Raw genomic sequence first — 57,671 nt, 5'->3', positions numbered from 1 at the left:
ACACCGCGAACAAGAAGGACAACGAGGGCCTACGGCTTGCCGTGGCGGATGCCGTAAGCAAGGGCGCCCTCATCATCGCCGCCGCCGGCAACGACGGCGGCGACGGCAAGTCCGCCAATACGTACCCTGCCTCGTACGACGGCGTCCTTGCGGTGGCCGCCTCCGATCGCAACGACGAACGCGCCTTCTTCTCACAGGCGGGCGACTTCGTGGACGTAGCGGCCCCAGGCGTCGGCATGGTCTCCACGGTCCCCGAGGGCGGCCAATGCACCGCAGACGGCACAAGCTTCGCGGCGCCGTACGTCGCCGGCGTCGCGGCCCTCCTGAAGCAGAAGCACCCGGAGTGGAAGGCGGCCCAGATCGCCACGCGCATCGAGGAGACCGCACAGCGTCCGGGGCGCGGGCCCAACCGCTACATCGGGTGGGGCGTCGTCGATCCGGTCGCCGCGCTGTCCGATGTCTCCACGCCGGGTATGACCCCGACGCCGGACCCGCCGGTGACGGCCGGCGGGGGTGGGGTCGTTCCCATGGCCGTGACCATGGGGGAGAGCGAGGCGGAACGGGAGCGCCGGACAGCTATTTATGTGCTGGGTACGGGACTTGCTCTGGCGCTTGTGGTTGCGGGGAGCGGGGTTGCTGTGCGGGACTGGCGTAGTAAGAGGGTTGGACGAGCTGGACGCGTCCGGCGGGCTGGACGGTCGGGTTAGCCGAGCCGGTTGGGCGAGATGAGCGATGAATTGGGCGCCGTGTGGGCGCTGACAACTTAAGGAACAGGGGAGAGGACAACGGGGTATGAGTAACGGTATGCGGGTTGATCTGAGCGAGCTGGATGAAGTCATCCGGAAGCTCTGGCGGTTGCTGGACGACATGGACAAGGCCGGCACCACGTCGAAGTACGACACGGCAATTCCAGAACATGCCTTCGGTCAGACTTCTGGGGAAGTTCGGTTCGAGGAGGCCGCCAATCTCCACGGGGCTCAGACCGAAATGAAGACCAAGATCGAGGGCATCATCAAGACGCTCCACGGGTTGATCGACGACTTCAGCACGAAAACCTCGAAGGTCCGGGACAGGTACAACAACGAGGAGCACGAGATCAAGAAGGGCGTCGGGGGCGACTCGGGCGGCTCTCCCAAGGGCAAGCTGGCGTAGACGAACTAGTCGAGTTCCGGAAAGCACTGACGAGGGGAGTTGGCTGTGGCCGATTCTGTGCAAGATTACAAGGCAAGTCAGCAGGTCGCAGAGAACCAGGAAAAGCAGCGGCACGAAGACCAGCGGAACAACCATGACCGCCTCATTGAGTCGGACAAGGTCTCGCGTAATAGCGTGCCCTTCAACCGAGCGACCGAGAATGGCAAGACGCCCTTCATCGAGTACTCGGTCAATGGCTTGCGCAAGATGATCATGGATTCTAACCCCGGGAAGATCTCGGAGGTTGGAACCCACTGGAAGATGGTCCACAACATCCTGTCCGGTGGCGACGGTGACGGCGCGTCCGGCGGGGTGGACGAGGTCTCCGCGAAGGACAGCGTCGCGGGCATGTTGAAGGCGGCTGTCGATACCGTCCTCGAGCACTGGGAAGGCGAAGCGGCCCAAGCCTTCAAGCGTCGGGCGGAGAACATCGCTGTCCAGATTCGAAACGGGTCTGCACACGCCAACTTCACGGCGGAGCAACTCTTTGCGATCAGCAAGGACCTCGACGCCGCCAAGGCCAAGATGGCAGACATTCACGAACCGTCCAAGCTTGAGAGCGCGGGCGACAAGATGAATGACAACTCCAACCGCGACGACGCCCAGGCGCACAAGGACCTGGCTGCGGGCGTCAGCGCCGGCACCGTTGCCGAGGCGAACGAGAAGAACTTGTCGCTGGGGATGGAGCGTCGCCTGCAGGCCGTGGCGGTGATGGAGCAGTTGGCGGCCAACTACAAGGTTTATGGGAAGAACCTCAAGAGTGGCGGAACCTATAACGAGAAGGAGGGCGTCACTCCTCCGAGTAATGACGTGACGATGCCGCCTCCAATCACAGCGCCAAGCGGGTCGGTGAGAGGTCCGGGTGCAGCTAGCGCGGGCAATAAGCCTTGGAGCGCAGGTTCCACGAGCAGCATCAAGCCGGCTCCTGCAGTGCCTCGCGATGCAGGCATCACTGGGGGTTCTCAGCTCCCGACCACCAAGACGAACGTGGACAGCATCTCCCCGGGCCTGACGGGGACCGGCCCCAACTCGGGCTCTGTGGGCGTCGGCGGCGGTGGCGGTGGTCTCGGCACCGGCGGAGCGCAGAGCTCCGGCGTCGTGGGTGGCGGAATGTCCGGTCTCGGGGGCGGCGCTGCCGCACGCGGCGGTATCGGCGCTGCAGGCGGTCGTGGTGGTTTGGCTGGCGGTGCGGCAGCAGGCCGCGGTGCCGGAGGCCGAGCCGGTATGGGCGGCATGGGTGGCGGCGGAGCCGGTGCGGCTGGCCGAGGAAGTGCCGGAGCCGGCGGCCGTGGAGCCCTCGCGAAGTCCCGTGGCGGTGTGGTTGGCGCGGCCAAGGGCGTCACTGGCAAGGGGGCCGGTGGCGGTGCAGGCCTGCACGGCAGCCGCGGCGGAACGCAGCGCGGCGCCATGGCGGGCGGAGCCGGCGGTATGGGTGGTCGCGGCCGACGGTCCGAGGAAGAGAACAGCCAGGGCAACCGTCCCGACTACTTGGTTGAGGACGAAGAGACCTGGATCTCGGAAGAGGACCGCAACCGGAACGTACCGCGGACCATCGAGTAAGCACCCAACCGGGCCAGACGGAAAGTCATCGTCTGCCCATACATAAGGGCTGGTGCACCCAGCCGCAGCTGAGTGAGGAGCAAGGAATTGGGTTTCAAACGAGTCTGGTCCACGGCATCAGTCGTGGCGCTGACAGGGGCCTTGCTCCTCACTTCAGCCCCCACTGCCTCAGCGGATTACATCCGCGACAAGCAGTGGGTCATTGACGTCATCGACTTCAAGAAAGTTTGGTCAGAGTCTCAGGGGCAGGGTGTCACTGTTGCAGTCGTCGACACGGGTGTAGACGGTACCCACCCTGACTTGGTCGGCCAGGTCCTTAAGGGGAAAGACGTCACCAGCAGCGGTGAGAATCCTCAGGATGATACGGATGGTCACGGTACTGGGATGGCCAGTATCATCGCAGGCCGCGGACATGGCACAAATAGTACTGCCGGTGTGATTGGTCTTGCCCCAAAGGCAAAGATCCTCCCCATTAAGGCGGCCGATAGTGACGACTTCGATGACGATCAGTGGGCAGAAGGAGTGCGATACGCAGTAGATCAGGGTGCAGACATCATCAACCTGTCATTTGGTGATTCTCTCGCTACTCCTGGTTCTGAGGGCGCCGAAGCGATCAATTACGCGCAGCAGCATGACGTTGTCGTCGTGGCAGCCACGGGGAATGAAGGACAGGCGGGTCTATCCTATCCGTCTAAGTTGCCAGGCGTGGTCGCTGTCGGTGCAGTTGATGAGTCTCTAGCCCTTTGGGAGAATTCCAATTTCGGCGCCGGAGTTACGTTGACAGCTCCCGGCGTCAGTATTGTGGAAGCAGACCCTACCCAGTCCAGCGGCTACGCTGAGGGAACGGGAACATCGGATGCCGCTGCCTACGTCTCCGCCACCGCAGCCCTCGTCCGCGCCAAGTACCCCGACCTCACCGCAGGCCAGGTCATCAACCGCCTGATCAAGTCGGCCACGCTGCTTGACCACGACGTCAAGAAGACGCCTGACGAGGAGTACGGCTACGGCATCATCCGTCCGTACAAGGCGTTGACGATGGACATCCCCAAGGGCCCCAAGCAAGGCCCTCTCGCCCAGGCGTCGCCGTCCACGTCCACGAACTCCGGTGCTGCCTCCAGCGACAACGACAGTACGAGCCAGGCGGCCAAGAAAAAGAAGAAGTCCTCCTCGGGCAGCATCCTCCTCATCGCCGGCATCGCAGCCGCCGTGGTCGTCATCGGCATTGTGGTCGCGGTAATCCGCAGTCGCCGCAACGGAGGCAACGGAGGCCCTGGCTCCGGCGGCGGAACGCCCCCTGCCGGCACGGGCTACCCGCCCCAGCCCTCCACGGGCTATCAGCAGTACCCCGACACGGCTCCCAACCAGGGCTATCCCACGCCTCCGGGGCAGTACCCGCCGCAACAGCCCAACCCCTACGCCCAGCAGCCTCCACACCAGGGGCAGTAGGTCAACTCCCCCGCGGAGAGCCTGTGACTCGGAGCGTTCGGACCCGAAGTCCCAATCCGCTGCTTGCAATCCTTTCCCCTTGGCTGCGCTTTGTTTGTCGATCATGTCCGGCATAGTTTTGTGGCTGACGGCGCTCAACTTGATCGGCACGCATGTGGGTCTCTGGGGCCATGCTGCGTGGGTACCGCGATGGCAATCGAGCTCAGTGGTAATGGCTCAAGCTGCGACGCTGCTGTTCTGTCTCGTCGTAGCCGAGATTCTGCAGTGACCTTGTAGCCCAAGAACGAGAAGGGAGCCTGCTCAGTGGGCGTTGTTGTCCTTGTGGTAGGCGTTGTCGGACTTGGCGCCGTAATCGGCGCGGTCATCGTTTTCGTTGCAGTCCGCAGCCGCCGCAACTCCGATATTGGCCCGATCAGCACTGGCGTCGGAGCTCAGCCCCAGAATATGGACTATCCGCCTCAGCAGCCGATCTACCCAAGCGCCCAGCAACCGTATCCTGCAGCTCCTTATCAGGGATACCCCGCTCCTCCCGGGCAGTCGCCCCAGTTTTCCAACCCCTACACCAACGAATCCTTTAATCCGGGCCAACAGACAGGTCAGTGAAGCATCGTGCGACACGATGTGCTGAACGGGCTGGCGGTACAGGCTACGTCGAGTCCGTTCGCGAGCTTTGCGGGAGTGCGCGGCTATTCCCTCGTCTGCACGATTCACAGATAGCTTGCTTTGTGCTTATTTTCCCCTCCGAGTACGGTCTTTCCAGGCGTCCCATCGTTGGTTCATCGCTGAGGAATGGAGAGTTGTCAGATGTCTGATGGCACCACCTTTTACGATCAGGATGCGGTCAGACAGCTGGCTCGTAAATTCGAACTTCAGGCATATGATCTACGGGCCTATCTCAAGAAGTTCGAGAGCGAGACGGGCGAAGAAGCTATTTCTGATGGCTTCGGCATTCTGACGGAATCCGACGAAGTCAGGTCCGCTTACATCGAATACTCGACGAGTGCTTCTGAGGCCATGAAGTTCGTCCACGAATACCTGGACTCTATCGCGGATGCCTTGAAGAAGATCAACCGCAACACCGAAGTTACAGATGACGGATTGGCAGCCCTCTTCGGTAAGAACGGCGGGGGGAACGAGTGAGTGGGAATGAGACCGGGGCTGAGGAGCTCGTCGAGCTTGGAATCGAGATCGTCAACCCTGGCGGCAGGCCTGATGAGCTCAGGCAGGCGGCGAAGGCCTGGCGTCGGCTCCAAGCTGAAGTAGCCGGCGCAGAGGGCCTCCTTCGAGCCTTGGACAAGGACGTCGAGGCGGTCGTCGGACATACCTGGCGTGGTCCGGCTGCTGATGCTTTCCAAAAGCACTGGCGCGAGTTCAAGACCGCTATCGAGGGTGCTACCGAAGAATACGACGACATCGCCAAGCAGCTCGAACAAGTAGCCGACGAGATCGAGACGGTCAATGAAGAGATCCACGCGATCTATGCTGAGATCGGTGTCTCGGTCGGCGTGGGCCTGGCCCTTTCGTTTGTGACACTCGGCGTTGGAGCTGGTGCCGCGGCGGCGAATGTTGCCCGGCTCGCGGCCCAGGCCATCCGCATCTCTGCGCGTCTCGGGGCGCTTCTTCGACGCATCGCAACGGCTATTCGTGCATATCAACAGGCAGGAAAGCTGGCAAAGCTGGGAACGTCCTTCCTTATCAACTGGGTTGGCAACACGGGCGGCACGCTGATCGGTGCCGGCATTTCTGGGGAAGATGTCGACATCACCGACGCGGTGTGGCAGGGCGGCCTGGCAGCGGCGGTGGGTACTCCTGTCGGTGCAGGAGCGGCCAGCGCCGCTGCAAACCGGCTTGGTGCAAAAGTCATGGGTGAAAACATTGCTGCCGGCGTGGCTGGCAACGTCGCTGGTGGGGCTGCTGTTGATGCGCATACCGCGCTCACAACGGATGAGGATCCTGAGTGGGGCAAGAACGCATTGATCAATGCCGCCGGAGGTCTCATCGGCGGCGTTACGGTGGGAGGGGTCGGACGCTATCGGGACGGCCTCGCCGACCCTGATACCGCGGTCAATCCTGACTTCAATTATCCGTCAGCCAGGCCGGCGGATAGTCCCAGCATGGGGTCTGAAGGTCCAGCGGGTGCAGTGGGGGCGGGCTTGGCTGGGGCGGGTGGTGGACTACTTCCCGAGGAGGAAAAGAAGAGGGAGGCAGCGGACCAGCCGCAGTCCCCATTTGCGCGTCAGCAACGCAGCCTTGAGGAGGACTTCGGATGAGCGGCAAGGCTCGCGCTACCGCGGCATGTTCACTTTCTGTCTTCTTGGGGCTCGCGGCTTCGCTCCTCTGCGTACTGGCTCGTCGATCAATTCCGCTGCCGCGATGGGATCTCATCCTGTCGCTTTCTCTTGCCCTAGCTGGTCTCGTCGCTTGTCTGGCCATAGCCCGTCGAGCGCCTGATTCAGGGTCCGCGCAATTGCGGACGAGCAGGTACTGGTGGCCAAGCCAACGCATGGGTCTACTGGGCTTTGGTATGTGGGCGTGGTTTTTGCCGGCCTTCTTCGTTGTGTCTGCGGCGCTTGTTCCTTCAGATCAGGCCTGGCGGATTGCCGAGGCTGGGCAGACGACTCGATCAGTGGTTGTTGAAGAAGTTCTGAAGTCAGAGCTGGTTCAGAGCGGCAAGACACGTCACTACGCCAACGAGGTTCAAGTATCGGTTCCTTTCGATGCAGGGCCCCGGACTGTTGAAGGCGGTTATTCTTCTCGGTCAGCGGTTGAAGTCGGCGACCTGGTTTATGCTCTCTATTCCCCCTCCTCGCCCGGTCTCGGTGCGCTGGTTGATAGCAGCCGGAGTGACCTTGAGAGGGAAATTGGAGGCCCGGCAAGCATTGTGGAGATCCTCCTGGTCCTCATGTATGTCGGCCTGTTCGGATGGTTCTACTCGCTAATCGGGTTGCGTCCGAGGCCTGGAAAAGCCATAGAAGATTCATTTCAGAAGGGCACCGTTCGCCTTCTTCCTGTCGTTATCGACCAGGTGAAGGTGATGGTGGATGAACGTCCAGCCAAGGGCAGCAAAACCAAACAGCCTAAGCCCTGCCTGCGTGTGGTTCTGGCGGATGGTGGACATTTGAATCTCTATCTGGACCAGGTAATCGATCCAGTGAGCCTGGTTCCGCTTGAGGGGACTCAAGCGGAACTCTACTGGAGGTCACCACAGCAAAGCTTGCCTTATGAGGCGTCAGTAGGTTTCGCTGTTTTGATCTGGAGTGATCGGCGTTGCCTTCCCGGCTGGCTAGAGACGCCCGACGGGTCGGATCTGTCGGATGGGGCGGTCGTCACCAAACTCCCTGACGGCCCAGAATTGCGGGCGATTCATCCTGATCCTGTTAGGGATCCGGCTTTGCATGTCCCCGCCGTTGCGGCAGTGCTGATCGGTGTGTTGGCCTTGCTCGTCGTGTCGCTCGGCGTGGGTAGCTTCGCGACGGTCGTTCTCGGTGCTGTGGCGTTTCTATCACCCTTCGTCGCCAAAAGGACCTACCGAACTCGCCTCACCCGAAAGCTTAATTCCCTCTCGCGGGTTATGACGGATCCAGGGAGCCATAGGAACTGAGAGGACCAGCGCCGGTAACAACGGCTCACACAATGAAGGGCCGGGACCACCGGGGCCGGGTCTACACCTACACGTACCCCGGCTCACTGTGGGCGACGAACTGCGTCAGGGATCGCTCCAGCAGATCCAGAAATTGCCGCAGATCATCAGCCACCCTGCCGAACTCGGGTTCATCCAGCGACGCCGTCCGCGTTCGTTGACCACCCCGCCAGGGCCAGCGACATAGGACAGGCCGCCCGCAGTTCGACCCGATGACCAGGCCAATGGCCTTGTGGTCCGCGCCGGCGTCGGCAGTGCCGTCTCCTGGAGTCGAAGAAGGGCATCGCCTGCTGCTTCGACGAAGTAGCCGTTGCAAACGTCCGGCCGTGAGACGTCGCCGATGCTGTCGCAGAAGGTGACCAGTTCAGCAGGGACGACACTCACTTGGGCAAGGGTGCGACCGTGACCTCATCGTCGTGGTCGGCTGGCCGGACCTCATCGGCGCCCGGGGAGAAGCCATACCGGCGATCGAACGAGAAGGAAGAACCGATGTCTTACCCCACGCCGCCGGGGAGCGACAACCCGTACGGGCAGCCGCCCCCGCAGAGTGGTTGGCAACCGCAATGGCAGGGGGCAGGCCCTGTGCCGTCGCAGACCCCGTCAGCGCCCCCGGGGCCACCGCAGCCTCATCCGGGGCCGCCTCAGTACGGCGCGTATGCCCAGCCCGGGATCCCTATGCCTGGGGCAGTGCCCCCCTCGGGTGGGGGTGGCGCTGCCCGGAAGGTGATCGGTGGTCTGCTCACCGTGTTCGGCGTGCTTGGCACCCTCGGTGGCGGAGCGTTGGCGGCGCACGCGTACAGCAACAGCCAGCAGGCGATTCCCAACTCCGCCTATGGGCCGACGCTGTGGCGCAACGAGACCACGAAAGTGCTCTTCCCGGAGACCGTCGGCGAACCGCCCAACTACACCCACGACGCGGCGGACAAGGAGGTCGCGCAGTGGAGCCGTATGGGCATCTCCGAGGACACGTCGTGTTCCAAGGGGCTCAGCGGAGAGACCAAGCAGACCGCGGAGCGGCTCGGCTGCGAGGCCGTTCTGCGTGCCACATACGTCGACCTCACCGGTGAGATGGTCGCCACCGTCGCGATCGTCGTGCTGCCGAAAGGTACGGCCGGCCAGGAGATGGGTGAGTACTTCGACGACCAGGAGTACGCGGACGTCCCTGACGCGGCCGTGGTGCCGTTCCCGGTGCCGGGCACGCTCGCCGCGAAGTGGCAGGAGAACAGGCGCAACGGCATGGGCGGAACCGCGCTGGGAGGCGACCAGCTCCCCTACGCCGTCGCTGTCACGACCGGCGCGGTCAATGGCCGTACGTCGGGCAACCTGCCTGGCGAATTCGGCAGTTACGGCGCGAACGACGAGGACAGGAAGCCCTGGATGGACGCGGGGAACGCGCTCAGCGAGAGCTTCTTCACCCATCTCCGAAACCTGGAAAGGTGAGCCACGCAGTGAAGCTTCGGACCGTACGCGCGACCTCGACCGCGGTCGTTCTCACCGGCTTGCTGTGCACGCTGGCCACGGCTCCCGCGCAGGCGGCCACGCCGGTCGGCTGGGAAGGCGCGGCACTCGGTCTGTCCGCGGCGCAGCAGTTGAGCCAGGGCGAAGGAGTGACGGTCGCCGTCCTCGACAGCGGTGTGTACGCGGACCATCCCGCGCTGAAGGGCAAGGTCACCACCGGGCCCGACTACCGCCAGGACGGGCTGAAGGAGGGCGACTCGGAGTGGGGGCAGCACGGGACCGCCATGGCCTCGGACGTCCTCAAGGTGGCCCCGAAGGCCAAGATCCTCTCCGTACGCGTCATCGACGACAAGCATCAGGAGGAGCGCAGCCAGGAGGAGTTGGAGGACGACTACCGGAATCGAGACGGCAACCCGATCGCCAAGGGCGTCAAGTACGCCGTCGACCAGGGTGCCGACGTGATCTCCATGTCGCTGGGCAGCGACGACTTGTTCTCCTCCTACGACGAGGATGAAGCCGCCGCCCTGGCCTATGCCGCACGCCAGGGCGTGACGGTGCTCGCCTCGGCCGGTAACTCCGGAGATGTCCTCAACGAGGTCTCGTACCCGGCCGGTTACGCCGGCGTGATTGCCGTCGCCGCCACACAGCAGAACGGCACGCGCGCCGTTTTCTCGACCGTGCACACCTACAACGACGTGGCCGCACCCGGCGTCGACATCGTCAGCGCGACGAACACCGGCGGCTACAAGCCGGGCGACGGCACCTCACCGGCCTGCGCGCTGGCCGCCGGCGTCGTGGCTTTGATGAAGGCGAAGAACCCCAAACTGACGCCCGCCCAGGTGAACAGCGCCCTCATCGCCACCACCCATCGCCCAGCGGGTGGCGGCAGCGCCCTGCTCGGCTACGGCCTGATCAACGCCGCCGCGGCGGTAAAGGCGGCCGCCTCCCCTTCCAAGGACGCGACAGCTCCGGTGGCGTACAAGGGCAAGGAGCACCTTGCTACTCCGGACGGCACACCGAAGACAACGCATCCGGAGATGGATCAGACGCTGTGGCTGACCGGCCTGGTCGCCGCAGGTGTGGGCCTGGCGCTTCTGGCCGGCGGTGCACTGCTGGCGTTGTCGGGCCGGCGCAAGTCGGCCGCACAGGCGCCCAGTGGGATGCAGCCTCTGGGGTCTTTCCCCGGCTGAGTCCCTCCGTCGTACGGAGAAGGCTCTCGTTGCCAGGATGTACGGCCCGGCAACGAGAGCTTTCTCCGTACGTCCGGGACGCGCGACGTGCCCCCCGGCGTCAGCGCGCCGCGTCCATGCGGAAAACCCCGCCCCGCGGGCGCTCCGGGGCCGTTGTCACGCGAAGAGCCCCACCAGCAGGCTGATGATGAGGCCGGTCACGGCCACCACGGTCGCGATGAGGTAGGGGCGGAACCGGCGCCGGCTCCACGGCTGCGTGGAGGAGAAACCGGTGGTGGCGCCCAGGACGCCGATCGTCAGGGGCATCAGGCCACCGAAGAACCAGGCGCAGCCGATGGCGATGGCGCCGACCCAGCCCCGGTCCAGCCTGTAGGAGGTGTCGCCGGTCTTGAGGGCCTCGATGACGAAGCCGCGCTGGTGCAGGGCATCGCTCTTGAGCTCGGCGTTGAGGTCCCTGACCGAGCCGTCGTCGGCGGTGAAGGTGCCGTAGCACCACCTGGTCTTCGTCTTCTTCCGTGAACTGCTCGACGTGCTCGAGCGGTACTTGTAGTCGACGGAGCAGGTCTCGACGGTGAGCTTGCCCGGGGTGGACGTGGCGTAGGTGTAGGGGCCGAGGTAGGCGCCGAGGGCCATGAGGACGACGCCTACGAGGATCAGGCCCGCGCCGATGAGGCGGCCGAGGTTCGTCCGGTCGCTCGGGGTGGCGGCGTTCGGCGCGGTGTTCCCGTGCACTTGGGTCATTGAGGGTTCCTCAGATGGGGTGGGGATGGGGATGCGGGTGTCACAGGACGAGGGCGCACACGAGCGCCGCCAGGGCGCCCAGGGTGAAGAGGCCGCCCAGGAGGGGGCCGGTGACCGACCGGGCCGGCAGGAGCTGCCAAGAGGCCGTGAGGCCGGGGCCGCCCAGGGCGCCGAAGCCGGTCAGGAGGCAGTAGATGCCGCAGGCCAGCACGGAGAGACAGAACGCGAGAATCGCGGCGTCGTCGCCGGGGTCCCGGTTCTGCGGTTGCTCGAAGGTGTCATCCACGTGCACCACGGGGATTTTCGACCCGGCTTCGAAACGCGATGAAGTTTCTATCACCACGTCTTCGTAGGTGGTCTCGGCGTCTTGTGCGCTCCATTTTCCGGCGCAGCTGAACGCGAGTTCGGTGGAACGCCTGTGCGTGCCGTAGTGGGTCTTCGTGTGTGTCTCACATGAAGAAACAGTGAGGGTTCCTTCGGTGCCGTCACCTGCGAGTTCACCGCGCAGTTCCGGAATGGTCACCGTGGCGACGACCGCGGCCACGAGGAGCAGTCCCAATCCGAGGAGTCGGCCCATCCACAGACTCCTCGTGCTGCCGTAAAGCGGCTGTGTTGTCACCACTCTTGGTGTCCCCTTGGATAACTTGACGATCTCTTGACTGGCGGTTTGGCGGGGCAGTGCGCGAGGAGTCTAAGGTATCGGTCTGTCGGTCAATATGAAGTGCAGCAAGGGTAGTTCGGGGGAGAGCCATGGAGTTCGACACCTTTAGCGTGGACACCGATGTACTGCGCAGGCAGGGCGGGAAGTTCGCCGATCTCGGGGGCGATTTCTCGACCGCCTCCAAGCGGTTTCAGGACGCCCTCGAAGGGCTTGGAGAGCCCTGGGCGGAGGCGGACTTCGGGGAGATCTTCGGCCAGGTCTACACGCCGATTCGCGATGGAATCTTCACATCGATGGACAGCCTTGCGGAACGTCTCCAGAAGATTGGGGACAACCTGCAGGACATGGCCCGCAACTACGACGGCTCGGATACGTCGAACGGCGGCCTGATGAACGGGATCTCCGGTCAACTCTAATTAAACTCGGGGGATATTGGCATGTCGCTCACACTTCCCGGTGAGCTTGTCTGGGTGCTTGACCTCCTCGGCTACACCTGGCCGGAGGTCGACGAGGAAGCGCTGCACAAGGTCGCCGAGGCCTGGCGGGCGTTCGGCGAGGACCTCGAAGAGATCCAGAGGGAGGGCGAAGGGTTAGCCCGCACTGTCGTCGCCCACAACTTCGGCACGGCTGTGGACGGGTTCAGCAAGGACTGGGGTGCCTACACCGGCGCGAGCGGTGAGGACCGCTACCTGCCGGATGCGAAAACCGCGTGCGAAGTGATCGCCTTCGCGTTCGACGTGGCCGCGGTGGCGGTGCTCACGGCAAAGCTGGCCGTGATCGCGCAACTCATCGCCCTGGCCATCGAGATCATCGCGGCGCAGGCGGCGGCTCCCTTCACCTTCGGACTGTCCGAGGTCGGTGCGCTGGGCGCGACGCAGGCCACGCGGCTGATCGTCCGAGAACTCCTGGACCGGCTCAAGAGGGAGGTCATGGAGGCGGTCACCAAAGCCATGGAGCACGCGACCATGGACGCCGTCAAGAAGATCGCGAAGGAGCAACTCAAGCAGCAGGTCGAGCAGTTCGTGCAGGAGAAGGTGGTCGACGCTGCCAAGGACAAGGCCAAGGAAGCTGCCATCGGAATGACGCAGAACGTCGGCCAACAGAGCATCGAGACCTACTTCGACGCGAGGTCCGGTGTCGACCTCGGCGAGACGGCGGGCGTAGCGACGACGGCGGCCGGTGACTATGTGGACGGCCTCAAGAACGAGGTCACCGGGGGTGAGGGATCGACCTTCGCCGACTGCGTGGACCCAGCCACGCACGTGAACAACGCCGTGGACGCCGCGACGGAACGGGTCAGCGGGGCGGCGGGCGACCGCGTACAGAACGGTGTCGACGCGATCAGCGGACGGGATGCCCACGCCGCGCAGGCGTCCGACGGCCCGGCGGCCACCGCCACCGTAGCGGCACCAGCGGGATCCGGCCCCTCCTCCGGGTCCTCGGGGTCTACCAGGACTGGGGCAACCGGGTCCGCGGGGGGTGCGGACGACTGGGCCCGCAACGAGTTCGGCTGACGTCGAGACATCGCCGGGCTGGGCGAGCAGCCCGAGCCCACGCACCTCAAGCGGGGCCTCGTGCGCTAGGTTTGTGAGGATGATCAAGTGGCGCGGGAGGTGGCTTTCCGGTGAGCAGAGACGACCGTAACCGGGAGACGCCTGCCGACCGGGCGAGGGCGTGCGTACCGGTGGACGAGGTACTGCGCGGCCAGCACGGGGTCTTCTTGGCCGGGCGGGCTCCGCAGCCCGGCTACTTCCGCCGACCGCGCGCCCTGCGATCCGAGCGCCGCACGCTCGGCAGCTGGTTGACGCTGCCCTTGAACGGGATAGCGACGCTCGCCGGCATTACCTGGAATCCGTTCGAGGCGTTCTTCGAAGCGGTGTTCTGGCGTGAGCCGAGCAAGAAGCCAAAGCCGGGCAAGCCCTTCCATGGCGGCTGGGACAGCATGGCCGGCCACCTGGCCCGCGCCACAGTGCCTCGTACCAAGAACGGCACGGCTGTCATGATGCAGATCACCGACCGGCGCCTGCAGCTTGTGTACGTGTCCCGCGTCCGCTCCTTCACGGGCACGCGTGGCCCGGTCGAGGTGGGGTGGGTTACTGATCTTCGTAACGTGACCCATGTGCGTGACCGAAGCGACGTGGCGGGCGGCGACCACGAAATTGGCTTTGTCGACGGTTCGTGGTGCTCGGTCCACTTTGGGGGCCATGGCTGGAGCCGTATGGCGTCGGCGTTCCCGGTAAGGCTGAGTCACCTCGATCCGATTCCTGGTTGAACGGGTAGGAATTCGGAGAATTGCGGACACAGGTGTTCAATTCTCTGCAAATGATGGTGAACGATCGAGTTCGCCAAGTCGGCGGCTTCTGAAAGGCCAACGTGCCGCAGTCGTTGCTGAGTTGAAACGGCCGACGAGGGACCGTGACTGGTCGTGTGTTGAAGCGTTCGCAGATGCGTTGGTAGGTTCACGCCGGTCGAGACACGCCGACCCTCCCCGACGAGGTATCCATTGGACAGCGCCGCGAACAATTCCGACAAGCGCGTAGATGACTCCGAGTTTCTGGAGATGACCCAGCAGGACGCTGCGCAGGCCAAGATCCTGCGGCAGTCCCTGGAGCATCTCGCATCGGGGCTGGGAGGCGCTGCGCTCAAGGAGATGGCTCAGGAGGTCCTCTCCGGACGGATGGGGCTGCGAGAGGCGGCCGATGTGTCGGCGTACGCCGAGGAGGCGGTGCAGCAGTCGGCGCCGCTGGCCGAGAAGTGGGCCTCCATGTCCGACAGTGAGCGTGAGGCGCTCGCCGCTGACGGAGAGCGCCGGCTCGAGGAGGAGCGGCGGCAGCTCGACGACGAGCGGCGTACGGAGTCGGAGAACCGTTCGGGTACGAAATCGCGTCACGACGGGCGCGGCTGGTCCTTGTACTGATCGGCCCTCGTGCTGAGCGGTCGTACCTGAAGGCGGCCGGCCGTGCCCGGCGGCCGGACCGCCGATCGATGAGCTGACGCAGGCGAGACGAGCTGATGCAGGCGATGGGGGAGATGTGAGCTTTCGAGTAGAACCCGGTGCGATCGACGGCTTCTCGAAGCTGGTGGGACGCGCCGCGGACGGCAGTGCGCAGGCTGTCTCGTACACCGGCACCCATGCGCAGATCGAGAAATCGGTCGGCGGTGAGGCCTGGGATCTGGTCGCGGGCGACCACGATCAGTACGTGAGCGAGGCCAAGAAGGCTCTGGAGAAGGTCAAGAGCCTGCTGGAGTCGTCCGAGAAGGAGCTGACCGGCACCGCCAAGTACTACCGGGAAACGGACAGCGGCGAGGCGGCCAAACTCGACGCCACCTACCCCGGTTCCAAGGTGTCGGACGGCGGTTCCGGGGGTGACCCGCAGGACTTCTCCGACGCCAGCGACGCCGCGGACACGCTGAAGCCGCCCGGTGATCCCAGTAACCCCATCGTCAAGTACGCGTCGGGCCATGCGGACGAGTACAAGATGAATCCCGTGCAGAAGACGCTCGGCAGCGTCCTCGACCTGGGCAGCCCCTCGGCGATGGCCGTGGAGGCGTCCAAGCTGCTCTTCGACTTCGACCCCTTCGGCGTCTGCACGAACTGGGTTCTCGGGGACTGGAACAAGTACAACGACTGCTCCGACGTATGGGGCAACCTCGCGTCGTTCTGCGACTCGGTGTCCGCGAATGTGCGCAAGGGCACCCAGAACGTGGGGCTGACCTGGGACGGCAATGCCGCGAACGCCGCCAGCGTGTATTTCGACGAGTTCACCAAGAAGCTCGACGAGATCAAGGAGACCTTCAAGTCCCTGCAGCAGTGTTATGCGCAGGCCGCGCAGATGGCGTTCCAGTTCGCGGAGTTCCTGAAGTCGTTCCTGGTGATGTTCTGCGACCTGCTCGTCATCTGGCTCGTGAACCTGCTCGCGGCGCAGGCCGTCAACGCGATCCCCGTCGGCGGGCAGGCCGCGTCGATCGCCATGTTCGCGCTGGCCGCGGCACAGGCCATCCGGCTCATGCAGATGTGGGCCGAGGCGGCCAAGGCCTTCGACACCTTCGCGTCGGCGCTGGCCGCGCTCGGCGTGGTCATGTCGGCAGCCGTCAACGGGTTCTCGGCGGCGGACGGGTTTCCGCAGGTGGGGACCGGTGGTTACGACCATGCCGCGGTATGAGGGCACCAGGGTATGAGCGGGCTTGACGGTATGAGCGGTGTGAACGGTATGGGTGGGATGCGCGCCAGGAGCCGTAGGAATGGCAGTAGTAGTAGAAGGAGAGAGCGGTCCGGGTCATGAGTTTCTTCGGTGGGGTCGGCGACCTCGAGCTCTTCCTTTCTCGGTGCCAGGTCCTGAGCGTCAGTTCGGTGCCGGTCTGCCTGGCAGCCATGGTCTTCTTCATCACGGAGGAGGGCTGGCATTTCAGCCTGCTTCTGTGCTGCGTCCTGCCGTTCATCGCCGCCTACCTGGGCGTCCGCGGCAAGCGGGAGATCCGTGCCGGGATGGCCGCGTCGGGGCTCGCTCTCGCCGTCGCTACGCTGCCGTTGTCGTTCGTATTGGCGTTCCTTGAGGGGGCGTAGCGCCAACTCCATGTGGTTTGTGGCGGTTTGAGTCACCGTGGAGCTGCCGGGCGTGACCGCTAAGCTGCACTGCCATGACTACGGGTAGCGGTGGAGCGGCCAACAGGCCTGAAGGGACGGGCGGGCAGCCGCAGTTCAGCGGTTCTTCCGGGGCGAGCGCGGACGAGTTGCGGGCGCAGTTCCATGGCCAGGGCCGATCGGGGCTCGTGGAGGAGCGGCGGCGCGAGGCGCGGCAGGCACGAGGGATGTACGCGGCGATCGCCGGGTTGGTCGCCGTGGTCTGCCTGGGTCTGATGGTCGTACGCCTCGGGCAAGGCGATGCGCTCGGCGTCTGGGTTGCCACCTATGGCGTGGGTGTGGCCCTGGGCGGCTGGGGTTTTGTGCTCGCCCGGGCCGGTCACACGCGGTGGGCGATGATGGTGGCGTGTATCGGGGGAGCGTTGGCGGCTGTCGGTGACAGCCCCGCATTCCGCTGAGGCGGGCCGGATGGGAGTCGCTGACTGATAGCCGGGGCTTCGGCTCAGCTACCGACCGGGGACCAGGCGGTGGCCGCCCGGACCGGCATCTGAGGACGACGTCGTCACGCCTGAGACGACGTCACGTCTGGGGGCGCCTGCTGCCGATCAGGTAGGCAAGGCCCCAGGCGGCGCCCGCGGCGAGCACGAGGCCGAGCAAGGAGAAGACGTCGACTCCGCCGGAGGCGTTGTCGCTCCACCATGCCTTAGCCGGGAAGAACGGCTCGTACCTCAGCAGGTCCCAGAGGGCCCCGCCCCCGTCACTCTCGGCGAAGACGAGCACGATGGCGTTGGTGTAGCCGAAGAACGCGCCGAGCGCCGCCGTGACGGCCCCACTTACATGGGCGCCAGTGCTGCGGTGACCCACCAGGCCGACCAACCAGCCGACGATCGCTCCGTTGAGCAGCGCGTGGCCCAGGTAGATGGTGTTGGCCGTCGTGACCGACTGGTCCTTGTACGTGGCCAGAACGAGACCGCTGTAGAGCAGCGAGACGATGACCGAGACAAAGAACCCGAGGAAGACCGCGCCCACCGGATGACCGCTCGTGCTCGGCCGTTGCCCGAAGGGGGGCGCCGCCTGGAACGGCGGTGCGGGGTACATGGGTTGCATCGGCGCCTGACCCGGGGCAGGCGGCGCTCCGTGGTGCAGCGGGGGCTGTGCCGGGACGGGCGGTGGCCCGGTCTGCACGGGGGGTTGGCCAGGCGCCTGCATCGGAGGCTGCCCCGGAGCCGGCGGGGGGCCGAACCCTGGTGACTGCTGCGGCGGGACGGGCTGGTTGTACGGGTTGCCGGCGGCGGCCTGTGGTGGCTGTGAAGGCTGCGGTGGCGGCTGGAACGGTGGCTGGCTCATTGAAATCCCACTGAGTGAATAGGTAAGAACAGCAAGTTATCAGTGAGATCGGGAGGGGGCGGTCGGAGGCGGAGCGGGCGGCGTGAAGGGCACCTGGCACTTGCAGTTTCCCGGCACTTGGACCGTCCTGGCCCTCGGACCACCCCCGGACCACCCGGGGCACGTCACCACTCCCCGCTGTACACGCTCTCCTCGTCGCCGTCCTCCTCGTCCATCAGCTGGTACCGCTCGTCCAGTTCGAGGATGAGTTCGCGCGCCCAGTCGGCGAGGAAGCGCGGGCAGCCCCAGACGTCCGCCGACCAGGCGCCCTCGGGAACTGGGAACGTCCCGGCCGCGTACAGGTGCTGGAGATGCGCGGCGAAGTCGAGCTCGTCCCACCGCCTGACGCGCTCGCTCGGGTGATCGTCGCCGTGCGGACAGTCGGCTTCGAGTGGTGCGGGGTCGACTGCGCGAAGCAGCGCGCGGACCTCGCGGCCGACGCCGTAAGGCAGATCGCGGACCTCGGTGACCCAGAGTGCCAGGAGCAGCAGGACCAGTTTCTCGTGCGGGTCATCCGTCGTGGCATGTCGGCGGGCAGCCCACAGCGCGAAGTTCTCCGCGCCCTCGTCGAAGGTGTCGGCGTCCGCCACGAACATGGTCAGCGCGACGATGTCGAGGGTCCCGTCGGGCCGTACGTACGTGCTGTCCATGGCGCTGGTGTCGCGTACCCCGAAATTCGACGTGTGCGCGGCGCGCAGCTCCGCGACCGCCTCTTCGGCGAGGCCGCGCAGATAGCGGGGGCACAGCCAGGGGTCGGGCGGATATGCGTCGAGGGTGTTCCGGAGCTCGGCCCGCCCTCCGGGGCTGCGCAAGTGGAAGCCGATCTCCGCGATGTCGGCCGACTCGAACTCCGGGTCCGGGTGCTCGTCGGCGTCGTGTGCGCATGTCGCGGGGTCACCAAGCTTCGGCAGGACGGTCTCCAGGCCCTCGATCATCGCGTCGAGGGCCGACCGTTCCGTGATCCGGTGAACGGCGTACCAGCAGCTCGCGTGCTGGGTGATGACGTAGCCCGCTCGTGCCGCCCTGGTCGCGAGCCAGTCCGCGCAGTTCGCGTTGGACTCAAGTTCGGCGGCGGGGTCCGAGTTGGGGTAGTCCCAGAGGGTTGCGGAGAGGCTCTTCACCGTTGATATGTGATCTACGGGTACGACCGCGGGGATGCCGTCGGCCGAGAATGGCCGGATCGTGTCGGCGGTGACGCGCGCGATCCCGGCGATGTTGGCCGGGCAGAAGTCGGCTTCGTTCCGGGGCGGTTCGGGCGAGTCGGTGATCAAGTACCCCGTGGGCAGCCCCGACCAGGCCGGGGTGTCCTCGGCCAGCGTGCCCAGGTCGTTCTCGTACGGGTGTGTCTCGTGCTCACAGCTTCGCCCACCGAGCGCCGACGCGGCGGCCGACAATGCCTCGACCGTCGCTCGCTCCGCCTCGGGACCGGGCTGCGCGACGAGGTACGGCATCATCTCCGCGAGTCCAGCCACCCATACGCGAGCGCCGTCGCCACCGGGATCGGCGAGGAGGCGACGTGCGCAGTCGAGCACGACGGGGTCGGCGGCTGCGGGGGCGCTGTCCGCTCGGACCCGGCGCCAGGTCCCGAGCAGTTCGGCCTGGCGAGGGTTGGCGTGGTGCGGGGTGTTGATCACGCCTCATGGTGACGCGTGATCGAATGTGGACGGTTGCCAGGGGCATGCTTGCATGTCGTCAGTGTCTGCTCAGGTTTGTCCGGACGCTGTCCGTCGTGTCGTCGCTCCACACCGTTTGACCTGCACGAACCGACCTCGCCATGATCTCCGGAGTCATTCGGGGCGCGAGCGCCATCTGTAGGAACGGGGCACCATTGAAGACGGACGCGAGCGGTGGGCGGAACCTGCGCAAGGGCGGAACGGGAGGTCCCGACATCGCAGGCCCAGGTGGCGCGAAACGGGGAGTCGGCAGCCGCGTAGGGTCCGGAGTGCTGGGCATCCTGGTCGTCCTCTTCGGCCTGATCCTCGTCGGCGTGGGCCACATGGAAGGCCCCGACAAAGTGTCCGGCGGCACGCAGGGGACGATCACCGTCGAGCAATGCCGCAAGGAGGCTTTCGGGGATGACATGGAGTGCTCCGGCAGCTTCCGATCCGACGACGGCACGGTCCGTCACGATGTGGAGGACTTCGAGCCCGGTGCGGACTACGGCCAGGGCGAGAAGGTCGAGGCGGTGGCATACGACTCGGACTGGTTCCGCCGCGGGTCCTTTGCGTCGTTCTACGTCGAGGCAGTGAAGAGCTGGTGCGTCGCCGCCTCGATGTTCGGTGTGGCGACGTTTCCGCTGAGCACCGCCTTCCGTTCCGGGAACCGGCCCATGCGCCGGGGGACGTTCATCACAGGCCTCAGCCTGCTCTTCGGCGGTCTGCTGGGCTGCGGTGTGTGTGCCCTCGTCAATTCGTGGCTTGTCTAGCGAGTGTCGGAGCTTGGCACCTCAACGCGTCGTCCGCAGGGGAGGGTTGTCGTTGGCGGTCGGCACCTGCAGCCAGGAGGTGAGTACATCGGCATCCAGCGCGAACAAAACGAGCGTCAAACGCGTCGGTCGGACTGTCGAGTCGGCTCCAGATGCGCACAGAGCCGTGGTGCCGGTGCACATACAGCTCGCAGTTCCGCACCGTCGAGGAGGGCGCGTCAGTCGTTGTGCAATGCATACGTCCAGGCTTCGGATTGGGCGCCGGCTGCGTCGATCTCCCCTATGGCATCCTCGATGTGCTGCCGGAACAAGTGGTCCTCGTCCCGGTTTTCCAATGTTCCGAGAATGCGACGTCCGGTGATCCACTGCGTGACCATGGCCAGGAAGCGGTCGAGGGACGTCGCAACGAGAAAGCCGTCGAGTCCGCTCTCGTCGGCGTTACGCGGCATGCGCAGGACGTGACCGGAGAGACCGTCGATCACGATCTCCGCGCGCATCCACAAGCCGATCTGGAAGAACGGGCCGTTGTCCGCGGGCTGTTCGACGTCCTTGGGCCAGGACAGTTCCCACAGGAACCTTTCGTAGTCGGGCTCCAGCCTGATTCCCTTTTCGTCCATGACGGGAAGACCGATGTCGGTGAGTACACGGCGGGCGGTCCCATCGGTCACTCCGGCCGGAAGACTTTCGGGGCGGGAACGTAGAACAGAGGCCTTGGGGAACAGCTTTGCCAAGTCGGCCGCGGTCGTCGGGGGCGCATTCATGGGCAGCGTGGGGCCTGCTGCGGTCAGTGCGCCGAGGAGCGGTGCCCCACGCAGTGGCCTGGGCGCGCGATCCGCCTTCGGGTCGGCGACTTCCACGGCGAAGACACCTCCTGGGCCGGCGAACACCGTCACGTTGGCAAGGCGCAGGGAAGCAGGCAGGAACTCGCCATCGAGCCCTTCCTCGCTCTCGTCGTGGGCGAGGATTTCGCTGCGGCTCACGGGTGCGGTGCGGCCTGTCGCCTGTGGCCAGGCCAGCGCATGCGTGGCTTCGCCCGGGAAGTCCTCGTCGAACCAAGGGCCCGCCACGAGCTCCGAGGTCTCGGCGTCCCACACGTATATCCCGCCACTGTCTGCCTGCGCGGCCACAGCCGGGCGGTCGCGCCAGCGCACCTCGAACAGAGTGCTGACCGGACCGGGTTCGAGGTATCGCGGGTCGTACCCACCCGGTGGGCGCCAATGGGTCCATCGGGCCTTCCAGCGGAGACGTACGCCGGATTGTTCGATGGCGGCGGACAGCTCGGTGTCTCTGCGCGCCATCGCAGTCAGGTGCAGCCACGCTGCCCACTCGCCCTGATCCGTCGGCGCCACACCGTACATCCACAAGTACACTGCGTCGGCTGCCGCGTTCGAACCGGGAACCGAACCGTCATGCGCGCAGTGAGCGGCGTCCAGCAGGGCGTTCTGCGGAAGGTTGGCCAGCACGCCGCCATCGCGCAGCAAGGCGTCGAACTCGCCCGCTTGTACCGCGTGCATGGCCAGACCATGCGCGGCGTAACGACCCAGCGGACCGGACGCGGCCCAGCCGTCCGGATGCCGTAGCTGAGGAGCGAGCCCTCGCAGCCACCGGACCATATGGCTGTTCACATGCGCGCTCAACTCCTCCGGCGTCTCACGACGCAGTACTTCCGCCACGGCTTCGTCAGCGAAGGAGACGTCCGCGTCGGTGACGGTGACGAGCCCGGAGAACCGGTCGGCAAGCTCGCGCAGTGACGCCTCTTCGAAATCCGGGGCCCCGGCGGCCTGGGCCAACTCGCTCCACGCTTCCCAAGGCACACGTCGCGGCTCGGACAGAGCCAGCGCGCGCAGGTGCAGGGACTGCGCGGCGGTCGCGGCGGCAGCCGCGAATGCGTTCCGCGGACCGTCGGGAGAGGTGTCGTCCAGCCAGAGCGAGCCTACGCTGCGGCGACGTGCCAGGAACCGGTGGCGGCGCATCGACCACCACGCTCGGTTCTGTGAGGGCGAGCGTCTCCGCGGCGTGGTCGCACACCAGAGCCGGCTGGGCGGACCTGCGGGTGAGCCCGGCCCGTCCCGCGTGCGTGATCAGAACCAGCTTGCCGTTCCCATGCCGGCGCGTGGCTTGGTGCCAAGCCCAGGGCTGCGCTCTGTCATCGGGCACCCCGATCAGGCTGAGAGCGTTTCGGAACACTTCTTCCGCAGTGGCTCCCGTGGCATCGAGCAGCACGCTCTGGGGGATGTGCCGGTGTGCTTCCTCAAGAACGCCCGTACCGTCGGTGAGGCTGACGACGTCCAAGCGCTTCTTCTTGGGGGTGCCGTCGTCCCACCAGTCACGTACCTGGGCGACGGCCTGGGCCGGAGTAAAGCGTTGGGGGTCTGGGGAGGGCTCGGACATGGGGCTCCCTACTGCGGCGGATCGACGTGCAGCATAGCCTTCGCCCAAACCGATCCGATGGCTGAGAGGTGGTCATCCATCTCCCTCTGCATATCCCTTTCGTTCGCGGTGCGTATTTTCTTCACCCTGGTACTGATCTGCTGGTCGCTGAGCCCGCTGTTCTCCTGTTGGCTCTTCAACTTCGTGCGCTCCGCGTCCCGGTCGGCAACGCCCTGGGGGTCGGTCCGGTAGGTGGTGCTGTAGTAGACGGGTGTCTTTCCGTCCTTGAAATCCGGATGCGTACGCAGCCGTGTCGAGCAATCGGCATGCCCCTGTCCGGAACCGCAAGGCCCACGCTCGGTGTAGAGGCCTGCCACCCGGTACTTCTGGCCGTCCGGACCGGAGTTCGTCCTGTCGAACCAGTCGAGTAGACGTTTCTCCGAGTGCCGCGGACTGACACCGCTGCTGTCCGCCGGGGACCGAGGAGTCGACGACGAAGGTGCTGTTTCCGTTGTTGTCCACGACTTCGATGACGGCGTAGTTCTTACCGGAGAAGTCTGGTTTGTGGGGGGCCAAGGCGTCGATGAGGGCATTGACGTTGTCGTTGCTCGGATTGGCCTTCTTCTGCCCGGTGAGTCGATGATGGAGTTCCGAGATGTTCTTGTTGGTCTCCGGATCCGAACGGTACATCTTGGGGAATTTTGCGTTGGCCTCGTCCCGGGCCTCGGCGCTGACCGCCCGGTCGCTGTCGCTGGCCACGTCGTCCGTGCCGTCAGACCGTTTGGACCCGGCGTACGGGCGTCCCTCCCGGTCGTGCTCGGGGTTGTGCCCCACTCCCTGGCTTTCGTGGTACCCGAGGCTGAGTCGGGCGAGCGAGGCGACGACGGCGTACCGTTGACCGTCGTTCATCTGACGGAAGTCTTCGCCCAGGGCGTCTTCCAGTTCCTGTCGCGTGAACGCCGTGGCCGGGAGGTCCGTTTCGCCGTTCTCACGGGCCTGGTTGTACGCGTCCATCCGGTCCGCGGCGGTCTGCAGGAGGGGCGTCAGACGGCCTGCGTCCGCCCAGTTCCTGAGACTGTCGTGCACCGGGTCCAGCCCGATGCGGTACACCTTCAGGCCACGCGGAGCGTCCGGGTCGTAGGCCTTGTGCGTGTCCTGGTCGTCGCTCTGGTAATTGCGCACCGCCTGTTGGGGCGAGTCCGGCGGAAGGTTGCTGTGCTCCTCCGCCCTGTCCTCCGGTTTGGGCAACGACTTATTGCGCTCTTCCCGAGTCGGATCGTCAGGCAGATTCTGATCGTCCTTTTTCGGATCCGCGCCTGCCGGCTCCTCCGATGGCCGTCGGTCGGTTCCGGCGGCGGAGGCAGGGGTGCCTCGGTCGGCCTGGTTGGAGCTGTCGGGTCGTGAGCGGTCGCCTGCGGACGCACTGCCGGGCGAGACCGGTTCCCTGTTCCGGTCCAGGGGAATCGCGAAGACCCCGTTGTCCCCGCTGTGCAGCGGCTTCGAACTCTGCTGCCCCGTCTGGGCGTCGATGTAGGTGATCTTGCCGTTGTGGTTGACGGCGTTCCACGCGTGCGCCCGCCCGTTGACGTCCTGCGTGATGATCACGGCCTGTGAGCCGTGGCCGCTGTTGCGGAGGGTGTTCTCCAGGCGGTTGAAGGCGTCGCGTCCGTTGCCCATGTCGCTGAAGCGGGCGCCGAGGGTGTTCTCGATGCGGTCGCGGCCGCCCTCTTCGCCGCGGTCCGAGGGGTTGCCGTCGGCGTCGTGGTCGGGGGTGCGTGCGCCGGCGGCTGTCGGGTTGCCGGCGTAGGTGTCGACTGTGGACAGGGCTGTGTCCACGCAGTTGTTGTTGCGGCGTAGGGCGTCTCGTCCCTCGCCGTTGATGTGCTCGACCCTGCGGCCATCTGCCGGGTCCGGGGGTCGGGTCGGGTCGCCGTTCTCGTCTCGGGGGGACCGAGTTCTCCAGGGCGTCCTGCTCGGTGCGGCTGGGGTCGGTGACGCCGCCCGGGGCATGGCGAGCCGCTGGCCGGCGGTGGCCCCTCCTCCGGCCCGTCCGAGCCGGGGCGCTCGGAGGGCGAGAGCTCGCAGTCCGGGAAGAAGAACCAGGGGCGGCACAGCGGCGGGTTCTCGCTGTACTGATCACGCCGCACGACGTACGTCTCATGCCGGGCGGATCACGACTGGTGCTGCTTCCGGTTGGCAACCACGATTGCTGCCGCCGGGCGGAGCGGGCTGAGACCGCCCGGCGGCGTCCGTGTGCCGTCAGGCAGCCAGCTTGGGCTGTGACATGGACGAGCACCGAGGAATGGTGCCAGCGGCGGGCGCGCCGACCAGATGCGCGTCGGGCGTGCCTAGGGGGACGGTGACCGGAGCGGTCGGCCCTTCGGGCAGGGGGAGGGGATCGACGGTCACCGCGCTGATGCCGGTGCCGGGCACGGGCAGCCCCGGTCTGTCAGGCCAGGTCGAGGCCGAGCCCGTGGCGGATGGCCTCGGCGTACTCGGGCAGGCCGTCCTCGACGAACGCGGTCTCCAGCAGGGCGGCGCGCCGCAGGGCGGGTGCCTGAGTGCGGGTCAACAGGCGGGCCGTACGAAGGTACGTGCGGGCCGGTGCGCCGAGTTCCTCGATCGGTACGGCCTCGACTGCGGCACGCAATGGAACCGGATCGGCATGGACGAACAACCCCGGGTCCGTGAGGAGTTGGGGAAGCAGGCCCGCCTCCAGGGTGTGGCCTGCGATGTGGTCGCATACGTAGGGGTCGGCCTTGCTCCAGTCCTGTTCTGGGACGGCCTCCAGGAGCGCCATCGCGATCTGGGTCTGGGCCGCGCGTATGTTCGGCAGGCCGGCGCGGATCTCGTGGCCAATGGCCGGATGGAGCAGCCGGATCAGGCTACGCCCATTGTGTCCCTCGGCCCCGTCAGGCTTGGGCGACTCGACGAATGGTTCCCACAGTGCACTGCTGCTTGCGATGACTTCGCTCATGTCTTTGCCCGCAAGGGCGTTGACGAGGGGCGCCCAGATGTCGACAGGCAGACCGTTGCCCTCCGCCAAGGCCAAGGGCGTCAGCAGGTGACGCAGGGTCTGCGGATCCGTTCCGAGGCGGCGAGCGTGCAGGTCGAGCGCCTGGCCTATGGATGAGGGGAGGAAAGCCTCGTCGTGCAGGGCGAAAGTGCCCAGACTCGCCAGGACGCTGTGCACGGCGAGTTGCACGGTCAACGGATTGGTCCCCGCTCGGCGTCCGATCGCCGCAGCTAGAGACCGTCTCGTCGAAGGGTCGGTGGTGAACGGCAGCTCCGGAGCGCCGTGACGGGGACTGAGCAGTGCTTCCGCCTGAAGCACAAGAGCCCCGGGGTCTGCCCACTGCGGTGTGTCGAGATCGATGACCTGGACGGTGCTTGTGGGGAGGTCCGCTGCGAACTCGTCCGCGAGCCGACGCGGCATCTCGGTGAGCAGGCGGACCGTCTCGACGGCGGCGAGCGGCTTGAGTACCTCTCGCATGAGCCGGTCCGGTTCTCCCGCAGCACGTACCGGTCCGGCCCGATCCACGTCCGGCACGACCACGGAAACGGGGCTCGCCAGGGTGGCCAGCTCGGTGAACACGTCCGATACGTCTTCGGCCGCCAGGCCGAAATGATCGGCGAGAAGCCAGACGACCTGAGCCGCGGTCAACCCCGCCGCCCCTGGCACGGCGGGCGCGGGCAGCTCAGGCGGCACGGTTGACGGGTCCAGGTCGTCCAGCTGGAGCCGCTTGCGGAACTCCGGGTCGCACAGCATCAGGAACCCGGTGATCAGATGCGAGCGACCGCTGCCCGGCGTTCCCGTCAGGACCAGCACACGCGGGGTGCCGGGCCGCTCCGTCCGCCAGGCAGCGAGGGCACGCAGCACTGCCGTGCGGCCGCCTATGTAGGGATGCGGTGCGTAGCCATCGGTTGTGCCGGCCATGGATATCAGTCCTGGTGGGAGTGTTGAGAGTGGTGGGGCGGTCGGGGGGAACGATGCTGCGGGCTGGCCCGGGTGGGCTCGCCCGGCCGTCAGGTGTTCTGCGTGAGGTTCTTCCGGTACAGGGCGATGGCCTGCTCGGTCGGGTAATTGGGGACGGTGACGGTTTCGCCGGACTCCTTCGACACCACGATCTTGGCTCCGCCGGGAGGGGCGGGCTGCGGTCGGCCGGATGCGTCCGTGCTGGGCGGGAAGACCGCGTAGACCAGGTAGCCGATGTCGAACTCGTGGACATTGAGTTCGGCGGGGGTGCCGTCGGGGAGTTTGGGCTGGGCGTAACGTGCGCGGACGATCTGGACGGCTTCGTCCGGGGTGGTGGGCGGGGTGTCGGGCGCCATGGGTGTCCTGTTCGCTGTTCGGGTTGTGGCCGGCTGGTGCGTTGGCTAGGTGGGGAACTCGTCGTACCAGCTGCCGTCGAGGAGGTACTTGGGCAGGTATTCGGACTCGACTCCGACGGTGAATCCCGAGTCCAGGGCCAGGCAGGCGATGGCCAGGGGGCCGAGGGCGATGAGTCCGTCGGAGTCGCGGGCCAGCTCCTCGTCGCGGGTCCAGTAGTCCTTGTGCCATTCGATGGTCCTGGCCAGCTCGGTGTTGAACCGGTCCTGGTCGCCGCGTACGACCTGGGTCAGGAGGTTCATGGGTGGGTACATGAGGTTGAGCACGGCGCTTCGCGACGCGGGACGGAGCACCTCGGGATCGGTGCCGTCCACTGCGGCGAGCAGTTTGTCGCCGAGGTCCGGCCGCTTGAGCCAGTACGCCTGCAGCGCTTCGACCCAGGAGTACATGTACTCGTCGAAGCCACCCGCTTCGCGTAGCAGGGAAACGGGCACCTGGCACAGGTCGTTCGTGCGCTGCCTCTCACGGCACACGCAGGACAGCCAGAAGGCGGTGAGCCAGTTCCCCGCGTCGACCCAAGGCCCGGTGCCGGAACGGAACACGTACTTCTTGTGGCCGACCTGGCATTCGAAGGTCGGTGTCGTGGCGCGGGCCGCGACGAAGAGGGCGTGGCCGATCTGCATCGCGGTGACACAGGCTTCCCAGGTCTCCACCTTGTCGGCCTCGGGATCCCCGGAGCAGTGCCTGTCGAGGGCGGTGGTCGCCGAGCTCAAGGCCATGGAGAACCACTCGGGGGTCTCCTTGAGGTCCTCGAGCTCACCCTCCAGCCTTCGCGCGAGTACCTTCAGCACCTGAGGCAAAGCCCCCGTCGGGAATTCATGACGTGGAATCTGGATCATCTTCATCCCTCTCGGGGAGCCTGATGTCGTATTCCTTCATCAGGTATCCCTCGTGTGTCTTCTTGGCCTCGTCGGAATTCCCCTTCACCAGCATGTACTTCACACGGTTCTCCTTGAGGGCCGTGCGAAGGTTCTCTGCCAGGTCCAGTTCATCCTGGGCCGCCTTGCGTAGCTCCTCGGCCTTGACCGGGTCGGGCTCCGCGGCCGCGTCGTCCAATCCTTTCAGACCGCGCTTGTCCATCTCGTGCAGGATCGTCTTGAAGTACTCCCGGGTGCCCTGGGAGACCTGCTTGATGGACGGGCCATCCGCGTCGTCGCCGTCGGTTTCCTGGCTGTCCTCTCCGGCCGTGTCCTGCCCGTGCTCGTCATCCTCCCCGGGCTCGGGACGGTCGGGGTCGTTCGCATCGGCCGGAAGTCCCTGGCGGTCTCCCTCTCCGGCCCTCAGGGAACCCTTGCACTCGACGACGATGTAGTCGAACTCGGTCTCGTCCGGCGGTGCGTCCCATATCTGGTCGAAGCGATTGTTTCCTTCGGCGCGATCATCGATGCGAACGGCGCCATCGAAATTATTGGGGATTGCGTGGAGTTCGGCGACTTCGTCTCCGTACCGCTCGCTCTCCTTGCCCCTCGCCGCATGGTATGGCCTGTGTTCCTCGTCGGCTTCCTTGAAGGCGGCTTCATTCTCAGGAGTTTTGTTTGCCTTGAGCGCCTTCTGTGCCGCTTCCCTCTTCGTATGCGGAGCTCTGTCCGCCTCGATCGCGTCTGCTCGCGCCGCTGCACGCTCATCAAGCTTGTCGAGGGTGTCCTGGGAGGGGCCCCCATGGGTCCGGCCCACAGGATCCACGTTCGGGTTGACGTACGTCGGAGCCGGAGCCTGCGGGACTCTGCTCGCTGCCATCCACGGCTTCTGAGGGTCGCCAGTGGCACGCAGTTTGGGTAGAAAGTGACCCTCGTACTTGTTCTGTCGCCTATGGCGGTACGGACGGCCGGTCGAGTCTACTCGGTAGTACTTCTCGAAGAAGGCGGGATTGGTATTGGCCAGGTGGACCATGTGGTCGATCCACTCGTCGTCCGTCCTGGGGTCGTTTGTGGGGTCGCCCGTCGGTTGTGCGGGGCCTTCGGGGCGCTGTGATGTCTCTGGCTTCCCTGTGTTCGCAGGGGTCTCGGGGGCGACCTCCCCGTACAGGGGTTTCTTGCCTGCCGTGGCCTCGTTGATGTGCCGGGACGCGTCGGCGTTCCTGCCGTCGGGCAGACTCTCGCGAGTCGGGACCGTGGAGTCCCTGGTCATCTCGCTGGGGCGGTCGCGGTGATCGCTTGCTCGTGACTCGGTCGGGTCGTCGGACCGCGCCTGGTCAGGGGTGTCGGACCGGTCCTTGCCCGGCGTCTCAGATCGCGGGTCATCGAGATGATCGGGGTGCGTCTGGTCGGGTCGCGGTGGGGCCTCGGGGCGCCGACCGTCGGGTCGCTCGTCCGTATCCGGCTTCTTCTGCGTGGGGGTGTCCCGATGCGGATCAGACGTACGCGGGTCGGGCGTACGGGGGTCCGAAGCGCGAGGATCGGACGTGCGCGGGTCCGCTGTGCGCGGGTCCATGGTGCGAGGGTCTGCAGTGCGTGGGTCGGTGGCCCGGGGGTCCCTGCTCTCCTGGTGCGGGGTCGATGTACGCGGGTCCGAGGGCGTGGTGTTCTGCTGAGGTGTGTCCCGGTCGGTCGTGGGGTCGTTCGGGTTGTCCGTCGCAGGCCGAGTGGGAGGCGTGCCCTTGTCCGGCGTGCCGTTGTCGGATGCGGTGTCGGTGGGCGACTGCCGGTGTTCCGAGGAGGAGTCGGGGCGCGTCGCCTCGTCCGGGCGTGACTGCTGGTCCGGGGTGCTCGGTGTCCCCTGGGACGGCTCACGGCCATCGGGCGTGCCATCCGGCTCGGACGTGTTCGGGTCGGCCGTCGACGGCTGCGCGGGGTCCGCGTTGTCCGATGCGTCCGGGGATGGCGTGACTGTCGGCTTGGGGGCGTCGGTTGCCGTGTCGGTGTCATCGCCCTGCGTCGCCGGGGTGTCGTCCGAGGCGTCGTTCTGCGGGCTTAGGGTGTTCTCCGGTTGTGCGTCGTTCTTGGAGTTTTCCGGCTGGGACGTGTCGTCGTTCTGGTTCTGCGACCCGTCCGTCTGGTTGTCGGAGTCCTTGGAGTCCTTGTCGGCGGACTGGCTGGTGTCGATGGGATTGCGGTCGGCGTCCAGCGGGATGTGCCAGACATGCTTGGCCTGGTCGAGGTGGAGGGGCTTCTCGCTGACCTCTCCGCTCTGGGTGTCGATCCAGACGATCTTGCCGTTGTGGTTGACGACATTGAAGGCGTGGCCGCCTCCACCGGGCCAGTCGACCTGGACGATGGCCGCCGAGCCGGGTCCCGCTTGCTGGAGGGTGGAGGCGATGTTGTTGGCGGTATTGGGGTCGCCGCCGGGCCCGGCATAGGTGTGGGCGGCGCCCGTCCAGCGGATCTGGTTGGCGTTCGCGTTGTTCTCGGGGGTGAACGGGTTGTGCTTGCCGTTCTCGTCGAGGTCGACGGTTCGCGGGGCTGAGACCTGGGGGTTTCCGTACCAGGTTTCCAGGAACGAGCGCGAGCAGTCGGCGCAGTTGTTGCTGCGCCCCGGGACCGTGTTGCCACCGTCGTTCTGGAGCTGCGACCAGGGACCGAACGGGTCGGGGAAGCGTTCCGGGGTGCCGTCTTCGTTGTGCGGGACCGCGTCGACCAGTGCCTGCTGATCGGCCGGGTCGGGATCGGACAGGCCGCCGGGGGCGGTGTCCAGGTCGGCACGGATGTCATCCAGGCTGTCCTGCTGCGACGTCTGGTTGTTGGAGTCGCTGGGGGTGGCCTGAGGGGAACCCGGGGACTGCGGTGTGGCGGGGTCCGCGTGCTGCGGTGTGCCGGAATCCGGGGTGGGAATGACGGTGTGTACCGGGACCACCGTCACCTGCTGTTGTTGCTGTGAGTCGCGCGGTGAGTTCTCCGACTTGTGAGGCTGTGCGGCCGGTTGTTGCGGAGCGTGGGGAGCGTTCGGCGTGCTGCCGGAAGGCTGGTGGGGTGGCCTGGTGGGGGAGGGCCCGGCACTCGGCTGGTTCGTGGTGCCGGGCGTCCCCTGAGTGGTAGGGCTGTGGGTGGCGGGACCGGGCTGGGCCGACGAGTTCGGGGTGCTGTTGCTCGGTGTCGAGGAGCTCGGCGTACCGCTGTTGGGTGTCGACGTACGCTCGGGCCCACCGCCGGTCGAGGTGGACGGCGACGTCGTGGGCGTGCTCGTGGAGGGCGATGCCGTCCTGGGCGGCGTCGACTGGGCCGGAGTCTGGTTCGGCGTGCTCGTCCTCGGGCCGTGGCCCGGGGTGGGGGTACGGGTGCCGCCCGCCGAGTCCGCGGTGTTGCGGGGCGTGGTGCCGTCGCCCGGTGTTGTCGTCCCGGGGTTGTTGCGGGGCGGAGTGCGGTCGCTCGGCGTGGTGCCGGGGTTGTTGCGGGAGTTGGAACCGTCGTTCGGGTTCGAGGTCCCGGGGTTGTTGCGAGGCGTGCTCCCGTCGCCCGGCGTAGCGGTCCCGGGGTTGCCGCGCGGCGCAGTGCGGTCGCCGGGCGTCGCAGCGGCAGGTGTGTTCCGAGGCGTGCTGCCCTCCCCCGGGGTCGTACCCCCGGGCCGCTGGGCCGGTATTCGACCATCCGGCGTGCCCTGGGTACCCGGCGTACGCCCGTCCCCCGCCCCCGGAGCACGTCCGTCCGGCGTTGAGGCAGGCCTACTCCCCGGCGTTGCGGTAGACGTACCGCCCGGCGTTGAGGCCGACGTACTCCCCGGCGTTGAGGCCGACGCACTCCCCGCCGTCGCAGCAGGCGTAACGCCCGCCGTCGCAGCAGGCGTACTCCGAGGCGCCGCAGAAGGCGTGGCGCTCGGAGTGGAGGCAGGCCCCGTCCCCGTGGCCGACGGCGTGCCAGGTGTACCCGCGGAAGGATTCCTCGCCGGGGCGGAGTTGGCGTTCGGGCTTGTGGTGGACGGCGTGCTGGAGCCGCCGGAGGCGCCCGGGCTGTGCTGTCCGCCCGGAGTCGCACCCCCGGTGGAAGGCGCCGTGGGTGACGTGGGCATGGCTGAGCCGCCGTCGGAACGGCTGCCGGAACCGGAGGGAGACGAGTCGGCTGCCGGTGCCGGTGCGGCGTTGGACTGGGTGGGAGCGGTGGCGGCCAGGCCGTCGATCTGGGTGCCGATCGAGCCACTGCCCGGCGAGGAGGACGTACCGCCGGACGACGTGGCTCCCGACGAGGGCGTGGACTGCGGGCTCGGGGACGACAGGCCGGATACGCCGGAACCACCGCCGGAGTGGGACGGCCCGGACGAGCTCGGGGTGCCCGACGAACCGTTGGAACCAGGGGAGTTGGTCGACGGCCCGCCGGACGAGGGGTCGTCGAAGTCGGACAGGGACGAGCCGGACGGGGCCACCGTCGGCCTCGAATACGGCGTGTCCGAGGAGGACGGATTCTGACCGGGGCCGGAGCCGGAGTTGGAATCGGACCCCGAGCCGGAGTCGGGACCCGCCCCCACGTTCGGTCCGCCGATGTCGTTGCCGCCGGTGTCGGCCGATATCCCGCTGCCGATGTTCGCACCCGGCCCGCTGCCGTTGCTCGAACGCGACGACGTCGACGAGTCCGACGATCCCGAAGAACCGGAGTCCGAGGAAGAGTTGGAGTTGGAGTTGGAGCTGCCCGAGCCGGAGTCTCCGCTTCCGCTGCTGCCGTCCCCACTCCCGCTATTGCTACTGCCGTCCCCGCTCCCGTCGGCCCCGGCACCGCTGTTGCTGCCCGGCGTCCCCGACGGCCCGTTGTACCCGTCGATACGGCTGTCGATCGCGTGGTGGAAGCGGTCGCCCGCCTTCTTGCCCATGCTGTCGCGCACGCCCTCGGCGAACGTCTGCGGGCTCTGCTTCAGGGCCTCCAGCCCCGCCGTGCCGCCGGCCTTCATGGTGGCGCCGACGTCGTAGCCCTCCTGGGCGCCGAAGCCGACGTTCACGGTCTGGCGGATGAGGTCGGTGATGATCGCCTCGATCGCCGAGATCGCAGGTTCCTTCATGGTCTCGATGAGTGCCTCGAGCAGCGCCTTTTTGAGCTCGTCGAGGATGCGGCGCACGAGGAGGCGGGCCGCCTGGGTGGCGCCCATTCCCGCTACCGAGGACAGACCGAAGGTGAAAGGCGCGGCGGCAGCCGCGGCGGCGATCTGGATGGCCAGGGCGATCAGCTGGGCGATCACCGCCCACTTGGCGAACTCGACGAGGTAGGCGCAGGTCTCCATCACATTCGCGATGAGGAAGGCGGCCTCGGCGGCGTTCCGGAGGTAGCCGTCTCCGCCGCCCCCGCCGTCGAACTTCTCGTACGTCTTCGTGAACTTGTCGATCGACTCGCCGGCGTTGTTGGCGGTCACCGTGCGGGCGCTGGTGTTCGCCTTGGTGTGCAGGTCGGTGACGTCCTCGCCGAACTTGCGCCACAGGGCCGCCGAGTCTCTGAGCTTGTCCTCGTCTGCCGTAGGCCATTTGTAGCCCAGCATCTGGAGAACCCACTCGAGTTCGTCCGGCAGCATCATCGACACAGCAGAAAGCACCCCCGTCAGACAACACGGCCGTACACGTCCCTCACCAGCCAAGGGAAATCACACAGGAGTACAGCCGTCAGCAAAGTTTACGGACTCACCTGTTGATGACTTCACGTGTTTGCTGTCACAAGTCCGTTGCAGGTCGCCGCTGTTGCCTGAACCGAGCGGCAGGAGGGCCGTCCGGTCATTGTGTACGGCCCTGGCTGCGCTGTCGGTGTCCCTTGACGTCGGGTCGGCCGACGTGGCCCTGGGCGCGTTCGGACTCGCCGAGCCAGAGGTGCGGGACGTACTGCTGGACCGCCGAGACCAGTTCCTGTCGGCAGGGTGCGGGGAAGGGAAGGCGGTGGCGCAGGCGGGGCAGGTCGGGGTGCAACGGCTCCTCGTCGCGGACGAGGGTCCACAGGACGGGGTCGTCCCGGTCGAGGGGACCGATGGGGAACAGTTCGAGGGAGTAGACCTTCTGGCTTCGGCCGAACTTGCTCCAGTACAGGCCGACTCCGGCGAGCCCCTGCCAGGGGATGACGTTGCGAAGCTTTCCGTTCTCGACCCACAGGCCCGTGGCGTCGACGAGGATCCGGCTGCGACGGTTCGCCCAGTTGGCGATGAACAGGAATACGCCGAGCGCGCCGAGCAGCAGCATGAACACGAGGCCCACGTAACCCGCCGGGTTGGATTCCCCCTTCTGGTTCCCGGTAGCAACCACGACCGCGCCGACGACGCCGACCGCACCCATCGCGATGAGCAGGACGGAGCAAGGGAGGCCGGTCATGGCGCCGCGACGGCCGGTCCGTATGACCATGGCGTCGGGTGCGGGGGAGGGCGTGTGCGAAGGCAACATGGTGCGTGAGCTTAGCGAATTGACCTACGCTGCCTCCTCATGACGACGCACGGCCGGGAACTCGGCGGGGAACAGGTAGAGACGCAGCTGCGTGCCGACGTGGGCGATCCGGTCCCGCCCGGAGTGGACGAGTTCCGGTCGAGCTTCCAGAGGCAGGCGGATCCGGGGTTCGCGAGACAGCGGTCGCAGCAGGCGCGGAGCGCGCGCGGTGGGCTCATGGCCGCCGGGGCGCTGGTGGCGCTGGTCTGTCTCTTCGTGATCGTGGGACGCCTCAACAGCGGTGCGCAGGCGGGTGTGGGGACCGTGCTGTACGCCGTGAGCCTCGCTTCCGCCGGTCTCAGCGTGGAGTTGGCGCGGCGCGCCCGCACCCGCCTGGCCATGATGGCGATCATCCTCGCGGCGGCGGGCGCGTCGCTGGCGGGCGCGATGCCCTGACTCGCTCGATTCCGGCCACCGAACCCGAGGGCAGGCTCAGGTCAGGTCGTACGGACCACGCGGATCAGACCTTGGTGAAACACAACGTGTAGTCGAACCCTCGGCTGTTGCGGTACTGGATGCCGTAGTCGTACTTCGCCGAGCACTCCTGGTCCTGTCCGGGCAGCAGGGCACCCGTCTTGTACTCGGCCTCGGGCGAGCCGCAGTCGACGACGGTCGGCAGCGGTTCGCCCTGAGGGTCCGCGACCTTCACGCAGTCGCCGATCTCGGGGTCGTGCGTCTTGTCCTCCTCGGCGGCCGCGGATGCCGAAGCCTCCGCTTTCGCCTTGCCGCCGGTGGGGCTGGTGTTGTAGTCCCAGACGTAGTAGCCCAGCCCACCGAAGATCGCTATGACGACGACGGCGGCCTTCACCATCCGCAGCACCCCTCCCGGCTGCGGGCGCTGAGGCCCGCGCGGCGGCTGCGGCTGAGGTTGCTGCGGGTATCCGTACCCCTGCTGCGGCTGTCCGTACGGCTGCTGCGGCTGTCCATACGTCTGCTGTGGCTGCCCGTAGGGCGGTTGCGGCTGCTGTCCGTACGGCTGATTCGGATACTGCGGTGGAGGCGTCGACATGCCCGGGAACCCCGTAATCGGCTGAACGTTGAATGAAATGGCAAAGGTCAACGCGAAGTTGACCCGGCGCAGGCTATCCCCCGACGTCAGCCGGCCCGCCACCGGGTCAGAAGTAGCTGATCAAGAAAGTCACCCCGGCGCCGACGAGCCCCATCCCGATCATGCCGATCACGGCCGACCGCGTCACTCCCCGCCCCGCCGCCTCCCAAGCGGCGTCGAACGAGATACGGCTCGTCCCGAACGGAGCGAACCCGGTGGCGAGGCAGAACACTCCGAGCCCGGTGAACACCCAGCCGCCGAAGAACGCGGCGAACCAGCGCCAGGCCCGGTCCATCCCGGCCTGGACGTAGTCGGCACCCGTACCGCCCTGCGACGCCGGCGGCGACGTCTGCTGCACGGACAACTCGGTTCCCTGCGCGTACCGTTGCCTGACCTGCACCGCCGCGCGGGCGTCGGTGCTCTTGCCGCCCTCCGCGACGAACGTGCCCTCGCAGCGGACGGGACGGCGGTTCTTACGGCTGCTGCGGGAGGCGTTGTTCGGGTAGCTCACCTCGCACTGTTGCACCGTCAGGGTGCCGTGGGTGCCCGCCCAACCCGCCGCGTACGCCCCCTCGTACGCGCCGAACCCGCTCAAGCCGAGGCCCGCGACCAGAAAGACCAGGCCGCCCGCGCGTCCCAGGCGCCCGAAGGCTCTGCCGAGGAGGCCGGCGAGGGAACGGTCGACGCCGGTGCCGTTTCCTGTGCCTTGCGTCCGAGCCATGATGATGCGGTCCTTCCGATGCGGTCCTTCTTCTCTACGGCCGGTGGGGGCCCAGCATGGCACCCCCGTGTGACGGGAGATACTTCAGGTGTCGAGAGGCGACGAGAGGCAGCGACATGACGAGGCAACCCGAGAACTCATCCAACCCGCAGGGCTCTTCGCAGGAGCGCGGCGTGCTCGACGAGGCACTCGAACCCGAACAGATCCGTTCCCTGAACTCCGCCCTGCGCAAGCTGTCCGAGACCGACGTCGGCGGCAAGGACCTGCAGGAGGCGGCCAAGAAGCTGCTCTCCGGCCGCCTCGCCCTGCGCGACGCCATGGACGACCCCGCGGTGTCACGAGCCCTGGGCGGAGGCATGGCCTCCCTGCGCGGTCAGTGGGAGTCGCTCTCGGAGGACGAGCGCGACCAGATCAGGCACGGCGAGCCGCTCACCGGCGGTGACCCCGCCACCGGGCCGTCGGAGCCGAAGCGGGCGCAGGGCGAGGATTCCCAGTCCGGGAAGAAGAACCAGGGGCGGCACAGCGGAGGGTTCTCGCTGTACTGAGCACACCCGAGCCGTACGTTCACGCACGCCCGAGACGTACGGTCACGCCCAAGCCGTAGGCGTCATGCCTGGCGCTGCTTCCGGTACAGCGCGATGGCCGCCTCGGTCGGATAGTTGGGCACGGTGACGGTCTCACCGGTGTCCTTGGCGACCACGATCTTGCTACCGCCGGGCGGCGCCGGCTGAGCCCGCCCGGCGGCGTCCGCGACCGGCGGGAACACCGCGAACACCAGGTATCCGATGTCGAACTCCGCCACGCGCAGCTCGGCCGGAGTGCCGTCCGGCAGCTCGGGCTGCGCGCAGCGGCTGCGCACGATGGCGAGGGCCTGCTCGGAGGAGGTGGGCGGTGCCGGGTGGTCCGAGGTCACGGGCGCTCTCCTTGTCGCCTCGGCTGTCCCGGTCAGAACAACCCGTGCCACATCTGCTCGACGATCAGCGACCACCAGGTCTCCGCGTGGCCCAGCGCGGACGCGTCCACGGCCGCCAACTGCTCCTGCAGCGCCGCCACTTCCGCACCGGCCGCGACCGGGTCCAGGCCCCGCAGCCGCTGCCGCGCGCCGGCGAGCAGCGCCAGGGAGCGAGCGAATGCGGCGACCGAGACGTTGACGTAGCGGGCCTCGGCAGTGACCGGATCCACGGCCCAGAGGGCGCCGAGTCCGTCCGGCTGTCCCGAGCCCGGCAGGACCTGCACAGCGATGACTGCGACACCGTCGAAGCCGATCCGGACCAGGTGCGTCAGGGCGCCGATCTTCTCCTCGCCGGCCGGGCTGCGGCGCTCGCGCAGATTCGTGGCGACGTCGGTGAACAGGCCACCGGCCGGAGGGGCGTCGGACCGGTCGGCGGTGAAGAACAGCGGGAGGTCCGCCGGCAGCCCCGCCCAGGTGAGCGTCGCCCCGGTAGCCTCGGGCAGCGCGCTGCCGGTGATGTCGTCGGCGTCGAAGCGACGGACGCCGTCCTCGCCGAAGACCTCGACGAGCCGGCGGCCCAGCGCCACGTCACGCATCGGGTCCGCGGGCGTCACCTGCGCGGGAACCGGCAACCGGTGCGGACGGGGCGGCGGCTGCTGCCCGGCGATCCGATGCATCGTCTCGACCTGCTCGACCAAAGCCTCGATGCCCTCCGCACGCGCCTCGGGACGAGCCCCGTAGGTCTGTGAGCAGGAGAGCTGGGCGTTGCGGAAGGTGTTGAGGAGCTCGGCCGTATAGCCGCCGGGGAGCAGGCTGGGACGCAGATCGGTGTGGATGGCCAGGACGTTCTCGGCGGGTACGTTCATCCGCCGCAGCTCCCCCCACGCCTGGTACTCGGCGGGAGGCAGGCCCGGAGCGGAGGTGCGGAAGAGCGTGGTCTCCTCGCCGTTCGCCGGATCCGTGTACGTGAAGACAGCGGTGTTGCCGGGACCGGTGACGGGACGGGCACCGCCTTCGGACGCACCCGCGCCGCCGTGCTTCTGCCGGTACATCTGCACGACTTCGTCGACCGGCACCGACGGCCAGACCGTCAGTTCGCCGGTACGGCGGTCCACGACCCCGCACGCGTTGCCGATGTCGGCCGGCGGCCGCCGCTCCCCGGTCTCCGGGTCACGCTCGGGCTCCGCAGGCGCCGCCCACACGACCCAGCCCAGGTCGAACTCCTGCGTCCGGACCTCGCGGCGCGGCTCCGTGGAGCCTTCCGGGTTGAGCCAACGGTCGGCGATGGCGAGCGCCTGCTCCTGGCTGGTCACGGGGAGGCTCCTTCGAAGTCATGGGTTGTGGGTGCCTACGAGGCTATCCCCGCGCCGGTCGCGCGCATACGGAGGGCCTTCGCCCCACGCTCGGTGGCGAGGAGAAGGATGCCGTCGGGGGACAGGTCGGCCGCGGTGAAGGGCGTGTCGGAGATCAGCGCGGCCACGACTGCCTGATCCGCCCGGTCCCAGACCCGCAGGTAGTCGGCGCCGCGGCTCAGGCCCAGCGGGGCGGCGGCCCGATCCTCCTCCGACGGGAGAAGAATCTGCTCGGGATCGGCGTCGCCCAGGGAAACAGGCTGCACGAGGCCATGGACGAGCACCGCGGAACCGGCCTCATCGCCGGGGGCACCGACCGGCCGTGCACCGGGCGTCCCCGCGGGAACCACCAGTACGGCGACCGGGGTGGCAGATCCGTCGGAGCGAGGCAGGCTGCCGACGGTCACGGCGCTGACACCGGGCAGGGACAGGCTCCACAGCGTCTGCCACGGCAGTTCCAGCCCGAGCCGCTGGTGTATCGCCTCGGCGTACTCGGGCAGGCCGTCCTCGACGAACGCGGTCTCCAGCAGGGCGGCACGCAGCGTGACGGGCGCCTGGGCGCGGGTCAGCAGGGGCGCCGTACGCAGGTACGTACGGGCGGGAGCGCCCAGCTCCTCGGTCGGTACCGCCTCGATGGCGGCGCGCAACGGCACCGGATCGGCGTGCACGAACAGCCCCGGATCGGTGAGGAGTTGGGGCAGCAGCCCCGCTTCCAGCGTGTGGCCCGCGATGTTGTCGCGCACGTAGGGGTCGGCCTTGCTCCAGTCCTGCTCCGGCACGGCCTCCAGCAGGGCCATCGCGATCTGGCTCTGAGCGGCGGCAACGTTCGGCAGACCGGCACGGATCTCGTCGCTGATGGCCGGGTGCAGCAGCCGCAGCAGCGTACGTCCGCCGTCCTCGGGGCTGCCCTCCGCCGCGTCCGCTTCCTGTTCCGCTTCCTGTTCCTCGGGCTGCACGAACGGCGCGGCCAGCAGCATCCCGCCCGCGATGGCCTGGCTCATGTCCTGCCCGGCGACCGCGCTCGCCAGCCGCGCCCACAGTTGGACCGGCAGGCCGTCGGCCTCGGCCAGGGCAAGCGGTGCCAGCAGGAGTCGTAGCGTCTGCGAGTCGGTGCCGAGCCGCCTGGCGTGCAGGTCCAGGGCGTCAGCAATAGAGGTCGGCAGGAACCTCTCGTCGGCCGGGTCGAAGCCCTCCGGAGCCATCAGGATGCAGTTGACGGCGAGTTGGACGACCAGCGGACTCGTCCCGGCCCGGCGGCCGATGGTCGCCCCCAGGGCGAGACGGGCGGCGGGATCCACGGTGAACGGAAGCTCGGGTGCTCCGAACTCCGGGCTCAGTGCCGCCTGGGCGTGCCGCAGCAGGCCCTCGGGGTCGGCCCACTCCGGCTCGTCGAGGTCGATGACCTGCACGGCGCCGGAGGGCAGCCCCCCGGCCAGCTCGGCGGCCAGCGGACGCGGTACCTCGGCCAGCAGCCGGACCGTCTCCGTGGCGGCCAGGGGGGAGAGCACCTCGGACCAGCCGTGCGGGTTCGCCCGCCGTCCGTACCGGTCCGGCACGGTCGACGTCCGGTACGACGACGGTCACCGGCTCGTCGAGTGCGGCCAGCTCGGCGTACACGCCCTCGTCGCTGGTGGCGTTCAGCTCGTAGTGATCGGCGAGCAGCCACAGGACCTGGGCCGCGGTCAGCCCTTCGGGAGCGGGTACGGCCGGGACCGGCAGCTCCGGAGGCACCGTCGTCGGGTCCATCGCGTCCAGCGGGAGCCGCTTGCGGTACTCCGGCTCGCACAGCATCAGAAACCCGGTGAGCAGCCGCGAACGCCCGCTGCCGGAACCGCCGGTGACCACGACGACGCGCGGAGCGCCGGGCGCGGCCTCCCGCCATGCGGTGAGTGCGCGCAGTGCGGCGCTCCGGCCGCCTATGTGGGGGTGCGGTGCGTAGTCCTCGGTCGAGCCGGTCATGGGTCCCCGTCCTCCGTCATCGCGGACGCATATGTGCAGGACCTTGATCTTAGGCGCCGGGCCGGTCCCGCGGTCGGGCCCGGCCTCCAACGCCTGCGGCGTACCCCCGCAGCCGACCTACTCCGCCGCCACCCCACCATTACGCGGCGCAGCCTCCAGATCGAACTCCCCGTCCCGCGCCCCCAGTACGAACGCCCGCCACTCCGCCTCGGTGTACCGCAGCACGGTGCCGGGGTCCAGGGACGACCGCATGGCCACCGCGCCCGCCGGCAGGTACGCGATCTCGACCCGCTCCTCGTGCGCCTCGGTGCCGGGCGCGCACTGCCACTCGACCCCCGAGATGTCGAGGGCGTACAGCTCGTCCCGCTCCCGCTCCTTGCGCGCCTTGACGTCCTCGGACTGAGTCCCGACCTCGTTGTTGCGTGCCTCGGTCATGCCGCTGGGCCTCTTCCTGACGTGCGAACGACGTACGTGGCTCAGCCTACTTGCGTCGGCCGCCCCGCACGTGCCCGTCGCGGATCAGAGGTCCTGGCGAGGCCGCAGGTTGCTGTGCACGACGCCGGTCGGCACCTGCACCTGGCCGTCGTACTCGGACATCGTGCGCTGCCAGATGGCGTCCTGCTCGGCCTCGTTCTTCTCGTGCGCCACGCCCATCTTGGTGAAGGCGACGCCCATGCCGGCGAGGCGCTCCGCCAGACTGGCCATCGACTCGTACATGCCGTCGCGCAGGCCCTCGTAGACGACGCCGAACTTCTCGCCGATGTCGTCGTCGCCCCAGGGCGGGGTGTCGCCCTTCTCGAGCGCGGTCAGCCCGGTCTGCAGGGCCGTCACGGCCTTGGCGAAGTCCACTCCGACGCCGAACATGTGAAAGCCCTCGGTCTTGAGGACCTCAGGGTCGGAATCCATGTAGTCCGACGGCACAACTGCCCCCCGTGGCTCGCCTTTTCTGTCGCAACGCCACTCTAACGGGGACACCCGTACGAGACCCAGCCCTCACGTCGGCAACGGAGAGGGGCGGCACCCACATGGGTACCGCCCCTCCCGCTCGACCGACCGCTCCTCAGAACCGGTTCGGCACCCAACCCGTCTGAATCAGCTGTCCACCCCGGCGCCGCGTGTGGAAGTGTCCACGCCCGGGCGGCAGTTGCGTCGCGGTGATGTTGCCGAGCAGCGCACCCTCCGCCCGGTCGCCGGAGAGCACGACACCCTGGGCACCGAGCTCGCGCATCCGCTGCATCACGGGCTCGTACAGCGACCGGCTCGCACCGCCCGAGGCGCGCGCGATGATGACGCGCAGGCCGATGTCACGGGCGAACGGCAGGTACTCCAGCAGCGGGGCCAGCGGGTTCACGCCGGTCGCCACCAGGTCGTAGTCGTCGACGATGACGAACGCGTCCGGGCTGTTGTACCAACTGCGGTTGCGCAGCTGCTCGGGCGTGACGTCCGGGCCGGGCATACGGCGGTGCATCGAGCCGGCCAGGCCCTCCAGCGTCTCCGTCAGGGCCGGCGCCGAGGCGCAGTACCGCGACAGGTGCGAGTCGGGCACGCCCTCCAGGTGGGCGCGTCGGTAGTCGCCCATGACGATCTTCGCCTTGTCCGGCGAGTAGCGCTCGGTGATCTGCTTGACGAGCAGCCGGAGCATCGCGGACTTACCGGACTCGCTCTCACCGAACACGATGAAGAGCGGGTCCGTCTCGAAGTCGACGAAGACCGGCGACAGCGACGACTCGTCGATGCCGATGGCGACACCGCGGTCCGGGTGCTCGAAGCCCTTGGGCAGCCCGTCCGCCGGCATCATCGTGGGCAGCAGCCGGACGGCCGGGGCTTGCTGGCCCTGCCAGTTGTCGTTGATGCCGCGCACGAGGATCGACGTCGCCTCCGACAGGTCCTCCGTCTCCGAGGAGCCGTCGACCCGGGGCAGGCCCGCCATGAAGTGCAGCTTGTCCGAGGTCAGACCGCGGCCCGGCACGGTGGCCGGGACGTTCTGCGCGACCTTGCGGTCGATCTCGGACTCCGTCGGGTCACCCAGCCGCAGTTCGATGCGGTTCTGCAGCATGTCCTTGAGCGCGGGCCGCACCTCGGTGTAGCGGCTCGCCGTCAGGATCACGTGCACACCGAAGCCGAGGCCGCGCGTGGCGATCTCCGTGACCGTCGCCTCGAGCATCTCGTAGTCGGTCTTGAAGGTGGCCCAGCCGTCGATGACGAGGAAGACGTCGCCCCAGAGCTGGTCCGGCAGCTGGCCCGAGTTGCGGCGCTGCCGGTAGGTCTGGATCGAGTCGACGTTGTTGGTGCGGAAGTACTCCTCACGCGCGTTGAGGATGCCCTCGACCTCGCTGACCGTACGGCGCACCTTCTCGGCGTCGAGACGGTTCGCGACGCCGCCGACGTGCGCCAGCTCCTCCATCGAGATCAGACCGCCACCACCGAAGTCCAGGCAGTAGAACTGCACTTCGGACGGCGTGTGGGTGAGGGCGAACGACGAGATGAGCGAGCGTAGCAGCGTCGACTTGCCGGACTGCGGGCCACCGACGAACAGGCCGTGGCCCGCACCGCCCGCGAAGTCCCGGTACAGCACGTCACGGCGCTGCTCGAACGGCTTGTCGACGAGACCGACCGGCACGTTGAGCCGGCCCAGCGCCGTGTAGTCGGGCGCGGTGAGGCCGCGGTCCTGGGTGACGGCGAGCTGCGGGAGCAGCTGCTCCAGCGAGGGTGCCTCGTCGAGCGGGGGCAGCCACACCTGGTGGGCGGGCGGTCCCTGGTTGATCATCCGGCTGACGAGCACGTCCAGCACGGTGTCGGCGAGCGCGTCGTCCACCCGGTTGTCGGGCTCCGGCTCCTCGATCACCGGCTGCGGGGGCAGCGCCACGTGCTCCGCCGAGAACAGCGCGGGCCGCAGCTGCGTGGAGCGGTGCACCCGGGACGGGCCCTCGCCGTGGTACGCCCCCGACACGTACGCCGCCTTGAAGCGGACCATGGTGTCGGTGTCGTACCGCAGATAGCCGGAGCCGGGGATCGACGGCAGGTGGTAGGCGTCCGGGACACCGATCGCCGTACGGGACTCGGCGGCGGAGAAGGTCCGCAGACCGATCCGGTACGACAGGTAGGTGTCCAGGCCGCGCAGCTTGCCCTCTTCCAGGCGCTGCGAGGCCAGCAGCAGGTGCACACCCAGCGAACGGCCGATACGGCCGATCTGGATGAACATGTCGATGAAGTCCGGCTTGGCCGTGAGGAGTTCGGAGAACTCGTCGAGCACGATGACCAGCGAGGCCATCGGCTCCAGCGCGGCACCCGCCGCCCGGGCCTTCTCGTAGTCGTGCAGGTTGGCGTAGTTGCCGGCCGAGCGCAGCAGCTCCTGACGGCGCTGTGTCTCACCCATGATCGAGTCGCGCATACGGTCGACGAGGGTGAGGTCGTCCGCGAGGTTGGTGATCACGGCCGCGGTGTGCGGCATGTCCGCCATACCGGCGAAGGTGGCGCCACCCTTGAAGTCCGCGAGGATGAAGTTCAGCGTCTCCGAGGAGTGCGTGACCGCGAGACCGAGCACCAGCGTACGCAGCACCTCGGACTTGCCGGAGCCGGTCGCGCCGACGCACAGGCCGTGCGGGCCCATGCCCTCCTGCGAGGCCTCCTTGAGATCCAGCATGACCGGCTCGCCGTTCTCGCCGACACCGATCGGCACGCGCAGCCGCTCGTGCAGCGTGCGCGGCCGCCAGGTGCGGGAGACGTCCACGGTGCCCGCGTCGCCGATGCCCATGAGGTCCGTGAAGTCCAGGTTGGACAGCAGCGGTTCGCCCTCCTCCGCGGAACCGACCCGGAAGGGGGCCAGCTGCCGCGACAGGGACTCGGCCTGCGCCGGGTTGAGCAGGTCGGGCTTGCCGGTGTAAGCGGACTCGTGGCCGACGAACAGCCGCATCCGGTCCGGCTTCACATAGACCGTCAGACCGGCGCGCAGGTCCTCCTCCAGCTCGCCGGGCGCGATCTCCAGGAAGGTGACGCCCTGGAGGCCCTCACTGCTGGCGAGTTCGGAGTCCGGCGGCACGGTGCCGCCGTCGAGCACCACGATCAGGTGCGGCTGGTCGTAGACCGGGGTCGCCTCACGGTTCCAGCGGGGCCTGTCGTCCAGCTGGTCCGCGAGCGCCTCCTCCAGCTCACCGAGGTCGTCGAAGAGGAGGCGGGACGAGCCCGCCCCGTCCTTGCTCTTCGGGTGCTGGCTGTGCGGCAGCCACTTGATCCAGTCCCAGTCCGCCGTCGAGGAGGGATGCGCCACCACGGCGATCATCAGGTCCTCGGGCGAGTGCAGCGTCGCCAGCTGGGACAGGGACGCACGGGCGTTGCCGTAGACCGTGTCCGTCTCGCCGCAGACCGTCACGTGGTAGAAGGCGCGCAGCGAGATGGCGACCGGCAGGTCGGAGAGACTGCCGTGCGCGTCGAGGAAGGCCTTCATGGCCGCCGCGGTCAGCGGCTCCAGCTCCTCCTTGGGCGCCGTCTCCGGCGCCACGAGCGGGGTGTTCAGCTGCTGGATGCCGCGACCGATCCGCACGGAGGCGAAGTCCGCGTCCGTCGGGCGCCGCTCCCACAGCCGCTTGCTGTCCGCCGCGACCGCCCACAGCTGCTCCGGGTCGGGGTGCTGGAAGAGCTGGCTCCGCCGCTGCAGATCCGCGGTCTTGTGTACGTCCTTGCGGACCTGCTCCAGGTAGCGGAAGTAGTCACGCCGGTCCTGAGCCATCCCCGCGCCGCCGCCCTGCTGACGGGACTTGGCGAACTGGGCGATGGCCATGGCCAGCGTCGAGGCGAGCATCAGCCCGCCGACGACCCTCATGTACGAGGGGAGACCCGGCATGAAGAAGAAGCCGACCGAACCCACCATGCCCATCATGGGCAGCAGGTTCATCAGCATGCTCTCGTCGCCCTCGCGAGGGATCTCAGGAGGCGTCTCGAGTTTGACCTCGCCCTCCGGGACGGCCGGGGGCACTATCCGCGGTGGTCGTTTGATGATGACGACGCTCACCGAATGCACTCATCCTTCGCGATTGATCGTGATACGTCCTGGCACCGACGCCCCCGTGTACCGCGACGTGTTCTTCGTTCGCGTAGGCGTCGTTCGCGTAGACAGCGATCCTACTGATGCGCCGCGTGCCCGAGGGAGGGAGGCGGATGGAGATGCGGCGCAGGTCCTGGGAGGAATGGGGGAGGTAGGTCCTTTCCCGGGTACCGCAACGGATATGGTGGCGCTCCGTGTCGTACGAGCGGCGCGAGGAAGCCTTGTCTAGCAGGGGGAACACCAGGTGAGCACGGGGACTTCGACAGGTTTCTGCCGAATCACCATCGCAGCGCCGGACAGCCGTGTAGATGTCGCGCTGCCGGAGGACCTGCCGATCCAGGACCTCTTTCCTGAGATCATCAGGCTCTCGGGCCTGGTTCAGTCGGACACCGGTCCTTCCGGTTACCACCTTGTGACCCGCGAGGGTCAAGTGCTCGACGCGAGCCGCTCGTTGCTCGAGCACCGGGTCAGGGACGGTGAGGTGCTGCTGCTGCGGACCTTCGCCGACTCGCTGCCGCCGGCCGTGCACGACGACGTGGTGGACGCGATCGCCGCCGCGGTGAAGCAGGACCTGCGCAGCTGGAACGACAACCTGATGCGGCTCGCCGGTCTGGTCGCCGGATCGCTGCTGCTGGTCATGCTCGGCTTCGTCTTCTGGTTCGCGGACCCGATCCGGCACGACATGCACGGTCTGCAGGGCATCCTCGCCGGCGTGACCGCGCTCGCCCTGACGGCGCTCGCCGGCGTGCGGGCCCGGGTCTACGAGGACCGCGGCTCCGCCGTCGCGCTCGGCATCTCGGCGCTGCCGCACGCGCTCATCGCGGGCTCCGGCGTCATTCCCCAGGACGCGGGCGAGGGCCCCGGAAGGCTCCAGTTCCTCGTCGGCTGTGTCGCCGTCCTGCTGCTCTCCGTCGTACTGATCATGCTGCTGCCGCAGGGCGACGCCCCGTTCGTGGCCGCCGCGCTCGCCTCCGCGATCGGCACGCTCGCCGTGTTCTGCGGTGTCCTCACCGAGGCCCAGCCGCGGGAGATCGCCGCCGGCACCTCGGTCGTCGCCCTGGCGGTCGTCGGCTTCCTGCCCGGCTGGTCCGCCCGCTTCGCCAAGCTGCCGATCGGCTTCCGCAACCCCGAGGACCTCGCCCGGGCCCGTCGCGAGGGCCACGAGGGCGACCTCGAGGCGGTCGACGTCCAGCGCATCGTCGCCCAGACCAGCCGTGGCCACGAACTGCTGCTCGGCCTGGTCGGCGGCTGCGCCGCGGTCATCATCGGCGCGGGCGGCGCGGTGCTCGGCTTCAGCGACAGCGGCTGGGCCCAGCTGCTGGCCCTGTGCGCCGGCCTCGCCGCCATGCTGCGGGCCCGTCTGTTCCGCTACACCGCCCAGGTCACCTGCCTCTTCGTGGCCGGTGTCGTCACGCTCGGCCTGCTGGTCCTCGGCCTCGCGATCTCGCCGCCTGCCGATGTCGTCATGGAGCTGCTCCAGGGCAACTCCGGCCCGGTCGACGTCCGCACCCTGTGGCTCGGCGCCTCCGTCGGCGCCGGTGTGCTGCTGCTGATCGCGATCGCCCTGATCGTGCCGCAGAAGGGGCTCTCCCCCTTCTGGGGCCGCATGCTGGACCTCGCCGACTCGCTGGTGCTGCTCTCCCTGATCCCGATCTGCCTGGCCGTCCTCGACGTCTACGGCAAGGTCCGCGGCGGCGTCTGACCCGCGGCGGGGCCCCGGATACCGCCTGTCAAGAGCGTGCCCGGGTGCTGGTACGCTGTGTGACGGCCGTTTGTGTACGCGCCTCCGGGGCCACCTGGAGGACGCGCCCAGCGGATCCCCGCCTCCCGAGTCACGGAAGCTCCCCTGAGAAGTGGACCAGGGGCACTCGGTGGCAATCAGAGACTACGAGGAGTACACGTGTCGCTCGACACCGCCACGAAGAAGCAGATCATCGCCGAGTTCGGTACCAAGGAGGGCGACACCGGCTCCCCCGAGGTCCAGGTCGCCATGCTCTCGCGTCGCATCTCGGACCTGACCGAGCACCTCAAGACCCACAAGCACGACCACCACTCGCGCCGTGGCCTGCTGATCCTCGTCGGTCAGCGTCGCCGCCTTCTCCAGTACCTGGCGAAGAAGGACATCCAGCGCTTCCGTACGCTGGTCGACCGCCTCGGCATCCGCCGCGGTGCGGCGGGCGCCAAGTAAGACGCCGTGAAGGGAGCGGTTCCCACTCTTAGGGGGCCGCTCCCTTTGCTGTACGTGCGGAGTGTCACCGCCCCTTTGTAGTGTGGTAGCACAACGCAACACCACGAGGAGAAGTGCGCCTCCCAGCCGCCGGTCCTCGGTAGTGGCCCCCGGGCAATGCGAACCCGGGTGCTTCGATCGAAGACCGGCCCGCACCAGATGGAGCGCTTCTCCGCACACGTCCCCCCGCCACACGGGCGGATCGGGACAAAAGACGTAACGCAGACGAAAAGTAACGGAGAAAACGCTAGTGGAGAACGAGACCCACTACGCCGAGGCCGTCATCGACAACGGCTCCTTCGGCACCCGCACCATCCGCTTCGAGACGGGCCGCCTGGCCAAGCAGGCCGCCGGTTCCGCCGTGGCGTACCTGGACGACGACACCATGGTGCTGTCGGCCACCACCGCCTCCAAGAACCCCAAGGACCAGCTCGACTTCTTCCCCCTGACGGTGGACGTCGAGGAGCGGATGTACGCCGCCGGCAAGATCCCCGGCAGCTTCTTCCGCCGTGAGGGCCGCCCCTCCGAGGACGCGATCCTCACCTGCCGCCTGATCGACCGCCCGCTGCGCCCGTCCTTCAAGAAGGGCCTTCGCAACGAGATCCAGGTCGTCGCCACGATCATGGCGCTCAACCCCGACCACCTGTACGACGTCGTGGCGATCAACGCCGCGTCCGCGTCCACGCAGCTGGCCGGTCTGCCCTTCTCCGGCCCGATCGGCGGCGTCCGCGTCGCGCTGATCCGCGGCCAGTGGGTGGCGTTCCCGACGCACAGCGAGCTCGAGGACGCCGTCTTCGACATGGTCGTCGCGGGCCGCACCCTGGAGGACGGCGACGTCGCGATCATGATGGTCGAGGCCGAGGCCACCGAGGGGACCATCAAGCTGGTCCAGGGTGGCGCCGAGGCCCCGACCGAGGAGGTCGTCGCCGCCGGTCTGGACGCCGCGAAGCCCTTCATCAAGGTGCTCTGCAAGGCCCAGGCCGACCTCGCCGCGAAGGCCGCCAAGCCGACCGGCGAGTTCCCGATCTTCCTCGACTACCAGGACGACGTCCTGGAGGCGCTCTCCGCCGCCGTCCGCCCGGAGCTCGCCTCCGCGCTGACCATCGCCGGCAAGCAGGAGCGCGAGTCCGAGCTGGACCGCGTCAAGGCGCTCGCCGCCGAGAAGCTCCTGCCGGAGTTCGAGGGCCGCGAGAAGGAGATCTCCGCCGCGTACCGCTCGCTCACCAAGCAGCTGGTCCGCGAGCGCGTGATCAAGGAGAAGAAGCGCATCGACGGCCGCGGTGTCACCGACATCCGCACCCTGGCCGCCGAGGTCGAGGCCATCCCGCGCGTGCACGGCTCCGCGGTGTTCGAGCGTGGCGAGACCCAGATCCTGGGCGTCACCACGCTGAACATGCTCCGTATGGAGCAGCAGCTGGACACGCTGTCGCCGGTGACGCGCAAGCGCTACATGCACAACTACAACTTCCCGCCGTACTCCACCGGTGAGACCGGCCGTGTCGGCTCCCCGAAGCGCCGCGAGATCGGCCACGGTGCGCTCGCCGAGCGCGCCCTCGTGCCGGTCCTGCCGACGCGCGAGGAGTTCCCCTACGCGATCCGCCAGGTCTCCGAGGCGCTGAGCTCCAACGGCTCGACGTCCATGGGCTCGGTCTGCGCCTCCACCATGTCGCTGCTGAACGCCGGTGTGCCGCTGAAGGCCCCCGTCGCCGGTATCGCCATGGGCCTGATCTCCCAGGAGATCGAGGGCGAGACGCACTACGTCACCCTCACCGACATCCTCGGTGCGGAGGACGCCTTCGGCGACATGGACTTCAAGGTCGCCGGCACCAAGGAGTTCGTGACCGCCCTCCAGCTCGACACCAAGCTGGACGGCATCCCGGCCTCCGTCCTGGCCGCCGCTCTGAAGCAGGCCCGTGACGCCCGCCTCCACATCCTCGACGTGATGATGGAAGCGATCGACACGCCGGACGAGATGTCCCCGAACGCGCCGCGGATCATCACCGTGAAGATCCCGGTCGACAAGATCGGCGAGGTCATCGGCCCCAAGGGCAAGATGATCAACCAGATCCAGGAGGACACCGGCGCCGAGATCACGATCGAGGACGACGGCACGATCTACATCGGTGCCGCCGACGGCCCGGCCGCCGAGGCCGCCCGCACCACGATCAACGGCATCGCCAACCCGACGATGCCCGAGGTCGGCGAGCGCTACCTGGGCACGGTCGTGAAGACGACGACGTTCGGCGCCTTCGTCTCCCTGCTCCCCGGCAAGGACGGTCTGCTGCACATCTCGCAGATCCGCAAGCTCGCCGGCGGCAAGCGCGTGGAGAACGTCGAGGACGTCCTCGGCGTGGGCCAGAAGGTCCAGGTCGAGATCGCCGAGATCGACTCCCGCGGCAAGCTCTCCCTGATCCCCGTGATCGAGGGCGAGGAAGGGGCCGAGGCCTCCGAGGACAAGAAGGACGACTCCGACAAGTGACGTCGAGTAGCTCCATGGCGACGGCCCGCACCTCCTCGGAGGCGCGGGCCGTTGCCCGTACCCAAACCCTGATCAAGGGCGAGAACGGCATCGGCACAGTCCGCAAGACCACCCTCCCGGGCGGCCTGCGCATCGTCACCGAGACCCTGCCCTCGGTCCGCTCCGCCACCTTCGGCATCTGGGCGCACGTCGGCTCCCGCGACGAGACGCCGGCCCTGAACGGCGCCACCCACTATCTGGAGCACCTGCTCTTCAAGGGCACCACCCGCAGGTCCGCCCTGGACATCTCATCCGCGCTCGACGCCGTCGGCGGCGAGATGAACGCGTTCACGGCGAAGGAGTACACGTGCTACTACGCGCGCGTGCTCGACACCGACCTGCCGCTCGCCATAGACGTCGTCTGCGACATGCTGACGGGCTCCCTCATCCTCGAAGAGGACGTCAACGTCGAGCGGGGCGCGATCCTCGAAGAGATCGCCATGACCGAGGACGACCCGGGCGACTGCGTGCACGACCTGTTCGCGCACACGATGTTCGGCGACAACCCCCTCGGCCGCCCGGTCCTCGGCACGGTCGACACCGTCAACGCCCTCACCGCCGACCGCATCCGCCGCTTCTACAAGAAGCACTACGACCCCACCCACCTGGTCGTGGCCGCCGCGGGCAACATCGACCACAACAAGGTCGTACGACAGGTCCGCGCGGCCTTCGACAAGGCCGGCGCCTTCAAGAACGGTGACGCCACACCCATCGGGCCGCGCGACGGACGCCGCACCATCCGCGCCGCGGGCCGGGTCGAACTGATCGGCCGCAAGACCGAGCAGGCCCATGTCGTCCTCGGCATGCCCGGCCTGTCCCGCACGGACGACCGCCGCTGGGCGCTGGGCGTCCTGAACACGGCCCTCGGCGGCGGCATGTCGTCCCGCCTGTTCCAGGAGGTCCGCGAGAAGCGCGGCCTGGCCTACAGCGTGTACTCGTACACCTCGGGCTTCGCCGACTGCGGGCTGTTCGGCGTGTACGCGGGCTGCAGGCCCTCGCAGGTCCACGACGTGCTGAAGATCTGCCGCGACGAACTCGACCAGGTTGCCGAACACGGCCTGTCCGACGACGAGATCGACCGCGCCATCGGCCAGCTCCGCGGCTCCACCGTCCTCGGCCTGGAGGACACCGGTGCGCTGATGAACCGAATCGGCAAGAGCGAGCTGTGCTGGGGCGAGCAGATGTCCGTCGACGACATGCTGTCCCGGATTGCGGCCGTGACCCCGGACGACGTCCGCGCGGTCGCCCGCGAGGTCCTCGGACAGCGGCCCTCGCTGTCGGTCATCGGCCCGCTGAAGGACAAGCAGGCGGCCCGTCTGAACGACGCCGTCGCCTGACCCGTCCACTCCCGGAACATCCGACGCGGAACATCCGACGTAAGGAAGCAAGGAAGATGAGCAAGCTGCGCGTGGCGGTCCTCGGTGCCAAGGGCCGTATCGGCTCCGAAGCGGTACGGGCCGTCGAGGCCGCCGAGGACATGGAGCTGGTCGCCGCCCTGAGCCGGGGCGACAAGCTGGAGGCCCTGGCGGAGACCGGCGCCCAGGTCGCCGTCGAACTGACCACGCCGGACTCGGTGATGGACAACCTCGACTACTGCGTACGGCACGGAATCCACGCCGTCGTCGGTACGACGGGCTGGACCGACGAGCGCCTCGCGCAACTGAAGGCCTGGCTGGCCGAGTCCCCGGAGACCGGCGTGCTCATCGCGCCGAACTTCTCCATCGGGGCCGTCCTGACGATGAAGTTCGCGCAGATCGCCGCGCCCTACTTCGAGTCGGTCGAGGTCGTCGAGCTGCACCACCCGAAGAAGGTCGACGCCCCGAGCGGTACGGCCACGCGCACGGCCCAGCTCATCGCCGAGGCCCGCCGCGCCGCCGGTACCGCCCCCGCGCCGGACGCCACGGAGACGGCCCTCGACGGCGCGCGAGGTGCCAGCGTCGACGGGATCCCGGTGCACGCGGTCCGCCTGCGCGGTCTGCTGGCCCACCAGGAGGTCCTGCTCGGCGGCGAGGGCGAGACCCTGACCGTCCGCCACGACTCCCTCCACCACAGCAGCTTCATGCCGGGCATCCTGCTCGGCTCCCGCCGCGTGGTGACCACTCCGGGCCTGACCTTCGGCCTGGAGCACTTCCTGGACCTTGGCTGAGGCTCACAGATGCGCGCGAAGATCTCCTACCTCATAACGGCCGCCGTCCTGGTCGTCTACTTTGTCCTGGTCGGCAGTCGTGGCGTGCTGCTCATCCGGTCCGGCACGGTCCTCACCGTCACCTTCGGTGTGGCGGTGCTGATCCTGCCGGTGATCGGCCTGTGGTTCCTGTGGAAGAACACTCAGTTCGTCCGCAGGGCCAACGCGCTGGCCGCCGAACTCGACGCCGAGGGCGCCCTGCCCGTCGACGAACTGAAGCGCACCCCCAGCGGCCGTATCGACCGCGACTCGGCCGACGAGGTCTTCGCCAGGCGCAGGGCCGAGACGGAAGCCGCCCCCAACGACTGGCGCAGCTGGTTCCGCCTGGCCGTCGCCTACCACGACGCCCGTGACACCCCGCGCGCCCGCAAGGCCATGCAACGCGCCATCGCCCTCCACGACGGCAGGACCGTCGAGGCCTGAGCCCTACGACGACTGCACAGCCGTAAGCCGAAGGGGCCGGCCCGCACTTGCTGCGGACCGGCCCCTTCGGCTCACTCGGCTCAATCAGCCCTGCGTGTTCTCCGCGGCCCAGGCCTCGACCGCGTCGGTGGCCCGGTCGAACGCCTCGACCCGGGCCAAGAAGTCCGCGTTGTGCGTGGTCATCAGCGTCGGCATGTCATCCGCCGCACGGTCGCGACATACGAGCGTCAGCGCCTGTCCCTGCACCGTGCGCGGCAGCCCCAGCCAGCGCACCGGCTGCTGCACCGTCCGCACGGCGACGACCTGCTGCCAGGGCACCGTACGCGTGGCGAAGAACCTCACCTGGCGCAGCCCGCTCGCGCTCACCCACACGCCCATGCGCAGCAGCCTCAGGGCTCCCGCGATGACCGCCAGCGCGATGCCGAAGACGACCGCGGCCTCGGTCACCGTGCCCGTCAGGGCGATGATGACCGCGGCGAACAGGACGTACGAGGCGAGCAGCAGCCACAGTGCGGCCACGCCCACGCGTACCGGCCCGGGCCGGTAGGGGCGCCGCCAGCGGTCGAGGTCGTCGAAGGGCAGCGCGACGTCGTCGGCTGTCTCGAATGCGCGGTCGGCCGTCAGGAAGGGCAGGGGCACGGCTGGTCCTCACTCGTTCCATGCATGGGCTGTGCCCGGTGAGGCTATCGACCTGTGTCCCCACTCACCACCCTTGGGGGTCCGATGGAGTCAGCGCCCCTGGGAGGCCTGGGACTGCTGAGTCTGCGCCCCGGTGTCGGTGGACAACGCGGGCGTGCCCACCACCAGCGAGCCGGCGAGCCCGGCGACGATGGTGAGCCCCAGCAGCCATCGCCCGGCCATCTGGCCGACGGACGCCCGCTCACGGGGTGGGGGAGTGACATTGCTGCGGAACCTGTCGGCCTCGGCGAGAAAGGCGAACGGAACGGGCTCACGCCGACGGAACATGGAGGGTGCGTCCCCCTTCGGGATCGAACGAATCACTTTCATCAACACAGACGAGCGAGTGCCCCAAAAGGTGCCCGGTTTCACCGACTTCCTTCGGTCACGACGGCGAACGTCCCGTTTGGTGGGACGTAGAGTGGCGTCGCCAAGAGACGAGATGGGAAGGACCCTCCGAACCGTGACCCCCACCCCCGACGACGATTTCAAGATCGATCTGCGCAGCGACGTCACCGTCGAACTGGTCAAACACAGCGCGGCCGACTCCGACGTGCTGTTCGCGGCCCGGGTGTCGACCGTCGGGGAGCAGTCCCTGGACGAGTTGAACAAGGATCCGGAGCGTTCGAAGGGCCTGATCAACTACCTCATGCGGGACCGGCACGGCAGCCCGTTCGAGCACAACTCCATGACGTTCTTCGTCAGCGCCCCGATCTTCGTCTTCCGCGAGTTCATGCGGCACCGCGTCGGGTGGTCGTACAACGAGGAATCCGGCCGGTACCGGGAGCTGCAGCCGGTGTTCTACGTGCCGGACACCTCGCGCAAGCTCGTGCAGCAGGGCCGCCCGGGCAAGTACGTCTTCGTCGAGGGCACCCCGGAGCAGCACGACTTCGTGCAGCACGCCATGGAGGAGTCGTACCGCGAGGCGTACCGGACCTACCAGGAGATGCTCGCGCAGGGCGTCGCCCGCGAGGTCGCCCGCGCGGTCCTCCCGGTCGGGCTCTTCTCCTCGATGTACGCCACTTGCAACGCCCGCTCCCTGATGCACTTCCTCGGCCTGCGCACCCAGCACGAGCTGGCCAAGGTCCCGTCCTTCCCGCAGCGGGAGATCGAGATGGTCGGCGAGAAGATGGAGGAGGCGTGGGCCGAGCTCATGCCGCTCACCCACGCGGCCTTCAATGCCAACGGCCGCGTGGCGCCGTAAGGCACAGGCGTTCCCCGGACCCGGCGCGGCCGCATGGGCCAGCCGCATGAAGTGTCCGTATTGCGGCATTTAGAGAAGTTCATCTAGCCTGATCAAACGGACCCGGCACTGCTTGAACCCCCGAGCAGGCAGTGCCGGGCTCCTTATTTGTCCTGACTTTCCCGCACCCCCCTAGGGCAGACCAGGCCGTGCGCAACGAGTAGCGTGTAACCCATGGCTCCGACCTCCACTCCGCAGACCCCCTTCGGGCGGGTCCTCACCGCCATGATCACGCCCTTCACGGCGGACGGCGCACTTGATCTCGACGGCGCGCAGCGGCTCGCCACGCACCTGGTGGACGCAGGCAACGACGGCCTGATCATCAACGGCACCACCGGCGAGTCGCCCACCACCAGCAATGCGGAGAAATCGGAACTGGTACGAGCCGTACTGGAGGCCGTCGGCGACCGGGCCCACGTCGTGGCCGGCGTCGGCACCAACGACACCCGCCACAGCCTCGAGCTGGCCCGGGCGGCGGAGAAGGTGGGCGCACACGGCCTCCTGGTCGTAACGCCCTACTACAACAAGCCCCCGCAGGAGGGCCTGTACCGGCACTTCAAGGCCATCGCCGACGTCACCGAGCTGCCGGTCATGCTCTACGACATCCCCGGCCGCAGCGGCGTCCCGATCAGCACCGAGACGATCGTCCGCCTCGCCGAGCACCCGCGGATCGTCGCCAACAAGGACGCCAAGGGCGACCTCGGCCGCGCGAGCTGGGCCATCGCGCGCTCCGGCCTCGCCTGGTACTCCGGCGACGACATGCTGAACCTGCCGCTGCTCTCCGTGGGCGCGGTCGGCTTCGTGTCGGTCGTCGGCCACGTGGTCACCCCCGACCTGCGCGCGCTCGTGGAGGCGTACACCTCGGGCGACGTCCAGAAGGCCACGGAGATCCACCAGAAGCTGCTCCCGGTCTACACCGGCATGTTCCGCACCCAGGGCGTCATGACCACCAAGGCCGCGCTCACCCTCCAGGGCCTGCCCGCGGGGCCGCTGCGCGCACCGATGGCCGAGTGCTCACCCGAGGAGATCGAGCAGCTCAAGATCGATCTTGCCGCAGGCGGGGTACAGCTCTAACACCAGACTTCGCGCTCCGGGCGCGCACAACACACTTCACAACTGAATACGCGGGCCACCGGTGCCCGCACCCCACAACGACAACTGCTTCTGCACGAACGTCACGCGCGCCACGTGCCCAACCGGTACGTGGCGTGCGTGGTGAGGAGAGTCTTTTGAGTCATCCGCATCCTGAACTCGGCACGCCGCCGCCGCTCCCCGAGGGCGGCCTGCGCGTCACCCCGCTCGGCGGCCTCGGTGAGATCGGCCGAAACATGACGGTCTTCGAATACGGCGGCCGCCTACTGATCGTCGACTGCGGAGTGCTCTTCCCCGAGGAGGAGCAGCCCGGAATCGACCTGATCCTCCCGGACTTCTCGTCCATCCGGGACCGCCTCGACGACATCGAGGGCATCGTCCTCACGCACGGCCACGAGGACCACATCGGTGCAGTCCCGTTCCTGCTCCGCGAGAAGCCGGACATCCCGCTGATCGGCTCCAAGCTGACCCTCGCTCTCATCGAGGCGAAGCTCCAGGAGCACCGGATCCGCCCGTACACCCTTGAGGTGAAGGAGGGGAACCGCGAGCGCATCGGCCCCTTCGACTGCGAGTTCGTCGCGGTCAACCACTCCATTCCGGACGCCCTCGCGGTGGCCATCCGCACGCCCGCCGGCATGGTGGTCCACACAGGCGACTTCAAGATGGACCAGCTCCCGCTGGACAACCGCCTGACCGACCTGCACGCGTTCGCCCGGCTGAGCGAGGAAGGCATCGACCTCCTCCTCTCCGACTCCACGAACGCTGAGGTCCCGGGCTTCGTCCCGCCCGAGCGGGACATCTCCAACGTCCTGCGCCAGGTCTTCGCGAACGCCCGCAAGCGGATCATCGTGGCGAGCTTCGCCAGCCACATCCACCGCATCCAGCAGATCCTGGACGCGGCCCACGAGTACGGCCGCCGGGTCGCCTTCGTCGGCCGCTCGATGGTCCGCAACATGGGCATCGCCAGGGACCTGGGCTACCTGAAGGTCCCCCCGGGCCTGGTGGTGGACATCAAGACACTGGACGACCTCCCGGATCACGAGGTCGTGCTGGTCTGCACGGGCTCCCAGGGCGAACCGATGGCCGCCCTGTCCCGCATGGCCAACAGGGACCACCAGATCCGGATCGTCCAGGGCGACACGGTGATCCTGGCGTCCTCCCTGATCCCCGGCAACGAGAACGCGGTCTACCGCGTCATCAACGGCCTGACCCGCTGGGGCGCGAACGTCGTCCACAAGGGCAACGCCAAGGTGCACGTCTCGGGCCACGCGTCCGCCGGCGAGCTCCTGTACTTCTACAACATCTGCCGCCCGAAGAACCTGATGCCGGTGCACGGCGAATGGCGCCACCTGCGCGCCAACGCCGAACTGGGCGCCCTGACCGGCGTCCCGCACGACCGCATCGTCATCGCCGAGGACGGCGTCGCCGTCGATCTCATCGAGGGCAAGGCAAAGATCTCCGGCAAGGTCCAGGCCGGGTACGTGTACGTCGACGGCCTCTCGGTCGGTGACGTGGGCGAGCCGGCCCTCAAGGACCGCAAGATCCTGGGCGACGAGGGCATCATCTCCGTGTTCGTGGTGATGGACTCCTCGACCGGCAAGATCACGGGCGGCCCGCACATCCAGGCCCGCGGCTCCGGCATCGAGGACTCCGCCTTCGGCGACGTCATCCCGAAGATCACGGAGACGCTGGAGCGGTCGGCCCAGGACGGCGTGGTCGAACCCCACCAGCTGCAGCAGCTCGTGCGCCGGACCCTGGGCAAGTGGGTCTCGGACACCTACCGCCGCAGGCCGATGATCCTCCCTGTCGTCGTGGAGGTCTGACGGTCCGTCGGGCGCTGAACCGTGCGAACCCGGAGCGGGGCGCCTCGATTTGCATCGAGG

The 57,671-nt window shown here is 67.8% G+C and carries 50 protein-coding genes (1 of these 50 running past the window's edge); 28 read left to right on the top strand and 22 right to left on the bottom strand.

Going from position 1 to position 57,671, the window contains the following annotated elements; genetic code table 11:
- From mycP (ACWGDB_RS16435) to ACWGDB_RS16405, 7 genes are all read left to right on the top strand, one after another.
- Nucleotides 1–707, top strand: partial view of a type VII secretion-associated serine protease mycosin gene (mycP, locus tag ACWGDB_RS16435; RefSeq protein WP_453823080.1) — the 3' portion only. It extends 634 nt beyond the left edge of the window; only the last 707 of its 1,341 coding nucleotides appear in the window; its start codon lies off the left edge, out of view; it ends in the stop codon at nt 705–707.
- An 85-nt stretch (nt 708–792) separates the two neighbouring features.
- On the top strand, nt 793–1,152 hold the full coding sequence (locus ACWGDB_RS16430; RefSeq protein ID WP_453823079.1) for a hypothetical protein: 360 nt from the start codon (nt 793–795) through the stop codon (nt 1,150–1,152).
- 45 nt (nt 1,153–1,197) lie between these two features.
- On the top strand, nt 1,198–2,751 hold the full coding sequence (locus tag ACWGDB_RS16425; RefSeq protein ID WP_453823078.1) for a hypothetical protein: 1,554 nt from the start codon (nt 1,198–1,200) through the stop codon (nt 2,749–2,751).
- 87 nt (nt 2,752–2,838) lie between these two features.
- Entirely contained in the window at nt 2,839–4,197 is a 1,359-nt protein-coding gene (mycP, locus tag ACWGDB_RS16420) for a type VII secretion-associated serine protease mycosin (protein WP_453823077.1), read from the top strand.
- 804 nt (nt 4,198–5,001) lie between these two features.
- The gene (locus tag ACWGDB_RS16415) at nt 5,002–5,337 is read left to right on the top strand and encodes a hypothetical protein (protein WP_453823076.1); all 336 of its coding nucleotides are present in this window, start codon (nt 5,002–5,004) and stop codon (nt 5,335–5,337) included.
- Entirely contained in the window at nt 5,334–6,467 is a 1,134-nt protein-coding gene (locus ACWGDB_RS16410; protein ID WP_453823075.1) for a WXG100 family type VII secretion target, read from the top strand. Before ACWGDB_RS16415 ends, ACWGDB_RS16410 begins: the two co-directional genes overlap by 4 nt.
- 233 nt (nt 6,468–6,700) lie before the next feature.
- Nucleotides 6,701–7,798, top strand: coding sequence for a hypothetical protein (locus ACWGDB_RS16405; RefSeq protein WP_453823074.1), 1,098 nt, complete (start codon nt 6,701–6,703; stop codon nt 7,796–7,798).
- Between the two features lie 105 nt (nt 7,799–7,903).
- Here the strand turns inward: ACWGDB_RS16405 and ACWGDB_RS16400 are convergent, their stop codons facing one another.
- Complete coding sequence (locus ACWGDB_RS16400; protein ID WP_453823073.1) at nt 7,904–8,221, bottom strand: hypothetical protein; 318 nt, start codon at nt 8,219–8,221, stop codon at nt 7,904–7,906.
- A 369-nt stretch (nt 8,222–8,590) separates the two neighbouring features.
- On the opposite strand from ACWGDB_RS16400, the gene ACWGDB_RS16395 reads away from it, so the two are divergent.
- Together ACWGDB_RS16395 and ACWGDB_RS16390 are read left to right on the top strand one after the other, a co-directional pair.
- The gene (locus ACWGDB_RS16395) at nt 8,591–9,277 is read left to right on the top strand and encodes a hypothetical protein (protein WP_453823072.1); all 687 of its coding nucleotides are present in this window, start codon (nt 8,591–8,593) and stop codon (nt 9,275–9,277) included.
- Nucleotides 9,278–9,285: 8 nt separating this feature from the next.
- Nucleotides 9,286–10,485: a S8 family peptidase gene (locus ACWGDB_RS16390; RefSeq protein WP_453823071.1), complete on the top strand. Its 1,200-nt coding sequence runs from the start codon at nt 9,286–9,288 to the stop codon at nt 10,483–10,485.
- Nucleotides 10,486–10,641: 156 nt separating this feature from the next.
- Here the strand turns inward: ACWGDB_RS16390 and ACWGDB_RS16385 are convergent, their stop codons facing one another.
- Both ACWGDB_RS16385 and ACWGDB_RS16380 read right to left on the bottom strand, forming a co-directional pair.
- The gene (locus ACWGDB_RS16385; protein ID WP_453823070.1) at nt 10,642–11,226 is read right to left on the bottom strand and encodes a hypothetical protein; all 585 of its coding nucleotides are present in this window, start codon (nt 11,224–11,226) and stop codon (nt 10,642–10,644) included.
- A gap of 40 nt (nt 11,227–11,266) precedes the next feature.
- Complete coding sequence (locus ACWGDB_RS16380) at nt 11,267–11,770, bottom strand: hypothetical protein (protein WP_453823069.1); 504 nt, start codon at nt 11,768–11,770, stop codon at nt 11,267–11,269.
- Between the two features lie 206 nt (nt 11,771–11,976).
- Here ACWGDB_RS16380 and ACWGDB_RS16375 point away from each other — a divergent pair, with 206 nt between their 5' ends.
- From ACWGDB_RS16375 to ACWGDB_RS16345, 7 genes are all read left to right on the top strand, one after another.
- Nucleotides 11,977–12,303 carry a hypothetical protein gene (locus ACWGDB_RS16375; RefSeq protein WP_453823068.1) on the top strand — a complete coding sequence of 109 codons (327 nt, stop codon included), beginning with the start codon at nt 11,977–11,979 and terminating at the stop codon, nt 12,301–12,303.
- A gap of 21 nt (nt 12,304–12,324) precedes the next feature.
- Nucleotides 12,325–13,401 (top strand): WXG100-like domain-containing protein, encoded by a 1,077-nt coding sequence (locus ACWGDB_RS16370; protein WP_453823067.1) that lies wholly within the window; start codon nt 12,325–12,327, stop codon nt 13,399–13,401.
- Between the two features lie 110 nt (nt 13,402–13,511).
- Nucleotides 13,512–14,159 carry a hypothetical protein gene (locus tag ACWGDB_RS16365; RefSeq protein WP_453823066.1) on the top strand — a complete coding sequence of 216 codons (648 nt, stop codon included), beginning with the start codon at nt 13,512–13,514 and terminating at the stop codon, nt 14,157–14,159.
- A 288-nt stretch (nt 14,160–14,447) separates the two neighbouring features.
- Complete coding sequence (locus ACWGDB_RS16360; protein WP_453823065.1) at nt 14,448–14,804, top strand: hypothetical protein; 357 nt, start codon at nt 14,448–14,450, stop codon at nt 14,802–14,804.
- A gap of 115 nt (nt 14,805–14,919) precedes the next feature.
- Nucleotides 14,920–16,050 (top strand): hypothetical protein, encoded by a 1,131-nt coding sequence (locus ACWGDB_RS16355; protein WP_453823064.1) that lies wholly within the window; start codon nt 14,920–14,922, stop codon nt 16,048–16,050.
- Nucleotides 16,051–16,166: 116 nt separating this feature from the next.
- Nucleotides 16,167–16,451, top strand: a complete 285-nt coding sequence (locus ACWGDB_RS16350; RefSeq protein WP_453823063.1) for a hypothetical protein — start codon at nt 16,167–16,169, stop codon at nt 16,449–16,451.
- Nucleotides 16,452–16,525: 74 nt separating this feature from the next.
- Complete coding sequence (locus tag ACWGDB_RS16345; RefSeq protein WP_453823062.1) at nt 16,526–16,927, top strand: hypothetical protein; 402 nt, start codon at nt 16,526–16,528, stop codon at nt 16,925–16,927.
- Nucleotides 16,928–17,048: 121 nt separating this feature from the next.
- On the opposite strand, the gene ACWGDB_RS16340 is transcribed toward ACWGDB_RS16345, so the two are convergent.
- Both ACWGDB_RS16340 and ACWGDB_RS16335 read right to left on the bottom strand, forming a co-directional pair.
- Nucleotides 17,049–17,567: a hypothetical protein gene (locus ACWGDB_RS16340; RefSeq protein WP_453823061.1), complete on the bottom strand. Its 519-nt coding sequence runs from the start codon at nt 17,565–17,567 to the stop codon at nt 17,049–17,051.
- Between the two features lie 413 nt (nt 17,568–17,980).
- The gene (locus tag ACWGDB_RS16335; RefSeq protein ID WP_453823060.1) at nt 17,981–19,489 is read right to left on the bottom strand and encodes a hypothetical protein; all 1,509 of its coding nucleotides are present in this window, start codon (nt 19,487–19,489) and stop codon (nt 17,981–17,983) included.
- 308 nt (nt 19,490–19,797) lie between these two features.
- Here ACWGDB_RS16335 and ACWGDB_RS16330 point away from each other — a divergent pair, with 308 nt between their 5' ends.
- A complete protein-coding gene (locus tag ACWGDB_RS16330) occupies nt 19,798–20,280 on the top strand; it encodes a hypothetical protein (protein WP_453823059.1) in 483 nt (160 codons plus the stop codon).
- Nucleotides 20,281–20,498: 218 nt separating this feature from the next.
- Here the strand turns inward: ACWGDB_RS16330 and ACWGDB_RS16325 are convergent, their stop codons facing one another.
- The 7 genes from ACWGDB_RS16325 to ACWGDB_RS16295 all read right to left on the bottom strand — a co-directional run bounded on the left by ACWGDB_RS16325 (nt 20,499) and on the right by ACWGDB_RS16295 (nt 34,310).
- On the bottom strand, nt 20,499–22,253 hold the full coding sequence (locus ACWGDB_RS16325; RefSeq protein ID WP_453823058.1) for an SUKH-4 family immunity protein: 1,755 nt from the start codon (nt 22,251–22,253) through the stop codon (nt 20,499–20,501).
- A gap of 490 nt (nt 22,254–22,743) precedes the next feature.
- Nucleotides 22,744–24,486 (bottom strand): toxin glutamine deamidase domain-containing protein, encoded by a 1,743-nt coding sequence (locus tag ACWGDB_RS16320; RefSeq protein ID WP_453823057.1) that lies wholly within the window; start codon nt 24,484–24,486, stop codon nt 22,744–22,746.
- A gap of 613 nt (nt 24,487–25,099) precedes the next feature.
- Nucleotides 25,100–26,587: an ATP-binding protein gene (locus ACWGDB_RS16315; protein WP_453823056.1), complete on the bottom strand. Its 1,488-nt coding sequence runs from the start codon at nt 26,585–26,587 to the stop codon at nt 25,100–25,102.
- An 89-nt stretch (nt 26,588–26,676) separates the two neighbouring features.
- Nucleotides 26,677–26,982: a hypothetical protein gene (locus ACWGDB_RS16310; RefSeq protein WP_453823055.1), complete on the bottom strand. Its 306-nt coding sequence runs from the start codon at nt 26,980–26,982 to the stop codon at nt 26,677–26,679.
- 45 nt (nt 26,983–27,027) lie between these two features.
- On the bottom strand, nt 27,028–27,831 hold the full coding sequence (locus tag ACWGDB_RS16305) for an immunity 49 family protein (RefSeq protein ID WP_453823054.1): 804 nt from the start codon (nt 27,829–27,831) through the stop codon (nt 27,028–27,030).
- Nucleotides 27,832–27,856: 25 nt separating this feature from the next.
- Complete coding sequence (locus ACWGDB_RS16300; RefSeq protein WP_453823053.1) at nt 27,857–33,481, bottom strand: toxin glutamine deamidase domain-containing protein; 5,625 nt, start codon at nt 33,479–33,481, stop codon at nt 27,857–27,859.
- Nucleotides 33,482–33,656: 175 nt separating this feature from the next.
- A complete protein-coding gene (locus tag ACWGDB_RS16295) occupies nt 33,657–34,310 on the bottom strand; it encodes a hypothetical protein (RefSeq protein WP_453823052.1) in 654 nt (217 codons plus the stop codon).
- A 39-nt stretch (nt 34,311–34,349) separates the two neighbouring features.
- On the opposite strand from ACWGDB_RS16295, the gene ACWGDB_RS16290 reads away from it, so the two are divergent.
- Nucleotides 34,350–34,745: a hypothetical protein gene (locus ACWGDB_RS16290; protein ID WP_453823051.1), complete on the top strand. Its 396-nt coding sequence runs from the start codon at nt 34,350–34,352 to the stop codon at nt 34,743–34,745.
- 64 nt (nt 34,746–34,809) lie between these two features.
- Here the strand turns inward: ACWGDB_RS16290 and ACWGDB_RS16285 are convergent, their stop codons facing one another.
- Both ACWGDB_RS16285 and ACWGDB_RS16280 read right to left on the bottom strand, forming a co-directional pair.
- A complete protein-coding gene (locus tag ACWGDB_RS16285; RefSeq protein WP_406413596.1) occupies nt 34,810–35,160 on the bottom strand; it encodes an LppU/SCO3897 family protein in 351 nt (116 codons plus the stop codon).
- A gap of 304 nt (nt 35,161–35,464) precedes the next feature.
- Nucleotides 35,465–36,118, bottom strand: coding sequence for a hypothetical protein (locus ACWGDB_RS16280; RefSeq protein WP_453823050.1), 654 nt, complete (start codon nt 36,116–36,118; stop codon nt 35,465–35,467).
- Between the two features lie 116 nt (nt 36,119–36,234).
- Between ACWGDB_RS16280 and ACWGDB_RS16275 the strand changes: the two genes are divergently transcribed.
- Entirely contained in the window at nt 36,235–36,663 is a 429-nt protein-coding gene (locus ACWGDB_RS16275; protein WP_453823049.1) for a hypothetical protein, read from the top strand.
- A 62-nt stretch (nt 36,664–36,725) separates the two neighbouring features.
- On the opposite strand, the gene ACWGDB_RS16270 is transcribed toward ACWGDB_RS16275, so the two are convergent.
- From ACWGDB_RS16270 to eccCa, 6 genes are all read right to left on the bottom strand, one after another.
- Nucleotides 36,726–37,031, bottom strand: coding sequence for a hypothetical protein (locus ACWGDB_RS16270; protein ID WP_453823048.1), 306 nt, complete (start codon nt 37,029–37,031; stop codon nt 36,726–36,728).
- Nucleotides 37,032–37,063: 32 nt separating this feature from the next.
- On the bottom strand, nt 37,064–38,383 hold the full coding sequence (locus tag ACWGDB_RS16265; protein WP_453823047.1) for an SUKH-4 family immunity protein: 1,320 nt from the start codon (nt 38,381–38,383) through the stop codon (nt 37,064–37,066).
- Between the two features lie 35 nt (nt 38,384–38,418).
- A complete protein-coding gene (locus ACWGDB_RS16260; RefSeq protein ID WP_453823046.1) occupies nt 38,419–39,978 on the bottom strand; it encodes an ATP-binding protein in 1,560 nt (519 codons plus the stop codon).
- Nucleotides 39,979–40,498: 520 nt separating this feature from the next.
- On the bottom strand, nt 40,499–40,816 hold the full coding sequence (locus ACWGDB_RS16255; RefSeq protein ID WP_453823045.1) for a DUF397 domain-containing protein: 318 nt from the start codon (nt 40,814–40,816) through the stop codon (nt 40,499–40,501).
- An 84-nt stretch (nt 40,817–40,900) separates the two neighbouring features.
- Nucleotides 40,901–41,287, bottom strand: coding sequence for a hypothetical protein (locus tag ACWGDB_RS16250; protein WP_453823044.1), 387 nt, complete (start codon nt 41,285–41,287; stop codon nt 40,901–40,903).
- A gap of 154 nt (nt 41,288–41,441) precedes the next feature.
- On the bottom strand, nt 41,442–45,389 hold the full coding sequence (gene eccCa, locus ACWGDB_RS16245) for a type VII secretion protein EccCa (RefSeq protein WP_453823043.1): 3,948 nt from the start codon (nt 45,387–45,389) through the stop codon (nt 41,442–41,444).
- 277 nt (nt 45,390–45,666) lie between these two features.
- Between eccCa and eccD the strand changes: the two genes are divergently transcribed.
- The 6 genes from eccD (at nt 45,667) to ACWGDB_RS16215 (ending at nt 52,775) form a co-directional block, all read left to right on the top strand.
- Entirely contained in the window at nt 45,667–47,124 is a 1,458-nt protein-coding gene (gene eccD, locus ACWGDB_RS16240) for a type VII secretion integral membrane protein EccD (RefSeq protein WP_453823042.1), read from the top strand.
- 198 nt (nt 47,125–47,322) lie between these two features.
- A complete protein-coding gene (gene rpsO, locus ACWGDB_RS16235) occupies nt 47,323–47,610 on the top strand; it encodes a 30S ribosomal protein S15 (RefSeq protein ID WP_190076129.1) in 288 nt (95 codons plus the stop codon).
- Nucleotides 47,611–47,899: 289 nt separating this feature from the next.
- Nucleotides 47,900–50,128 carry a polyribonucleotide nucleotidyltransferase gene (locus ACWGDB_RS16230; protein WP_427839629.1) on the top strand — a complete coding sequence of 743 codons (2,229 nt, stop codon included), beginning with the start codon at nt 47,900–47,902 and terminating at the stop codon, nt 50,126–50,128.
- A complete protein-coding gene (locus ACWGDB_RS16225; protein ID WP_453823041.1) occupies nt 50,125–51,504 on the top strand; it encodes a M16 family metallopeptidase in 1,380 nt (459 codons plus the stop codon). The genes ACWGDB_RS16230 and ACWGDB_RS16225 overlap by 4 nt, the downstream gene beginning before the upstream one ends.
- Nucleotides 51,505–51,560: 56 nt before the next feature.
- Nucleotides 51,561–52,313: a 4-hydroxy-tetrahydrodipicolinate reductase gene (gene dapB / locus ACWGDB_RS16220; RefSeq protein ID WP_383607275.1), complete on the top strand. Its 753-nt coding sequence runs from the start codon at nt 51,561–51,563 to the stop codon at nt 52,311–52,313.
- 9 nt (nt 52,314–52,322) lie between these two features.
- The gene (locus tag ACWGDB_RS16215) at nt 52,323–52,775 is read left to right on the top strand and encodes a hypothetical protein (RefSeq protein ID WP_453823040.1); all 453 of its coding nucleotides are present in this window, start codon (nt 52,323–52,325) and stop codon (nt 52,773–52,775) included.
- Between the two features lie 84 nt (nt 52,776–52,859).
- On the opposite strand, the gene ACWGDB_RS16210 is transcribed toward ACWGDB_RS16215, so the two are convergent.
- Nucleotides 52,860–53,414, bottom strand: coding sequence for a PH domain-containing protein (locus ACWGDB_RS16210; RefSeq protein WP_453823039.1), 555 nt, complete (start codon nt 53,412–53,414; stop codon nt 52,860–52,862).
- Between the two features lie 90 nt (nt 53,415–53,504).
- Nucleotides 53,505–53,741 carry a hypothetical protein gene (locus tag ACWGDB_RS16205; RefSeq protein ID WP_383607273.1) on the bottom strand — a complete coding sequence of 79 codons (237 nt, stop codon included), beginning with the start codon at nt 53,739–53,741 and terminating at the stop codon, nt 53,505–53,507.
- A 175-nt stretch (nt 53,742–53,916) separates the two neighbouring features.
- Between ACWGDB_RS16205 and thyX the strand changes: the two genes are divergently transcribed.
- The 3 genes from thyX (at nt 53,917) to ACWGDB_RS16190 (ending at nt 57,611) form a co-directional block, all read left to right on the top strand.
- On the top strand, nt 53,917–54,657 hold the full coding sequence (gene thyX, locus ACWGDB_RS16200) for an FAD-dependent thymidylate synthase (RefSeq protein WP_383607272.1): 741 nt from the start codon (nt 53,917–53,919) through the stop codon (nt 54,655–54,657).
- A gap of 213 nt (nt 54,658–54,870) precedes the next feature.
- Entirely contained in the window at nt 54,871–55,770 is a 900-nt protein-coding gene (dapA, locus tag ACWGDB_RS16195) for a 4-hydroxy-tetrahydrodipicolinate synthase (RefSeq protein ID WP_453823038.1), read from the top strand.
- A gap of 155 nt (nt 55,771–55,925) precedes the next feature.
- Nucleotides 55,926–57,611 (top strand): ribonuclease J, encoded by a 1,686-nt coding sequence (locus tag ACWGDB_RS16190; protein ID WP_383607270.1) that lies wholly within the window; start codon nt 55,926–55,928, stop codon nt 57,609–57,611.
- Nucleotides 57,612–57,671 lie beyond the last annotated feature (60 nt).

It is taken from the genome of Streptomyces sp. NPDC055013, from assembly GCF_053608645.1.
This window is presented reverse-complemented; position numbering and strand designations above follow the sequence as displayed.

Coding starts and splice junctions, on each gene's coding strand:
- ACWGDB_RS16430 (WP_453823079.1), top strand. CDS start 793: ATGAGTAACGGTATGCGGGTTGATCTGAGCGAGCTGGATGAAGTCATC.
- ACWGDB_RS16415 (WP_453823076.1), top strand. CDS start 5,002: ATGTCTGATGGCACCACCTTTTACGATCAGGATGCGGTCAGACAGCTG.
- ACWGDB_RS16405 (WP_453823074.1), top strand. CDS start 6,701: ATGGGTCTACTGGGCTTTGGTATGTGGGCGTGGTTTTTGCCGGCCTTC.
- ACWGDB_RS16385 (WP_453823070.1), bottom strand. CDS start 11,226: ATGACCCAAGTGCACGGGAACACCGCGCCGAACGCCGCCACCCCGAGC.
- ACWGDB_RS16375 (WP_453823068.1), top strand. CDS start 11,977: ATGGAGTTCGACACCTTTAGCGTGGACACCGATGTACTGCGCAGGCAG.
- ACWGDB_RS16370 (WP_453823067.1), top strand. CDS start 12,325: ATGTCGCTCACACTTCCCGGTGAGCTTGTCTGGGTGCTTGACCTCCTC.
- ACWGDB_RS16360 (WP_453823065.1), top strand. CDS start 14,448: ATGACCCAGCAGGACGCTGCGCAGGCCAAGATCCTGCGGCAGTCCCTG.
- ACWGDB_RS16350 (WP_453823063.1), top strand. CDS start 16,167: ATGAGTTTCTTCGGTGGGGTCGGCGACCTCGAGCTCTTCCTTTCTCGG.
- ACWGDB_RS16345 (WP_453823062.1), top strand. CDS start 16,526: ATGACTACGGGTAGCGGTGGAGCGGCCAACAGGCCTGAAGGGACGGGC.
- ACWGDB_RS16340 (WP_453823061.1), bottom strand. CDS start 17,567: ATGTACCCCGCACCGCCGTTCCAGGCGGCGCCCCCCTTCGGGCAACGG.
- ACWGDB_RS16325 (WP_453823058.1), bottom strand. CDS start 22,253: ATGCGCCGCCACCGGTTCCTGGCACGTCGCCGCAGCGTAGGCTCGCTC.
- ACWGDB_RS16315 (WP_453823056.1), bottom strand. CDS start 26,587: ATGGCCGGCACAACCGATGGCTACGCACCGCATCCCTACATAGGCGGC.
- ACWGDB_RS16310 (WP_453823055.1), bottom strand. CDS start 26,982: ATGGCGCCCGACACCCCGCCCACCACCCCGGACGAAGCCGTCCAGATC.
- ACWGDB_RS16295 (WP_453823052.1), bottom strand. CDS start 34,310: ATGTTGCCTTCGCACACGCCCTCCCCCGCACCCGACGCCATGGTCATA.
- ACWGDB_RS16290 (WP_453823051.1), top strand. CDS start 34,350: ATGACGACGCACGGCCGGGAACTCGGCGGGGAACAGGTAGAGACGCAG.
- ACWGDB_RS16285 (WP_406413596.1), bottom strand. CDS start 35,160: ATGGTGAAGGCCGCCGTCGTCGTCATAGCGATCTTCGGTGGGCTGGGC.
- ACWGDB_RS16280 (WP_453823050.1), bottom strand. CDS start 36,118: ATGGCTCGGACGCAAGGCACAGGAAACGGCACCGGCGTCGACCGTTCC.
- ACWGDB_RS16275 (WP_453823049.1), top strand. CDS start 36,235: ATGACGAGGCAACCCGAGAACTCATCCAACCCGCAGGGCTCTTCGCAG.
- ACWGDB_RS16255 (WP_453823045.1), bottom strand. CDS start 40,816: ATGACCGAGGCACGCAACAACGAGGTCGGGACTCAGTCCGAGGACGTC.
- ACWGDB_RS16250 (WP_453823044.1), bottom strand. CDS start 41,287: ATGGATTCCGACCCTGAGGTCCTCAAGACCGAGGGCTTTCACATGTTC.
- dapB (WP_383607275.1), top strand. CDS start 51,561: ATGAGCAAGCTGCGCGTGGCGGTCCTCGGTGCCAAGGGCCGTATCGGC.
- ACWGDB_RS16215 (WP_453823040.1), top strand. CDS start 52,323: ATGCGCGCGAAGATCTCCTACCTCATAACGGCCGCCGTCCTGGTCGTC.
- ACWGDB_RS16205 (WP_383607273.1), bottom strand. CDS start 53,741: ATGTTCCGTCGGCGTGAGCCCGTTCCGTTCGCCTTTCTCGCCGAGGCC.
- dapA (WP_453823038.1), top strand. CDS start 54,871: ATGGCTCCGACCTCCACTCCGCAGACCCCCTTCGGGCGGGTCCTCACC.